This window comes from Mesorhizobium sp. AR07 (assembly GCF_024746815.1).
Lineage (GTDB): Bacteria > Pseudomonadota > Alphaproteobacteria > Rhizobiales > Rhizobiaceae > Mesorhizobium.
Map to the genome: position 1 here is coordinate 3,342,501 of NZ_CP080525.1, position 57,069 is coordinate 3,399,569.

General features: G+C 61.9%; 52 protein-coding genes (2 of these 52 running past the window's edge). 19 read left to right on the forward strand and 33 right to left on the reverse strand.

Annotated features, from left to right (window positions below; translation table 11 throughout):
- Positions 1-1,763: the 3' portion of a M23 family metallopeptidase gene (locus BPNPMPFG_RS17065; protein WP_258589904.1), read on the forward strand. It extends 208 nt beyond the left edge of the window; 1,763 of the gene's 1,971 nt are visible here — the last part of the coding sequence; its start codon lies off the left edge, out of view; it ends in the stop codon at positions 1,761-1,763.
- Between the two features lie 30 nt (positions 1,764-1,793).
- Here BPNPMPFG_RS17065 and BPNPMPFG_RS17070 read toward each other — a convergent pair whose 3' ends face one another.
- On the reverse strand, positions 1,794-3,353 hold the full coding sequence (locus tag BPNPMPFG_RS17070; protein ID WP_258589905.1) for an MFS transporter: 1,560 nt from the start codon (positions 3,351-3,353) through the stop codon (positions 1,794-1,796).
- A gap of 151 nt (positions 3,354-3,504) precedes the next feature.
- Here BPNPMPFG_RS17070 and BPNPMPFG_RS17075 point away from each other — a divergent pair, with 151 nt between their 5' ends.
- Entirely contained in the window at positions 3,505-4,137 is a 633-nt protein-coding gene (locus BPNPMPFG_RS17075; RefSeq protein ID WP_258589906.1) for a TMEM175 family protein, read from the forward strand.
- A 16-nt stretch (positions 4,138-4,153) separates the two neighbouring features.
- Here the strand turns inward: BPNPMPFG_RS17075 and BPNPMPFG_RS17080 are convergent, their stop codons facing one another.
- The 8 genes from BPNPMPFG_RS17080 to BPNPMPFG_RS17115 all read right to left on the reverse strand — a co-directional run bounded on the left by BPNPMPFG_RS17080 (position 4,154) and on the right by BPNPMPFG_RS17115 (position 15,874).
- The gene (locus BPNPMPFG_RS17080) at positions 4,154-5,647 is read right to left on the reverse strand and encodes a L,D-transpeptidase family protein (RefSeq protein ID WP_258596792.1); all 1,494 of its coding nucleotides are present in this window, start codon (positions 5,645-5,647) and stop codon (positions 4,154-4,156) included.
- A gap of 151 nt (positions 5,648-5,798) precedes the next feature.
- Complete coding sequence (locus BPNPMPFG_RS17085; protein ID WP_258589907.1) at positions 5,799-6,164, reverse strand: MmcQ/YjbR family DNA-binding protein; 366 nt, start codon at positions 6,162-6,164, stop codon at positions 5,799-5,801.
- Between the two features lie 57 nt (positions 6,165-6,221).
- Positions 6,222-8,828: an ATP-dependent chaperone ClpB gene (clpB, locus tag BPNPMPFG_RS17090; protein WP_258589908.1), complete on the reverse strand. Its 2,607-nt coding sequence runs from the start codon at positions 8,826-8,828 to the stop codon at positions 6,222-6,224.
- A gap of 219 nt (positions 8,829-9,047) precedes the next feature.
- Entirely contained in the window at positions 9,048-10,004 is a 957-nt protein-coding gene (locus tag BPNPMPFG_RS17095; protein ID WP_258589909.1) for a DUF4167 domain-containing protein, read from the reverse strand.
- A 304-nt stretch (positions 10,005-10,308) separates the two neighbouring features.
- On the reverse strand, positions 10,309-11,184 hold the full coding sequence (prmC, locus tag BPNPMPFG_RS17100) for a peptide chain release factor N(5)-glutamine methyltransferase (protein ID WP_258589910.1): 876 nt from the start codon (positions 11,182-11,184) through the stop codon (positions 10,309-10,311).
- Positions 11,177-12,256, reverse strand: coding sequence for a peptide chain release factor 1 (gene prfA, locus BPNPMPFG_RS17105; protein WP_258589911.1), 1,080 nt, complete (start codon positions 12,254-12,256; stop codon positions 11,177-11,179). The genes prmC and prfA overlap by 8 nt, the downstream gene beginning before the upstream one ends.
- A 10-nt stretch (positions 12,257-12,266) precedes the next feature.
- Positions 12,267-14,537: a phosphoenolpyruvate--protein phosphotransferase gene (gene ptsP / locus BPNPMPFG_RS17110; RefSeq protein ID WP_258589912.1), complete on the reverse strand. Its 2,271-nt coding sequence runs from the start codon at positions 14,535-14,537 to the stop codon at positions 12,267-12,269.
- Positions 14,538-14,620: 83 nt separating this feature from the next.
- On the reverse strand, positions 14,621-15,874 hold the full coding sequence (locus tag BPNPMPFG_RS17115) for an aspartate kinase (RefSeq protein ID WP_111548892.1): 1,254 nt from the start codon (positions 15,872-15,874) through the stop codon (positions 14,621-14,623).
- A 257-nt stretch (positions 15,875-16,131) separates the two neighbouring features.
- Between BPNPMPFG_RS17115 and BPNPMPFG_RS17120 the strand changes: the two genes are divergently transcribed.
- From BPNPMPFG_RS17120 to BPNPMPFG_RS17130, 3 genes are all read left to right on the forward strand, one after another.
- Positions 16,132-17,973 (forward strand): CHASE3 domain-containing protein, encoded by a 1,842-nt coding sequence (locus tag BPNPMPFG_RS17120; protein ID WP_258589913.1) that lies wholly within the window; start codon positions 16,132-16,134, stop codon positions 17,971-17,973.
- Positions 17,974-18,176: 203 nt separating this feature from the next.
- Entirely contained in the window at positions 18,177-18,926 is a 750-nt protein-coding gene (gene ubiG / locus BPNPMPFG_RS17125; protein WP_258589914.1) for a bifunctional 2-polyprenyl-6-hydroxyphenol methylase/3-demethylubiquinol 3-O-methyltransferase UbiG, read from the forward strand.
- Between the two features lie 26 nt (positions 18,927-18,952).
- A complete protein-coding gene (locus BPNPMPFG_RS17130) occupies positions 18,953-19,294 on the forward strand; it encodes an MmcQ/YjbR family DNA-binding protein (protein ID WP_258589915.1) in 342 nt (113 codons plus the stop codon).
- A 32-nt stretch (positions 19,295-19,326) separates the two neighbouring features.
- Here BPNPMPFG_RS17130 and BPNPMPFG_RS17135 read toward each other — a convergent pair whose 3' ends face one another.
- Complete coding sequence (locus tag BPNPMPFG_RS17135) at positions 19,327-20,217, reverse strand: DMT family transporter (RefSeq protein WP_258589916.1); 891 nt, start codon at positions 20,215-20,217, stop codon at positions 19,327-19,329.
- Between the two features lie 96 nt (positions 20,218-20,313).
- On the opposite strand from BPNPMPFG_RS17135, the gene BPNPMPFG_RS17140 reads away from it, so the two are divergent.
- Positions 20,314-20,805 carry a MarR family winged helix-turn-helix transcriptional regulator gene (locus tag BPNPMPFG_RS17140; RefSeq protein ID WP_258589917.1) on the forward strand — a complete coding sequence of 164 codons (492 nt, stop codon included), beginning with the start codon at positions 20,314-20,316 and terminating at the stop codon, positions 20,803-20,805.
- A gap of 39 nt (positions 20,806-20,844) precedes the next feature.
- On the opposite strand, the gene BPNPMPFG_RS17145 is transcribed toward BPNPMPFG_RS17140, so the two are convergent.
- The 5 genes from BPNPMPFG_RS17145 to BPNPMPFG_RS17165 form a co-directional block, all read right to left on the reverse strand.
- A complete protein-coding gene (locus BPNPMPFG_RS17145; RefSeq protein ID WP_258589918.1) occupies positions 20,845-21,435 on the reverse strand; it encodes a hypothetical protein in 591 nt (196 codons plus the stop codon).
- Between the two features lie 122 nt (positions 21,436-21,557).
- Positions 21,558-21,983: a DUF1178 family protein gene (locus BPNPMPFG_RS17150; protein WP_258589919.1), complete on the reverse strand. Its 426-nt coding sequence runs from the start codon at positions 21,981-21,983 to the stop codon at positions 21,558-21,560.
- Entirely contained in the window at positions 21,980-22,846 is an 867-nt protein-coding gene (locus BPNPMPFG_RS17155; protein WP_258589920.1) for a carbon-nitrogen hydrolase family protein, read from the reverse strand. The genes BPNPMPFG_RS17150 and BPNPMPFG_RS17155 overlap by 4 nt, the downstream gene beginning before the upstream one ends.
- Before the next feature lie 10 nt (positions 22,847-22,856).
- A complete protein-coding gene (grxC, locus tag BPNPMPFG_RS17160; protein WP_258589921.1) occupies positions 22,857-23,126 on the reverse strand; it encodes a glutaredoxin 3 in 270 nt (89 codons plus the stop codon).
- 26 nt (positions 23,127-23,152) lie between these two features.
- Positions 23,153-23,953 (reverse strand): ComF family protein, encoded by an 801-nt coding sequence (locus BPNPMPFG_RS17165; RefSeq protein ID WP_258589922.1) that lies wholly within the window; start codon positions 23,951-23,953, stop codon positions 23,153-23,155.
- Between the two features lie 55 nt (positions 23,954-24,008).
- On the opposite strand from BPNPMPFG_RS17165, the gene BPNPMPFG_RS17170 reads away from it, so the two are divergent.
- A complete protein-coding gene (locus BPNPMPFG_RS17170) occupies positions 24,009-24,884 on the forward strand; it encodes a methyltransferase domain-containing protein (RefSeq protein WP_258589923.1) in 876 nt (291 codons plus the stop codon).
- Between the two features lie 24 nt (positions 24,885-24,908).
- On the opposite strand, the gene BPNPMPFG_RS17175 is transcribed toward BPNPMPFG_RS17170, so the two are convergent.
- The 5 genes from BPNPMPFG_RS17175 to argJ all read right to left on the reverse strand — a co-directional run bounded on the left by BPNPMPFG_RS17175 (position 24,909) and on the right by argJ (position 28,204).
- Positions 24,909-25,088 (reverse strand): Flp family type IVb pilin, encoded by a 180-nt coding sequence (locus BPNPMPFG_RS17175; protein WP_258589924.1) that lies wholly within the window; start codon positions 25,086-25,088, stop codon positions 24,909-24,911.
- A gap of 109 nt (positions 25,089-25,197) precedes the next feature.
- Entirely contained in the window at positions 25,198-25,515 is a 318-nt protein-coding gene (locus BPNPMPFG_RS17180) for a hypothetical protein (RefSeq protein WP_258589925.1), read from the reverse strand.
- A 234-nt stretch (positions 25,516-25,749) separates the two neighbouring features.
- Positions 25,750-26,172, reverse strand: coding sequence for a (deoxy)nucleoside triphosphate pyrophosphohydrolase (locus BPNPMPFG_RS17185; RefSeq protein WP_258589926.1), 423 nt, complete (start codon positions 26,170-26,172; stop codon positions 25,750-25,752).
- Positions 26,173-26,180: 8 nt separating this feature from the next.
- Positions 26,181-26,933, reverse strand: a complete 753-nt coding sequence (locus tag BPNPMPFG_RS17190) for a GNAT family N-acetyltransferase (RefSeq protein ID WP_258596794.1) — start codon at positions 26,931-26,933, stop codon at positions 26,181-26,183.
- Positions 26,934-26,962: 29 nt separating this feature from the next.
- Positions 26,963-28,204, reverse strand: coding sequence for a bifunctional glutamate N-acetyltransferase/amino-acid acetyltransferase ArgJ (gene argJ, locus BPNPMPFG_RS17195; protein WP_258589927.1), 1,242 nt, complete (start codon positions 28,202-28,204; stop codon positions 26,963-26,965).
- Positions 28,205-28,371: 167 nt separating this feature from the next.
- On the opposite strand from argJ, the gene BPNPMPFG_RS17200 reads away from it, so the two are divergent.
- Both BPNPMPFG_RS17200 and BPNPMPFG_RS17205 read left to right on the forward strand, forming a co-directional pair.
- Positions 28,372-29,601, forward strand: coding sequence for a caspase family protein (locus BPNPMPFG_RS17200; protein WP_258589928.1), 1,230 nt, complete (start codon positions 28,372-28,374; stop codon positions 29,599-29,601).
- 113 nt (positions 29,602-29,714) lie between these two features.
- Complete coding sequence (locus BPNPMPFG_RS17205; RefSeq protein ID WP_258589929.1) at positions 29,715-30,314, forward strand: TetR/AcrR family transcriptional regulator; 600 nt, start codon at positions 29,715-29,717, stop codon at positions 30,312-30,314.
- 95 nt (positions 30,315-30,409) lie between these two features.
- Here the strand turns inward: BPNPMPFG_RS17205 and BPNPMPFG_RS17210 are convergent, their stop codons facing one another.
- Positions 30,410-31,354: a peptidylprolyl isomerase gene (locus BPNPMPFG_RS17210; RefSeq protein WP_258589930.1), complete on the reverse strand. Its 945-nt coding sequence runs from the start codon at positions 31,352-31,354 to the stop codon at positions 30,410-30,412.
- Positions 31,355-31,617: 263 nt separating this feature from the next.
- Between BPNPMPFG_RS17210 and secA the strand changes: the two genes are divergently transcribed.
- Positions 31,618-34,350 (forward strand): preprotein translocase subunit SecA, encoded by a 2,733-nt coding sequence (secA, locus tag BPNPMPFG_RS17215; protein WP_258589931.1) that lies wholly within the window; start codon positions 31,618-31,620, stop codon positions 34,348-34,350.
- Positions 34,351-34,436: 86 nt separating this feature from the next.
- Here the strand turns inward: secA and BPNPMPFG_RS17220 are convergent, their stop codons facing one another.
- Genes BPNPMPFG_RS17220 through BPNPMPFG_RS17235 form a run of 4 tightly spaced genes read right to left on the reverse strand, consistent with a single transcriptional unit; the run spans position 34,437 to position 37,869 of the window.
- The gene (locus BPNPMPFG_RS17220; protein WP_258589932.1) at positions 34,437-35,297 is read right to left on the reverse strand and encodes a restriction endonuclease; all 861 of its coding nucleotides are present in this window, start codon (positions 35,295-35,297) and stop codon (positions 34,437-34,439) included.
- A gap of 36 nt (positions 35,298-35,333) precedes the next feature.
- Positions 35,334-35,834, reverse strand: a complete 501-nt coding sequence (locus BPNPMPFG_RS17225; protein WP_258589933.1) for a BsuBI/PstI family type II restriction endonuclease — start codon at positions 35,832-35,834, stop codon at positions 35,334-35,336.
- Between the two features lie 26 nt (positions 35,835-35,860).
- The gene (locus tag BPNPMPFG_RS17230) at positions 35,861-36,259 is read right to left on the reverse strand and encodes a hypothetical protein (RefSeq protein ID WP_258589934.1); all 399 of its coding nucleotides are present in this window, start codon (positions 36,257-36,259) and stop codon (positions 35,861-35,863) included.
- A gap of 23 nt (positions 36,260-36,282) precedes the next feature.
- On the reverse strand, positions 36,283-37,869 hold the full coding sequence (locus BPNPMPFG_RS17235; protein ID WP_258589935.1) for an Eco57I restriction-modification methylase domain-containing protein: 1,587 nt from the start codon (positions 37,867-37,869) through the stop codon (positions 36,283-36,285).
- Between the two features lie 187 nt (positions 37,870-38,056).
- Here BPNPMPFG_RS17235 and BPNPMPFG_RS17240 point away from each other — a divergent pair, with 187 nt between their 5' ends.
- The 7 genes from BPNPMPFG_RS17240 to BPNPMPFG_RS17270 all read left to right on the forward strand — a co-directional run bounded on the left by BPNPMPFG_RS17240 (position 38,057) and on the right by BPNPMPFG_RS17270 (position 45,323).
- On the forward strand, positions 38,057-39,457 hold the full coding sequence (locus tag BPNPMPFG_RS17240) for a lipopolysaccharide biosynthesis protein (RefSeq protein ID WP_258589936.1): 1,401 nt from the start codon (positions 38,057-38,059) through the stop codon (positions 39,455-39,457).
- Positions 39,457-40,737 (forward strand): GNAT family N-acetyltransferase, encoded by a 1,281-nt coding sequence (locus BPNPMPFG_RS17245; RefSeq protein WP_258589937.1) that lies wholly within the window; start codon positions 39,457-39,459, stop codon positions 40,735-40,737. The genes BPNPMPFG_RS17240 and BPNPMPFG_RS17245 overlap by 1 nt, the downstream gene beginning before the upstream one ends.
- Before the next feature lie 110 nt (positions 40,738-40,847).
- Positions 40,848-41,678, forward strand: a complete 831-nt coding sequence (locus BPNPMPFG_RS17250; RefSeq protein WP_258589938.1) for a creatininase family protein — start codon at positions 40,848-40,850, stop codon at positions 41,676-41,678.
- Complete coding sequence (locus BPNPMPFG_RS17255) at positions 41,675-42,313, forward strand: YncE family protein (protein WP_258589939.1); 639 nt, start codon at positions 41,675-41,677, stop codon at positions 42,311-42,313. Before BPNPMPFG_RS17250 ends, BPNPMPFG_RS17255 begins: the two co-directional genes overlap by 4 nt.
- Positions 42,310-42,843: a YncE family protein gene (locus BPNPMPFG_RS17260; protein ID WP_413776875.1), complete on the forward strand. Its 534-nt coding sequence runs from the start codon at positions 42,310-42,312 to the stop codon at positions 42,841-42,843. Before BPNPMPFG_RS17255 ends, BPNPMPFG_RS17260 begins: the two co-directional genes overlap by 4 nt.
- A 375-nt stretch (positions 42,844-43,218) precedes the next feature.
- On the forward strand, positions 43,219-44,643 hold the full coding sequence (locus tag BPNPMPFG_RS17265; RefSeq protein WP_258589941.1) for a tyrosine-type recombinase/integrase: 1,425 nt from the start codon (positions 43,219-43,221) through the stop codon (positions 44,641-44,643).
- 557 nt (positions 44,644-45,200) lie between these two features.
- Complete coding sequence (locus BPNPMPFG_RS17270; RefSeq protein ID WP_413776781.1) at positions 45,201-45,323, forward strand: Ros/MucR family transcriptional regulator; 123 nt, start codon at positions 45,201-45,203, stop codon at positions 45,321-45,323.
- A gap of 394 nt (positions 45,324-45,717) precedes the next feature.
- On the opposite strand, the gene BPNPMPFG_RS17275 is transcribed toward BPNPMPFG_RS17270, so the two are convergent.
- The 3 genes from BPNPMPFG_RS17275 to hutU form a co-directional block, all read right to left on the reverse strand.
- A complete protein-coding gene (locus BPNPMPFG_RS17275) occupies positions 45,718-47,112 on the reverse strand; it encodes a formimidoylglutamate deiminase (RefSeq protein ID WP_258589942.1) in 1,395 nt (464 codons plus the stop codon).
- A gap of 136 nt (positions 47,113-47,248) precedes the next feature.
- Positions 47,249-48,499 carry an imidazolonepropionase gene (gene hutI / locus BPNPMPFG_RS17280; RefSeq protein WP_258589943.1) on the reverse strand — a complete coding sequence of 417 codons (1,251 nt, stop codon included), beginning with the start codon at positions 48,497-48,499 and terminating at the stop codon, positions 47,249-47,251.
- 17 nt (positions 48,500-48,516) lie between these two features.
- A complete protein-coding gene (hutU, locus tag BPNPMPFG_RS17285) occupies positions 48,517-50,235 on the reverse strand; it encodes a urocanate hydratase (RefSeq protein WP_258589944.1) in 1,719 nt (572 codons plus the stop codon).
- 194 nt (positions 50,236-50,429) lie between these two features.
- On the opposite strand from hutU, the gene hutC reads away from it, so the two are divergent.
- Together hutC and BPNPMPFG_RS17295 are read left to right on the forward strand one after the other, a co-directional pair.
- Entirely contained in the window at positions 50,430-51,191 is a 762-nt protein-coding gene (gene hutC / locus BPNPMPFG_RS17290) for a histidine utilization transcriptional repressor HutC (RefSeq protein WP_258589945.1), read from the forward strand.
- A gap of 256 nt (positions 51,192-51,447) precedes the next feature.
- On the forward strand, positions 51,448-52,629 hold the full coding sequence (locus tag BPNPMPFG_RS17295; protein WP_258589946.1) for an alpha-hydroxy acid oxidase: 1,182 nt from the start codon (positions 51,448-51,450) through the stop codon (positions 52,627-52,629).
- Between the two features lie 32 nt (positions 52,630-52,661).
- On the opposite strand, the gene BPNPMPFG_RS17300 is transcribed toward BPNPMPFG_RS17295, so the two are convergent.
- The 5 genes from BPNPMPFG_RS17300 to BPNPMPFG_RS17315 all read right to left on the reverse strand — a co-directional run.
- Positions 52,662-53,429 (reverse strand): amino acid ABC transporter ATP-binding protein, encoded by a 768-nt coding sequence (locus BPNPMPFG_RS17300; RefSeq protein WP_258589947.1) that lies wholly within the window; start codon positions 53,427-53,429, stop codon positions 52,662-52,664.
- Positions 53,426-54,118, reverse strand: coding sequence for an amino acid ABC transporter permease (locus tag BPNPMPFG_RS17305; RefSeq protein WP_258589948.1), 693 nt, complete (start codon positions 54,116-54,118; stop codon positions 53,426-53,428). The genes BPNPMPFG_RS17300 and BPNPMPFG_RS17305 overlap by 4 nt, the downstream gene beginning before the upstream one ends.
- 29 nt (positions 54,119-54,147) lie before the next feature.
- Positions 54,148-54,999 (reverse strand): substrate-binding periplasmic protein, encoded by an 852-nt coding sequence (locus BPNPMPFG_RS17310; protein ID WP_258589949.1) that lies wholly within the window; start codon positions 54,997-54,999, stop codon positions 54,148-54,150.
- A gap of 1,045 nt (positions 55,000-56,044) precedes the next feature.
- Positions 56,045-56,122 carry a hypothetical protein gene (locus BPNPMPFG_RS43190; protein ID WP_413776876.1) on the reverse strand — a complete coding sequence of 26 codons (78 nt, stop codon included), beginning with the start codon at positions 56,120-56,122 and terminating at the stop codon, positions 56,045-56,047.
- 141 nt (positions 56,123-56,263) lie between these two features.
- On the reverse strand, positions 56,264-57,069 hold the 3' portion of the coding sequence (locus BPNPMPFG_RS17315) for an aspartate ammonia-lyase (protein ID WP_258589950.1). The gene runs 592 nt beyond the window's last position; the window shows 806 of its 1,398 coding nt (coding positions 593-1,398); the start codon falls outside the window, past its right edge; the stop codon is at positions 56,264-56,266.

Genomic DNA, 57,069 nt, shown 5'->3' on the forward strand with positions numbered 1-57,069 from the left:
TCGCCGAAATGATCAGCCTTGCCAACAATGGCGATTCCGGCGAGGTGGCCAAGACGACAAGGCTGGTGGCGCCGCGCCAGATCGCCAAGGCCAAGGACCGCCGCCGCATGGAAGTGTCGATGGTCACCAAGGTCGGCGACCGCGACGTCATCCACACCATGCCTTTCGTGCAGATCAAGATGGCGCTCGCCGCCGGCCACACCACCAGTCGCGCCTACCCGCCCTTCGACCCGATGCAGGTGTTTGGCGACGACAGCGACGACAGTGCGGCGCAGCCGGCGACAGCCTCGGCCGCTTCCGGACAAATCTACGGCGCCAAGGTCGAAAGCGAGATGAGCCTGAAGACCGTCGATTTCCCGATCGAGACGGCCGCCTTCGACGAAAAGAGCGACCTGTCCGCCGACGAGGTGGAAAAGGTGGTGCGCGAAGCCGGCACCGGCCTCAGCGATGGCGCCGTGCAGGTCGCTTCACTCCATTATGTCGACCCGCAGCGTTTCGGCGAAGCCTTTGCCGAGAGCATGGCTGGCTCCTACGACGTCAAGATCGTGCCGGAAAACGTCTCGGTGGCTCCGCGCGCCGCCGCCGACGACCAGGCGCCGACTTTCGCCGAGGAAATCATCCCCTTCACCAAGGATCTCGACGTCACCGAAGCCCTTGCTGATTCGGGCTATACGGGCGAAGACGCCACCGGCATGGCCGAAGCGATCGCCAAGCTGTTGAACGCCACGGCGCTCAAGGCTGGAACCGTGCTGCGTGTCGGTCTCGAAGTCCACGGCGATGCCGCCAAGGTGGTTCGTACCAGCGTCTACGACAAGACCACGCATATCGTCACCATCGCGCTCGACGATCGCGGCCAGTATGTGCCGGCGCAGGAACCGGATCCCAATCCCGAATTGCTGACCGCCTTCGATGATTCGTCGGCCCCGGTGGTGGTGCGCGGCAACCTGCCCAACGTCTATGACGGCATCTACCGCGCCGCCTATTCCTACGGCATGTCCAAGGCGATGACCCAGCGGCTGATCAAGCTGCTGGCTTCCGACGTCGACTTCCAGTCCCGGCTCAACCCCGCCGACCGTATCGAAGTGCTGTTCTCGCAGCCCGATGGCGATGATCAGACCTCCGACAACTCGGAACTTCTGTTTGTCTCGGCGACGTTCGGCGGCACGACGCGCAACTTCTACCGCTTCCAGATGCAGGATGGCAGCACCGACTATTTCGATGAGGACGGCTCGAGCGCCCAGCAATTCCTGCTGCGCAACCCCCTGCCCGCCGGAAAATTCCGCTCCGGTTTCGGCGCCCGCAAACATCCGATCCTCGGCTATGTCCGCATGCACACCGGCGTCGACTGGGCCGCTCCCATCGGCACGCCGATCATTGCCGCCGGCAATGGCGTCGTCGAGAAGGTCGGCTGGGCCGGCGGCTACGGCAAGCAGATCATCATCCGTCATGCCAATGGCTACGAGACCTCATACAATCACCAGAGCGCCTTTGCCAAAGGCATCGAAGAGGGCGTGCGCGTGCGCCAGGGGCAGACCATCGGCTATCTCGGCCAGACCGGCCTCGCCACCGGCCCGCATCTTCACTATGAGCTGATCGTCAACGGCACCAAGGTTGATCCGATGCGTGTCCGCCTGCCGGTCGGCAAGGTGCTGAAGGGCGACGACCTCGTCGCCTTCAAGCGCGAACGCGAGCGCATCGACGACCTGTTGAAGCAGGAAGACAGCGATTCGCTGAAGGTTGCGAGCGCCAAGATCGACGGTTGATCCGTCGGTTTTCTAGCTTTGACTACGTTCTCAGCCTTGCTGATTTTCCGCACGCCACGGCCATGGCAGCCGCTGACCGGAAATGGTCGTCCACGCGATAACAGCCGACAGCAGGCAAAGCAGCGCCGTCACCGAAGACACGGCGGAAAACGCCGCGTCACTGGCGGCGAGCCTTGCCGCATCGAGTGCCGGCGCAAGTCCGGCTTGTAACGGTTCGCCGAAGCCAGGCACGCCGGTCGTTGCATTCCCATCCAGTGCATTGGCGTAGACCCAGGCGGCAAGCGAGCCCATCGCCGCCACCGCGATCAGGCCGCCGATGCGCGAGACGGCATTGTTTATGCCGGAGGCGGCACCGGTATCCTTGTCTTCCACCGCCGTCATGATCGCCGTCGACAGCGGCGACACGACAAGCGCCATGCCGAGCCCCATCAGCGCCATCAGCGGGAATGTTCCCGTCCAGAAATTGTGGATGCCGGCATGGGTGAGCATGGCAAGTCCGGCAAAGGCGAAAGCCACGACGAGGCTGCCGCAGGCGATCGGAAAGCGCGGCCCGATCCGGTCCGACAACTGGCCGACCGGTCCCGACAAAAGCGCGATCGATGCCGACAGGGGCAGGAAGATGAAGCCGACCTCCGCCGTGCTCAGTCCCCAGCCGGCGATCAGCAGCATCGGCAGATAGAAAAGATTGGCCGACAGCGCGAAATAGAGGAAGAACGTTGCGACATTGGCGCCGGCGAAAGCGCCGACGCGAAACAACGACAGGTCGATCATCGGCTCCCGCTGCCGGAGTTCGAAGACGATGAAGACAGCCAGCAACACGACGCCGGCGGCAATGCTCGGCCCCGACATGTGGCCCTCGCCGCTGGCGCTCATCGAGGTCAGTCCATAGGCGAGCGCGCCGAAGGCCAATGTCGCGAGCGCGGCACCGCCAAGATCCAGGCTGCGTTTCTCCGTTGGCGCGTCGGCTGGAATCTTCGCCAGCAGAAGATAGATCGAGATCAGGCCGAGCGGCAGGTTGATGGCGAAGATCGCCCGCCAGATGCCGTCGCCGAAAGCCGACAGCACGAAGCCGCCGAACACCGGGCCAAGTGCTGTCGTCAGCGCCGAAGCCGCCGCCCAGATGCCGATCGCCCGGCCGCGTTCCTTTTTCGGGTAGGCCTTGGCGATGATGGCGAGGCTGCCCGGCACCATGATCGCAGCACCAATGCCCTGGAGGGCACGAAATGCGATCAGCACCACCGCATTCGGTGCCAGCGCGCAGGCAAGCGAGGCGACAATGAACAGCGCAATGCCCGCCACGAAGGCGCGGCGCAGCCCGAACCGATCGCCGGCAGCACCTCCGGCAAGGATCAGCGCCGACAGCGTCAACGCATAGGCATTGGAAATCCACTGTGCCTCGGCAAGGCTGGCGCCAAGGTTGACGCGGATCGCCGGCATGGCAATGGCCAGGATCGAACCGTCGATGAAGCCAAGCGCGGAGGCCAGGATTGCCGCGATCAGCACGAATCGTCGCTGCGATTGCGGACAGAACGTCCCGTTCGTGACCGGGCTGGTCAGCGGGACGGCGGCGGCTTCGCTTGGTGAATGCATGGAGCCTTGCTTAGACCGCATACGCCTTGGCAACAACCGGCCAGTGGCTTGCCGTCATTGAAACCAGCCGCATGGCCAGGAGCACGCCTGTCCAGGTGCAAATAGCGGCAGTCATGCTAGGTTTTCTGGAAATTTCAGACGGGGAGAAACGATGAAGCGGCCACTCGAAGCATCGGCGGAGGGGCGCGGCCGTATCGTCGGCATCACTGACGGGGTGTTCGCCATCGCACTCACCCTGATCGTCCTCGAGATCAGGGTGCCGGCGCACGAGGCGATCCATTCGGAGCGCGATCTGCTTGCCGCGATCGCCGCACTGGCGCCACGCTTCCTGACCTATGCCTTGAGCTTTCTGACGCTGACCATCTTCTGGTTCGGCCAGCAGGCGCAACATGGGCTGATCGCCAGATCCGACCGGCGACTTGCCACGCTGAACCTCTGCTTTCTCGCTTTCATCGCCCTGCTGCCGTTCTCGACCGATTTTTTGGCCGACTTCCTCGAATTCAGAACAGCGGTCCTGGTCTACTGGCTCAACCTGCTGATGCTTGGCATCACGCTGTTCGCCAGCTGGCGTTACGCGGAGAAAAGCGGCTTCCTGGCAGAGGGCGTCGATGCGGGAACCAAACGCACGGTCTACCTGCGTATCGTCAAGGCGCAGATCCTATGGGCGATCGGTGCGGCACTGTGCCTGATCACCCCGTTGCTCAGCGTCGGATTCATTCTGGTGGTGCAACTGATCTACGCGGCAACCCCGAGCGCGAAGTGGGTGCGCAGGATCATCGGCTGACGCGTCTCGGGCGCGCCTACTCGACGAACTCAACGGTGACGCCCGGCGACACCAGCTTGGCCAGTTCCCGCGCATCCCAGTTGGTCAGGCGCACGCAGCCATGGCTTTCGGTCTTGCCGATCTTCGACGGTTCCGGGGTGCCATGGATGCCATAGGTCGGCTTGTCCAGGGCGATCCAGACCGAACCGACCGGGCCGTTCGGACCCGGCGGAATGGTCAGGACCTTGTCGTTTTGGCCCTGTTTGAAATTGATGTTTGGGTTGTAGGTGTAGTTCGGATCGAGCGCGACGCGCGTCACCGTGTGGATACCGGTTGGCGACGGCGTATCCGACGAACCGATTGTGGCCGGATAGGCAGCCACCAGCTTGCCGCCCGCATCATAGGCGAAAACCTCTTTCTTGCCCTTGTCGGCGACGATGCGGGCAACCGGCGTCGAGACGAGTTTGCCGAAATTGGCGACCTTGATGATCGTGCCGGGGCGATTGAAGTTGGCGTCCGGGTTGAGCGCCTTGAGATAGTTCTCGTCCATGTGGAAGCGCTCCGCCAGCGCTTCGGTCACCGAGGTATAGCCCATGCGATCGAGCTGCGCCTTCTGGCTGTAGTCTTCCGGAATCGAGGCGACATAGGGGCCGGCCGCATCTTCCGCTGTGATGGTGTAGTTGGCGAAGGCATCGCCGCCGGTTTGCGCAAGTGCTGCCTGGATGCCGACCGCATCGGTCGATCGCAGATTGCTGCCGGTGATCTGGTTGTAGGCGGCAAGTGCCTTGTCGACATTCGAACCGAATCGCCCGTCGATGACGCCGGGCGAAGCGCCGCCCCGGTCGAGCAGCACCTGCAGTGCCGCGACATCCTGGCGTGCTCCAAGCGAAAGCGACGGTGCTACGGTGGTCTTGCCGCCGGCCTTGGGCGGCAGTCCCGCCTGATCGGCGGGTGCTGCCTGTTCGGCGGGGAATGCCGGCTGGGCGGGTTCTATGGAAGCCTCGTTCAGCGGCTGGCGCTTGATGGTGCGCGGCTCTGCCGGCTGCGGCGCATCGGGATAATTGTTGTCGTAGCTGCCGTCGTCCTGCGGTGGCGGCGGATAGGCTTCCACGGAATTGTCACCGTAGGGATCGTATCCGTCCGCCGGCGGCGCGATGACCCGGCCTCCCTCTTCCAGCTGCTTACGGCGGAATCGCGCCATGTCTTGCGGATCGTCGAGATAGTAGCGATCATTGTTATCGGGCGCCCGGCCCAACTCGCGCAGCCTTGTCTCGCGGCGCAACGCGCGCCTGTCGAGCCGCGTCTGCGGCGGCTGGATGGCGATGACCTTGCCGGTATCGGCATCGACGATGACGCGATTGCCCCTGGCGTCGTAATAGATGTCGAGGTTGCCGTCCTGGGCGACAAGGACGCCACCAGTCGTGGCGGCGCGGACAACAATTGGTTCATTGTCCTGCGTCGGCGCGGCGAGCGCGCCAGAAGACACAAGCCCAGCGGCGAGCACCGAGAGGGTGAAGATCGTGCGGAACATGGTGGCCAAACTCTCCGGTCCGTAATTGCCGTCGCCCGGCAGTGTCCCTGTACGGCGAACCCCTTCGCCAGCAAACCATTCGCCCAGCATAAAGTTCCAACATGAACCGGGCATGAAGATGGCAGTTTTCCGGCGCCTCGATGAATATCAGCTAGCTCGCCGCAAGCCCCAATTCCTTGCGTGCCTGCTTGGTCAGCTTCAGGGCAACAAGGCGATGGCTCTCGCGCAGATAGTCCTTCAGCGCACCATCATCCATGCTCTGGCTTGTCTGACGCTGGATCCATGTCATTCCGCGCGAAGCAAGATAGGGTGCCGGCCGCAGGCCCGGCTGCTCCTTCAGCACATCATAAGCGATGTCGGAACATTTGAAGGTGACGAAAAGCTGCTGGCCCTGGTCCCAGCCGCCGATCGCGAAGACCTTGGCGCCGACCTTCCAGACATGGGCGCCACCCCACTGGACGACATGTGTCGTCGAAGGCAGCGAGGCGCAGAAGCCGTTGTAGTCGTCCAGCGTCATCCGCGCCCTCATCTGTGTGGAAACGCCGCGCGTCCGGGATGGACGCGCGGCGCTGGATCAGGCTGCCGCCTCGGCCGCGACGAGCGTCGGCTTCGAGCGGAAGTTCAGCCGGTCGGAACCGGCCGTCACCTTGACTGTCGAGCCGTCGAGGATGTCGCCGAGCAGGATCTTCTCCGCCAGCGGGTCCTGCAGTTCCTTCTGCATCACCCGCTTCAGCGGCCGCGCGCCATAGGCCGGGTCGTAACCCTTGGCCGCCAGCCAGTCGATCGCCTCCTGGTCCAGCGAAAGGGTGATCTTGCGATCGACAAGCAGGCTTTCCAGCCGCTTGAGCTGGATCTTGACGATGCGGCCCATATCCTGCCGGCGCAGCCGGTGGAACAGGATCACCTCGTCGACGCGGTTGAGGAACTCGGGCCGGAACGATGCCTTGACGACATTCATCACCTCGTCACGGACCTGGTCGACATCCTGGTCCTCGCCGAGATTGACGAGATATTCGGCGCCGAGGTTAGACGTCATGATGATCAGCGTGTTGCGGAAGTCGACGGTGCGGCCCTGACCATCGGTCAGGCGGCCGTCATCGAGCACCTGCAGCAGCACGTTGAACACGTCCGGATGCGCCTTCTCGATCTCGTCGAACAGGACGACCTGGTAGGGTCGGCGTCGCACCGCTTCGGTCAGCGCACCACCCTCCTCATAGCCGACATAGCCGGGAGGCGCGCCGATCAGCCGGGCGACGGAGTGCTTTTCCATGAACTCCGACATGTCTATGCGCACCATGGCGCTTTCGTCGTCGAACAGGAAGTTCGCCAGTGCCTTGGTCAGTTCGGTCTTGCCGACGCCTGTCGGCCCGAGGAACATGAACGAGCCGATCGGCCGGTTCGGGTCCTGCAAGCCGGCACGCGCCCGCCGCACGGCCTTTGAGACGGCTTGTACCGCCTCGCCCTGGCCGACGACGCGCTTGCCGATCTCGTCTTCCATGCGTAACAGCTTGTCGCGCTCGCCCTGCAGCATCTTGTCGACCGGAATGCCGGTCCAGCGCGAGACGATATGGGCGACATGGTCGGGGGTGACCACCTCTTCGACCATGCCGACCTTGCCGTCCTGGGCTTCGGCGTCCTTCAGCCTCTTTTCCAGTTCCGGAATCTTGCCATAGGCAAGCTCGCCGGCGCGCTGGAATTCACCCTTGCGCTGGGCAATGGCAAGCTCGTTGCGCGCCTCGTCGAGCTGCTTCTTCAGGTCGGCGGCCAGGCCGAGCTTCTGCTTCTCGGCCTGCCACTTGGTGGTGATCTCGGTCGATTCCTCCTCGAGGCCGACAAGTTCCTTTTCCAGGCGGGCGAGCCGGTCCTTCGACGCATCGTCCGTCTCGACCTTCAGCGCCTCGCGCTCGATCTTGAGCTGCATGATGCGGCGATCGATCTCGTCGAGTGCTTCGGGCTTGGAATCGACCTGCATGCGCAGCCGCGACGCGGCTTCGTCGACGAGGTCGATCGCCTTGTCGGGCAGGAACCGATCAGCGATGTAGCGGTTGGACAGCGTCGCCGCCGCCACCAGCGCCGAATCCGAGATGCGCACCTTGTGGTGCTGTTCGTATTTTTCCTTCAGGCCGCGCAGGATCGAGACGGTGTCTTCCACCGTCGGCTCATCGACGAAGACCGGCTGGAAACGCCGGGCAAGAGCTGCATCCTTCTCGACATGCTTGCGATATTCGTCGAGCGTGGTCGCACCGACGCAATGAAGCTCGCCGCGCGCCAGCGCCGGCTTCAACAGGTTCGACGCATCCATGGCGCCATCCGCCTTGCCGGCGCCGACCAGCGTGTGCATCTCATCGATGAACAGGATGATCCCGCCAGCAGCGGAGGTGACTTCCGAAAGGACGGCTTTCAGCCGCTCCTCGAACTCGCCACGGTATTTGGCGCCAGCGATCAGCGCGCCCATGTCGAGCGCCATCAATTGCTTGTCCTTCAGCGATTCCGGCACGTCGCCATTGACGATGCGCAGCGCTAGACCTTCGGCGATCGCCGTCTTGCCGACGCCCGGTTCGCCGATCAGCACCGGATTGTTCTTGGTGCGGCGCGACAGCACCTGGATGGTGCGGCGGATTTCGTCGTCGCGGCCGATGACCGGATCGAGCTTGCCGGCACGGGCATCGGCGGTCAGGTCGCGCGCATATTTCTTCAGCGCGTCGTAGCTCTGTTCGGCACTCGCCGAATCGGCGGTGCGACCCTTGCGGACATCGTTGATGACCTGGTTGAGCGCTTGTGCAGTGACGCCGGCCTTGGCCAGGATGTCGGCGGTCTTGGCCGATTTCTCCATGGCGAGCGCCTGCAGGAGCCGCTCGACGGTGACAAAGCTGTCGCCGGCCTTCTTGGCCAGCTCCTCAGCGGTCGAGAACACTTTGGCCAGCGGCTGCGCCAGATAGAGCTGGCCATTGCCGCCTTCGACCTTGGGCATCGCTTCGAGCGCCGTCTCGACGCCAAGCTTGACGTCGCGGACGTTGCCACCGGCGCGTTCGATCAGGGACGCGGCCAGGCCCTCGTCGTCATCGACGAGCACTTTGAGCATTTGTTCAGGGGTGAATTGCTGGTGGTTGCGGGAGAGCGCCATGGTCTGCGCGGACTGGATGAAGCCGCGCACGCGCTCGGAGTATTTCTCAAGGTTCATATCTGTCTCCTTCCATCACCGGCCCGCTTTGCGGCACCGGATCCGATTGCGGTGACGGACCCGCCCATTCGAGCCGGGTCCAGTTGAGGCTGATATGGTGCACAGGCCCCGAACCCTCAAGACGTCTCGACATCGGCAACCGCATAATATTGCACGGCCGCGCAAACGAAAACGGCGGAGATTTCTCTCCGCCGTCCAACGTCTCGAAATGTCGTTCGATCAGTTGTCGATATCGACCTTGACCGGTTCGGCATTGCCGCTGTCGACCGGGGCCGCGGCCACCTCGCCGGCACTGGCATCGGCGCTACCACCCTCGACCTGATCGGCACTGACGCGCGGACGGCGCGGACGCCTCGGGCGACGGGCAGCACCGCTTTCGGCGGCCGCCTCGTTGAGCTCGGCCTGGGCGGCAAGACCTGCCGGCGACAGGTTCTCGAACAGCGGAGCCGGTTCGGCTATCGCAACGGATTCGGCAGATTCGGTCGGCGAAGCGGCTTCGGCCTGGATCGCGGTCTCGTTGCGCTGGGGCTGGCCGCCCTGCTCGGCGGCCGAAGCAAAGTCGCGCTGGCCATTCTGGCCATAACCGCCATTGGGGCGACGATCGCGATTGCGTCCGCCATTGTTGTCGCGGCCGCCATTGTTGCGCCCGCCATTGTCACGCCCGCTATTGTTATCACGAGTGTCGCGGCCGTTTTCCCGGTTCAGCGCGACCTCGGCCGGCATGCCTTCGATGACCGGCTGCGGACCGGCGCCATGGTTGACCACCGGAACCTGGGTATCGGAAATTGTGTTGCTGTTGTTGCCGCCATTGTCGAAGTCGTCGCGATCCTCGTCGCCGTCATCGTCGAAATCATCGCGATTCTGCTGCGCGTTCTGGATCGGCATCTGCGCCTGCGCGGCCGCGATGATGCGATTGTAGTGTTCGGCGTGCTGGAGATAGTTCTCCGCCATGACCCGGTCGCCGGAGCTGTGCGCGTCACGGGCAAGGGTGGCGTATTTTTCGGCGATCTGCTGAGCCGAACCGCGGATTTTCACGTCCGGGCCGTTGCTCTCGTAATTGCGCGTCAGGGGGTTTGGCCCCTTGCGGTTGTTGTTGTTGCTATTGTTATTGTTGCCACCGCCGCCGCCATTGTTGTTGCGACCGCGCATGCGCCTGTTCTGCTGTTGTGGCCTCATCAAACTCTCTTCATTTTGAAATTTTCGAAAAACTCTTCACGAACGGAGGCGCTCATGCAGCCAGCCGTTTCGTTTCTTCACCGGCGTTCGCCCGCATCGATTGCGTTGGCGCCACGTGCCATCCTGTTCCGGTTACATCACTTGCCGGACGATTCCCGCACGAAGCTTGGGCATCGTTTGCGCAAGAAGGCAGCTATTTCCAAGGAAAACCGAATCGCTAAGAGCACTGCCTGCTTCGTCTCATCCGGTTAAGGCGACCCTAGCCGCATTCCCCGGCATTGCCAAGCGCTTTTTTTGCACTGCGTCAAGGCTTTGTGCTTTCAAAGACAACAACCCTGTCGTTTCCCCCAAGGTCACGAAAAGCACCGCCCGGCACGTAGCCGGCAGCCGTGAATATCTCCGAAACCTCGTTGTGCTGCGTGTGGCCGATCTCGACCGCAATCCTGCCTTCAGTTTCCAAAAACCTTGCCGCCTCCGCGGCGATGATCCTGTAGGGGTTCAGACCGTCCACGCCACCATCCAAGGCTAGGCGCGGGTCGAAATTGCGGACTTCGTCCTGCAGATTTCCAATGTCTTCGGACTGTATATAGGGAGGGTTTGCGGCAATTACATGGTAGCGGCCGGAAACTTTTTCGAACCAGTCTGACTGGAGCGCCGTGAACCGGCCGGCAAGGCCCAGTTGCCGGGCATTGCGGGTCGCCGTCGCCAGCGCGCCAGCGGACATATCGACGCCGGTGGCGATCGCCGTCGGCACGACGCTGAGCAGCGCCAGGGCGATGGCGCCGGTGCCGGTGCCCAGATCGAGGATACGACATTCGCCTTCCCGGACTGCCACTGCCCTGACGAAAGGCAGCATCGCCTCGACCAGCGTTTCGGTATCCGGCCGCGGCTCCAGCGTTTCCGGCGACAGCGACAGCCGCAAACCGTAGAAGTCACGATAGCCAAGGATGCGGTGCACCGGTTCGCCGCCGATGCGCCGTCTCAAGGCATCATCGATTGCCGCAATGGTGCTTGCGTCGATCTTGCGCTCCGGATCGGCAATCGCCTGGGTGCGGGTCGTGCCGGAAAAATGCTCGACGATCAGCCTTGCATCGAGCCCCGGATCATCGACAGCGGCGCCGGCAAGCCGGGCCTGTGCTTGCCGCAACAGTGGCCCCAGCGCTTCCGGCAGGCTAGCCATCGATGCCGATGTCGGCGAGCAGCTTCGACTGACGATCGGCGATCAGCGCATCGATCACTTCGTCGAGTTCGCCCATCATCACCCGGTCGAGCTTATAGAGCGTCAGGTTGATGCGGTGGTCGGTGACACGGCCTTGCGGGAAATTGTAGGTGCGGATGCGTTCCGAACGGTCGCCGGAGCCGACCTGCGACTTGCGCGATTCGGAGCGCTCCTCGTCGGCCCTGCTGCGCTCCAAATCATAGAGGCGGGCGCGCAGGATCTGCATCGCCTTCGCCCGGTTCTGATGCTGCGACTTTTCCGCCTGAACCACCATGATGCCGGTCGGCAAATGGGTGATGCGAACAGCCGAATCGGTGGTGTTGACGTGCTGGCCGCCCGAGCCCGAGGCGCGCATCGTATCGATGCGGATATCTTCGGCCCTGATGTCGATGTCGACCTCTTCGGCTTCCGGCAGGACGGCGACGGTGGCGGCCGAAGTGTGGATGCGCCCGCTCGCCTCGGTCGCCGGCACGCGCTGCACGCGGTGCACGCCGGATTCGAATTTCAGATGCGCAAAGACGCCCTTGCCCGAGATCGTGGCGATGATTTCCTTGTAGCCGCCGGCATCGCCATCGCTGGCCGACACCGTCTCGAACCGCCAGCCGCGGTCGGCAGCGTAGCGCTCATACATGCGAAACAGGTCGCCGGCGAAAAGGGCCGCCTCATCGCCGCCGGTGCCGGCGCGGATTTCGAGAATGGCGTTCTTGTCGTCGGCGGCATCCTTGGGCAGCAGCAGGATCTGGATGTCCTTCTGCAGCGTCTCGATGCGTTCCTCGACCTCCGGCAGGTCGGCCTCCGCCAGGGCCCGCATCTCGGCATCGGTGCCCTTGTCGGCGAGCATGGCTTCCAGGTCGGCCTGCTCATGCTCGGCCGAGCGCAGCGCCCTGACCTTGGCCACCATGTCCTGAATCTCTGCGTATTCCGACGCCATGCGCACATAGGCATCCGGTGCCGGGCCAGCCGACATCTGCGCTTCGAGCATCTCGAAACGCTTGACGACTTGATCCATACGATCGCGGGGCAAATTGACCATGATGAGGATGCTACAATGGGATCGAACGGTCGTCGGCAAAGGCCTGCAGCAGCGCCCGCATCGGCAGCCCCTGCGCCGGCGCCATCAGATTGTCGTCGAAGAACGCCTTCAACTCATCCAGCGGCAGTTCCGTCAGCATCGCCTTGACGGGGCCGATCGAGGCCGGCGACATCGAGATCGAGCGGAAGCCGAGACCGATCAGCGCCATCGCCGAGATCGGCTTGCCGGCGAGTTCGCCGCACAGCGTCACAGGCGTATGGTTGCGCACGCCGGCATCGGCGATCTGCTTCAGGACGCGCAGGAACGGCGCCGACAGCGTATCGAAGCGGTTGGCCAATTGCGTGTTGCCGCGGTCGACGGCCATGACGAACTGGAATAGATCGTTCGATCCGACCGAGACGAAGTCGACGGCTTTCATCAATTCGTCGAGCTGGAACAGAAGCGACGGCACTTCCAGCATCGCGCCCAGCTTGAGGCTGGTCGGCAAATGATGGGCAAAACGCGAAAGGTGCCGCACCTCACGGTCAATGATCTCGCGCGCCTGGGCGATCTCGCCAAGCTCGGTCACCATCGGCAGCATCAGCTTCAATTCGCGTCCGCCGCTGGCCTTGAGCAAGGCGCGGATCTGGGTGCGCAGCAGCCCCGGTCGGTCAAGCGTCAGGCGAATCGCCCGCCATCCGAGCGCCGGGTTCTCCTCCTGGATCGCACCCTTGAAATAGGGCAGCACCTTGTCGCCACCGATATCGATGGTGCGGAAGGTGACCGGCTTGCCGCGCGCCGCCTCGAGCACGTCGCGATAGAGCTTTTCCTGAGCTTCGGCACGCGGAAACGTCGAGGCGACCATGAACTGCAGTTCGGTGCGGAACAGGCCGATGCCGGCCGCGCCCGCCTCGGCAAGCTGCGGCAGGTCGACGGCAAGCCCGGCATTCATCAACAAATCGACCTGGACGCCATCCCTGGTCATCGACGGCTTCTTGCGCAGCTCGCGATAGACCTCTTGCCGGCGCGCCCGGAACCGCACCTTTTCGGCATAGGCGGCTTCAAGATCGGGCTGCGGCCGTAAATGGACCGCGCCCTCTTCGCCGTCGACGATGATGGCATCGCCGTTTTCCGCCATGGAAACGGCGCCCTTCATCTGGCCGGCGACAGGAATGCCCATGGCACGCGCGACGATGACGACGTGGCTGGTGGCCGCGCCATCCTCCAGCACCAGCCCGCGCAGCTTGTCCCGGGGATAGTCGAGCAGCTCTGCGGCACCCATCGAACGGGCGACGATGATGGCGTCCTTCGGCAGCGATGCGGCGACATCCTCCGGCCCGCGCCCCATCAGCTGGCGCAGCAACCGGTTGGCGAGGTCGTCGAAGTCGCTCATCCGCTCGCGCAGATAGGGATCGGTCATGTGCAGCATGCGGGCGCGCATGTCGCTCTGCACCTTTTCCACCGCTGCTTCCGCCGTGAGCCCGTTGCGGATCGCCTCTTCCAGGCGGCGCACCCAGCCGCGATCGTTGGCGAACATGCGATAGGCTTCCAGAACCTGGCGATGTTCGCCCTCGAAGGCGACGTCGCGGCGTTCCAGCATGTCGTCGATGGAGAGCCTGAGCGAGCCGAGCGAGGTCTCGAGCCGGCGGACCTCTTCCTCGCTATCCTCGTTGAACAAATTGGTGACGACGATGCGCGGCTCATGCAGCACGACATGGCCAAGTCCGACGCCGTCGTTGAAGGACAGGCCGGTGAAGCTGGCCGGACGGCGCAGGTCGAGTTCGAGGCCGGGCCGGGTCAGCCGCGCCAGATCGCCGGTGGCGATCATCTCGGCGATGACCATCGCGGTCGTTTCCAGCGCCTCGACCTCGTCGTCGCGGTAGTGGCGCATGGTCTTGTTCTGCACCACCAGCACGCCCAGCGTGCGCCCTGCCCTCAGCACCGGCACACCGAGGAAGGAGTTGTAGATCTCCTCCCCGGTCTCCGGCAGATAGGCGAAGGCCGGGTGTTCCTGGGCATTCGAGAGGTTGAGCGGCCGTGCGCTGGCGGCAATCGTGCCGACCAGGCCTTGCCCCAGCCTGAGCTGCGCCAGGTGGACGGCGTTCGGGTTCAAGCCTTCGGTGGCGTAGAGTTCGAGCACCGAATCGGCGCGCAGCACATAGAGCGAGCAAACTTCCGCGACCATGTTGGAGGCGATATCGCGCACGATCCGGTCAAGCCGCTCCTGCGGCTCCAGCGGCTCCTGCATGAGCTCGCGGAGCCGTTTCAGCAAAACGCGCGGGCCACTGGCCTGATCACGCATCGCGGCTTCTTCTCCAATGGGCATGTTGCCCGCCGCAGTTTCCACCGCGACCGGCGCGCACGCAACAACTCAAATCGTTCTCGCTACTGCTTATCCAGACCGTAGACGGAATGCAAAGTACGAACCGCAAGTTCGGTGTACGGACCGTCGATCAGTATCGAAATCTTGATCTCGGAGGTCGTGATGGCGCGGATGTTGATAGAACGGTCGGCCAGCGCCTTGAAAGCGGTGGCGGCGACGCCGGCATGGCTCCTCATGCCGATGCCGATGACCGAAACCTTCGACATGCCGGCTTCCGACTGCACGACATCGTAGCCGATCGAGGCTTTCAGGCGCTCGAGCACGGCCAGCGCCTTGTCGACATCGCCCGACGGCACGGTGAAGGTCATGTCGGTGAACTTGCCGTCCTCGGAAATGTTCTGGACGATCATGTCGACATTGATGTTGGCCTCGGCCAGCGGCCCGAAGATGCCGGCGGCGACGCCCGGCCGGTCGCCGACACGGCGCAGCGATATCTGCGCTTCGTCCTTGGCATAGGCAATTCCGGTGACGACCTGCTGTTCCACGATCTCTTCCTCGTCGCAAATGAGCGTTCCGGGCGGATTGAGCAAATCCCCCATTCCGGGCGCATCGGGATCGTCGAAGGACGACCGCACGAAGGTACGCACCCTGTGCACCATGGCAAGCTCGACCGAACGCACCTGCAGAACCTTGGCGCCGAGCGAGGCCATTTCAAGCATTTCCTCGAACGAGATCTTGGCCAGCCGCCGCGCCTTGGGCTCGATGCGCGGATCGGTGGTGTAGACCCCGTCGACGTCGGTGTAGATGTCGCAACGATCGGCCTTGACCGCTGCAGCGATCGCGACCGCGCTGGTGTCGGAGCCGCCACGGCCAAGCGTGGCGATGCGATTGTCCGGGCCGATGCCCTGGAATCCGGCGATCACCGCCACCTGGCCCTCACCGAAACGCTTGATCAGGAACGCGCCGTCGATGTCCAGGATGCGCGCCGCGCCATGCGCGTTGTCGGTCTTGATCGGGATCTGCCAGCCCTGCCAGGAGCGGGCATGCACGCCCATGTTCTGCAAGGTGATTGCCAACAAGCCGGCCGTGACCTGTTCGCCGGAAGCGACGACCGCGTCATATTCGCGTGCATCATGCATCGGCGAGGCCTCGCGCGTCCAGCCGACCAGTTCATTGGTCTTGCCGGCCATCGCCGAAACCACGACGGCCACCTCATGGCCAGCATCGACCTCGCGTTTGACGTGACGCGCCACATTGCGGATGCGGGCGATGTCGGCGACGGAGGTTCCGCCGAATTTCATCACGATGCGCGCCATGGAAGCGAAATGCCTTTGACTGAAGCCGGACCCCAGCCCAAAAGCGGAATCCGGAAAAGCGGAAGGCCGGCTGACGCCGGCCGCTGAATGCGCGGCCTCCTTAGCCAAATGATGAAGCTTTCGCAAGGCTGGCGGCGGATTGCCGGCTTCAAGAAGACGGCATATTGCGTTCCGGGCCGCCGCCGCTTACCAAATGCTGCCCGCGGGGAAATCCTTTTGGTCCGGCATAACAGATGATTGCTCGTCTTCGACGCGCCATGCGATGGCAATCGCTCCCGCTTGTCATCGGCTTCGCGGTGTTGGCGCTGATCGTCGGCACGCGCGCCATGCTCGTCGAGAGCCAGAGGGCCAATCGTGCCGCCGCGCGCGCGACAATCGAGTATCAGGAACTGCTTTCCGGGCTGCTTTCATTGGCGCAGGATGCCGAGAGCGGTCAGCGCGGCTATCTGCTGACCGGGGAGAAGTCCTACCTCGAACCCTATCGGAAGGCCGTCGAGGCCATCCCGGGGCAACTTGCCCGCATCGACACCATGACAGCCTCGGACGATCAGCTCGCTCCGCAGGTCAGTCGCGTCAAGGACGCGCTTTCGCAAAAGCAGGCTGAGCTGGCCGAAACGATCGCTCTCTACGACAGAGGTGACGCGGCGAAAGCGCTGGAGCTGGTCCGCAGCGGCCAGGGCAAGGCCGCCATGGACGATATCCGGGCCAGTATGGATACGATCCGGCGCATCGGCGCCGCCGCCGTTGCTGCCCGCGACGAGCATACAGACCAGGTCGAGGCCTGGCTGCGCATCGGCTCGCTGGCAGCCCTGCTGGCGATCTTCCTGCTTGGCGCCTACGCCATCCGCGAATCCCGCCGCCGCTTCCGCGAGGTGGCCGTCGCCCAGGAAGCGCTGATGCGCAAGAACATCGCGCTCGGCAATGAGATCCAGACGCGCGAAAAGGCTGAATCGCAGATCCGCCAGATGCAGAAGATGGAGGCGGTCGGCCAGCTGACAGGCGGCATCGCCCACGACTTCAACAACATGCTGGCCGTGATCATCAGCGCCATGAACCTCACCCAGCGCAAGCTGGCGCGCGGCGAGCACGACATCGCAAAATTCATCGAATCGGCGATCGACGCGGCGACCCGTGCGGCCAATTTGACGGCTCGCCTGCTCGCCTTCTCGCGCCAGCAGCCGCTGGCGCCGCAGATCGTCGACACCAACCGTCTGCTGACCGGAATGTCGGACCTGCTGCGGCGGGCGCTCGGCGAAACCATCCGCATCGAAACCGTGCTGGCGGGAGGCTTGTGGAAGACCCATGCCGACCCGAGCCAGATCGAGAACGCAATTCTCAACCTCGCGGTCAACGCGCGCGATGCCATGGGCGACGACGGCAAGCTGACCATCGAGACCGCCAACAGCCACCTCGACGACAGTTATGCCGCCACCCATGCCGAGGTCGCGGCCGGCCAGTATGTGATGATCGCGGTCAGCGACACCGGTGAAGGCATGCCAGCGGATGTCATGGCCAAGGCGTTCGAACCGTTTTTCACCACCAAGCCGGTCAACAAGGGCACCGGCCTTGGGCTGAGCCAGGTGTTCGGCTTCGTCAAGCAGTCGGGTGGCCACGTCAAGATTTACTCGGAGCCCGGCGAAGGCACGACGATCAAGATCTATTTGCCGCGATTCTTCGGCTCGGAGGAGGCCGCCGTGCCCGCGGGGCGAGGCGGCAATCCCGCCGCTGCGGTCACGGAAACCATCCTCGTCGTCGAGGACGATGCCCGTGTGCGTGCGTCCACCACGGATGCCTTGCGCGAACTCGGCTACACCGTCCTCCATGCCGCTAGCGGCATGGAGGCGTTGCGGAAGCTGGCGGAAAACCCCGGCGTCGCGCTTCTGTTCACCGATATCGTCATGCCGGTGATGAACGGCCGCAAGCTCGCCGAGGAGGCGGCCGCGCGCATGCCGCGGCTGAAGGTGATCTTCACCACCGGCTTCACCAAAAACGCCGTGGTCCACAACGGCGTGCTCGACCACGACGTGCACTTCCTGGCCAAGCCCTTCACCATCGAGCAGCTGGCGGCGAAACTGCGCGACGTGCTGGACGGGAAGTAGGTCGGCCCCCCTCTGTCGGCCCAGTCCCTCTGGCAGCATTGAAAATTGCTGCCTTGACATTCGTGGCCTCACGCCCGACTTCCTAGCGCATGACCCCGAAATCGGTCTCGATTTCGGAAAGGATCATGTGCGGACTAAAAGTGCTACAGCGTCCTTTGCGCGTCCAAGGACGCGCGGCGCTGTAGTGTCGAGGAGACCAACCGATGCCAGAGCCCCGACGATCGACTATCGATGCTGGAGAAGTCGAACGCTTTTCCGCCCTTGCCGCCGAATGGTGGAACCCGAACGGCAAGTTCCGTCCGCTGCACAAGTTCAATCCGGTCCGGCTCTCCTATATCCGCGACCAGATAGCGGCGCGCTTCGGCCGTGACCCGCGCGCGGCGCGGCCTTTCGAGGGCCTGCGCATCCTCGACATCGGCTGCGGCGGCGGGCTTTTGTGCGAACCGATGGCGCGGCTTGGCGCCGAGGTGGTGGGAGCGGATGCCTCCGAGACGAACATCGAAGTGGCGAAGCTGCACGCGGCCGAGGGCAATGTGAGCGTCGACTATCGCGCCACGACGGCCGAGGACCTGGCAGACGCCGGCGAAAAATTCGACGTTATCCTCAACATGGAAGTGGTCGAGCATGTCGCCGACATCGACCTGTTCGTCGCTAAATGCGGCGAGATGGTCCGGCCCGGCGGCATCATGTTCGTGGCCACCATCAACCGCACCCTGAAGGCTCTCGGATTGGCCATCATCGGCGCCGAATATGTGCTGCGCTGGCTGCCGCGCGGCACCCACCAGTTCGGCAAGCTGGTGCGCCCGGAAGAGCTCGAAAAGGCGCTTGGCGGCGCCGGCCTGAGCATCATCGACCGCACCGGCGTCACCTATAATCCGCTTGCCGACCGCTGGGCGCGCTCCAAGGACATGGACGTCAACTACATGGTGCTGGCGGAAAAGGGCAGTGTCTGAAGGCTGACCTGGAGATTTGTCGGGCCATGGAAACTGTGAGAGCCCGACAATTGGCGCTTGAGTTTCCCGAAGCGGCCGAGAAATCGCATTTCGGCAAGGCCGACTTCCGGGTACGCAATCGCATTTTCATGTCGCTGCCCGAAAACGATCGCGCCGTCATAAAGCTCGACAGCGGCCAGCAAGAGATGATGACTGTGGCCGAACCTCTGGTTTTCAAGCCGGTACCCGGCGGATGGGGACCAAAGGGCTGGACGTCGATCAAGCTTGACGCTTGCGATGAACAGACATTCCGCAGCGCAATACGGATGTCATGGCGAAATGTTGCCCCGCCGGCCCTCAGGAAGATCTTTGACGCGAGCCCGATTTGACGGAACCGCAAAGCGGTTCTGGCGCCAAGCACTCAGCCCTTCTGGCTTTGTGCCTTGGTGGTGATGAAGACGCCGGCAGTGATGATGACCGCGCCAGCCCAGGTCAGCAGCTGATAGTGTTCGCCCAGGAAGATGGTGCCGGAAAATAGCCCGACCGCCGCCGCCACATAACCGATCTGGCTGAGATAGACCGGGCCGCCAACCGCCTGCAGCCGGAAGAAGAAGGCGAACATCGCCGACGCCGACGCGACCTGCGCGACGACCACCAGCGGCACGCCGCCGAGTGGAGCAAAAGCCTTGACGCCGAACAGAGCGAGAATGCCTGCAAACAGCATCGCAGCCGACGCCAGGTGGCTGCCGACGGCAAGCTCCATTGGGCCGGTGCCTTCCGGCCAGTCGACCGTGCGGTAGATGTTGCCGGCGGCAAGACTGACCGGGATCAGCAGCCCCATCGCCACCCAGAACAAATCGGCCGGCTGGCCGGCCTCGCCGCGCGTCACCGCCACCATGACGGCGCCGACGAAGCCGATGGCGATGCCGACAATGCCCAGCATGTTGGGACGCCGCACACGCAGCAGGATCGAGAACACCAGCGTGATGACCGGCGACAGCGTGAACATGATGCCGGTGTAGCCGGCGCCAAGATGCGGGATGGCCGAGAACATCAAGAGGTTGGGGACGGCATAGGACACCGCCGCGGTGACGAAGAAATAGCGCAATTTGTGCGCGGTGAGCCGGATGCGCTGACCGCGCAGCAGCAAGACGCACAACAGCACGCCGCCAGCGCCGAACGAGATGACGAAGGCCCACACCATGGCAGGCACGCCGGCCGCCGTCGCGAGCTTGCCGAACGGCAGCGTCAGGCCGAGCAGGCCGCCGGTGACGACCAGCAGGCCGAGCGCCGAATCCCAAAGAAATTTCATGATCAAACCCTGTCGCGCGGCCCCCTTGGCCAGCATTGAATCTTGCGATAAGATAACGGAAAGATTCTTAACGTCAAGATATATAGCGGTGAGACAGTGGACAGGGCGGCAGGAGCGATCGAGCAGTGGAAGCGGGAGCGGCCGGATCTGGATGTCTCGCCAATGGCAGTGCTTGGGCGGCTGAACGAGGCCTCCTCGCTGATCGCCCGCGAGCGCCTCGCGCCGCTGTTTGCCCGCTTCGGATTGCAGTCCGGGGAATTCGACGTGCTGGCAACGCTGCGCCGCTCGGGATCACCTTACGCGCTGACACCGACGGCGCTCTACGAAGCGACGATGGTGACGTCGGGCGCCATGACCAACCGGCTCGACCGGCTCGAAACATCCGGATTGATCCTGCGTGGCCCGCATCCCAACGATCGGCGCGGCATTGTCGTGCGGCTGACCGAAAAGGGTCTCGCCTTGATCGACGAGGCCGTCAGCGCCCATGTCGCCAACGAGCACGCGGTTCTTTCGGGCTTGACGCAGACGGAGCGGGAGACGCTTGCACACCTGCTCGCGAAACTGATCGGCAGTGTAAGCAACCTGTAGCCATGGCCGTCACGACCACGCATCAGCCCGGCGAAATGGTCAATTTGGCGGCTCTGAAGCGCGTCCGCCTTCCTCTCGTTTTACGCTCCCGCGCCGTCGCAGCCTCGCGACAAAGACGATGATGTCCGCAAACCAGCCTGGCGTGCCGAGATGGATCAGGGCATCCCGCGCTCCAGCAATCTCCCGCGTATTGAACGCTGTATTGGAATAGTCGACGGCACCCTTCTGCCGAGCCTCAACCCACAAGCGAATACTCGCCCCGTCCGGCAATTTGGCTGCGAAAGCCAGTTCACGCCCCATACAGACCGCCTCTACCCTGGCGCGCATTCCCTCTTCGTAGCCAATTCCGCACTGATCGAGACGCGCATGCGTGGCCTCATGCACGATGGCGCCAGCCACCTGCTCGATCGACGTATGTTCGCCCATCACGAATCGTTCATCGAGCTCGCAAGTCGATGTCGATCCCGCGAACTGCCCTGCGGCGCCGGCAATAGTTGTGATCCAGATTTGTTTGAGATCTCGGACCACCCGCCGATACCGAACAGCGTCGAAGTCTCGTATCAGATGCAGTGCGGCGGCAACCTTGTCTGCATCCTTGCCGCCCTTGTCGGCATCATAAATAATCAGCATCCCGCCGACCGTTCTCTTGTCGCTAGCCCTGACTGCCAGCAAGTCCAAAAGACTGCGAAACGGCATCGTCGCACCACGTCGCCGTTCGACCTTCCGAGACCGGCGCGATGTCATCATGGAACTCAGTTGCGGTCGTCCGGAAACACCGGGATCGGCATGAACTCGACGCCGTCCTCGGCCAGGCTCTTGGCCTCGTCCAGTGTCGCCTCGCCATAGATACCGCGCGCGTCGCTTTCGCCGAAATGGATCTTGCGGGCTTCCTCGGCAAACTTGTCGCCGACATAGTCGGCATTCTCGCGCACCTTCTCGGCCATCGCCTTGAGCTGCGCCAGGGCCTGCTTCTGCGCGTCGCCCATGGCGAGCGCAATGGTCTCCTGCTTGCGCGCCGTGGAGACGGCCGGCGCCATCAGCGCCTTCTGCACCTTGTGCGAGCCGCAAGTCGGGCAATCGACGAAGCCGCGCTTCTTCTGGCTGTCGAAATCATCATTGCTGCGAAACCAGCCTTCGAATTCGTGCTCGTGCTCGCAGATCAGGGAAAAGCGGATCAAGAGGCAGCACCCCTGAGACGCGGCGTCTCGGCCGAACCGGCGCTGACGGCGAAATCCCGCGCGTTCTTGAGATTGGGGATCTTCTTGCGCGCCGCGGCCGACTGCGCCGGATCGATCTCGGCGACGATCACCGCCGGCTCGTCATGGTTGGCTTCGGCAATGATGCGGCCCCACGGATCGACGATCAGCGAATGGCCATAGGTCTCGCGGCCGTCCTCATGCAGGCCGCCTTGCGCGGCGGCGACGACATAGGCGCCGTTCTCGATGGCGCGTGCCCTGAGCAGCACGTGCCAGTGGGCCTCGCCGGTCTGGCGGGTGAAGGCGGCAGGCACGGAAAGCAGGTCGGCGCCGGCCAGCGCCTCGGCGCGGAAGAGCTGCGGAAACCGCAAATCGTAGCAGACCGCGAAGCCCAGCCTTGCACCCTCGATCTCGGTGACGACAGCCTCGGTGCCCGGCTCATAGGCGGCGGATTCGCGCCAGCTCTCGCCATTGTCGAGGTCGACATCGAACATGTGGATCTTGTCATAGGTGGCGAGCGTGGCGCCGTCCGGGCCGAACAGCAGCGCCCGGTTGGCGAGCTTGCCGTCGGCGCGCAAAATGGCGGTCGAGCCGATATGCAGGAAGACGCCGAGTTCGCTTGCCAGTCTGCGCGCGGTCGCGACGACGATGTCCTTGTCCTCGGAGGTGAAGGAAGCGGCGCGCGCCTCCCTGTCGCGGATCAGCGCGCCTGTCATTTCAGGCGTCTGGATATAGGTCGCGCCCTGGCTTGCTGCTTCACGCACCAGCCGTTCGAGATCGACCGCGTTGCGCTCGGGGCTCTCGCCTGAGCGCATCTGGATCGCAGCAGCCTTGAAAACACCCATCGTCATATCCTCAAATCGCCGCGCCGTTGGCGAGCAGTTTGTCCAGGCGGCCTTCGGCCTCCAGCTCGTGCAGGTCGTCGCAGCCGCCGACATGCGTGTCGCCGATGAAAATCTGCGGAAAGGTCGAGCGGCCGTGAGCGCGGGAAATCATCTCCTGGCGCAGTTCCGGCGAGAAGGAGGCATCGCGCTCGGTGAAGGCGACGCCCTTGCGCTCGAGCAGCCGCTTGGCTGCCGTGCAGTAGCCGCACATCATGCGGGTGTAGATCGTGACATCGACCATGACGAATTTCCACTATCGTTGCCGACTTATATAGTCGCGGACTCGTCCGCCCGGAAGTCCCCCGGCAACACACGGGCGAAGGTCAGCACGTCGACGGCGCCGGCGCCACCCTTTTTCAGCGCCTTGGTGGCGGCGCGCACGGTGGCACCGGTGGTGTAGACATCATCGATCAAAAGCACCCTGCGGCCGGCGATCTCGATTTCCGCCTCGACCGGCACCCGAAAGGCCGCCCGCACATTCTCCTCGCGCTCGCTGCGCTCCAGCCCAACCTGCTGGCGGGTGAGCTTCACGCGCCGCACCGCAGAGGGCGCGAAGGGCAATTCGCTGAGCACCGAGACCGCCCGTGCCAATTCCGCCGACTGGTTGAAGCGACGCTTGAAAAAACGCCGCCAGTGCAGCGGCACCGGCACCACCACATCCGCGTCGGCGATAAGATCGGCGCCGGCGCGCACCATCCAGCGCGCCATCCACGGCGCGAGATCCGTGCGGTCCTGGTATTTCAGCCCTTGCACCATCTGGCGGGCGACGCCGGAATAGGCGACAGCCGCCCGCGCCCGCTCGAAGGGCGGCGGATCGGCGATCGCCTCGGCTGACAGAAAGCCCTCGCCCATATGGTGGGTGAACGGCGTACCCATCACCGGGCACCATGGCCGTTCCAGAAGCCGCAGGTTTGTCCAGCAGGCGCCACACAGCACGCCGGGCTGCGAGACATGCCGGCGACACCCGGCGCAGACCGGCGGAAACAGAATACGGGCTGGCCAGCCGAGGGCCGATCGGGCCAGGCTCCTGATCTCGATGGGCTTGATCTTGGGCATCGGATCGGCCACGTGGTTGGTCCTGCGCGCCACTATATCAGAGCGTGGACAAACAAGGATCTGCCAGTTGCAGCCGATAGTGGATATTTCTCTCTGGCTGGCGCACAAGCGGCGCGCGCTTGACACTCCGGTTGACGGCGCCGACTTCCTCATGCGCCGAGCCGCCGAGGATCTTGCCGACCGGCTGGGTGCCGTCGAGCGCCGGTTCGGCAAGGCGGCGGTGCTGTTTTGCCAGACATCGGCGGCAGCCGAAATACTCGCCGGGAGCGGCAAGGTCACCGACATTGTCCGCGTCGAGACGGACACGGCTTTCCTGACCGGTGGCGGCGCTGGCATGATCGCACCGCTCGAAACCGTTCCGTTCGAACCGGAAAGCCTCGATCTGGCGATCTCGCTTCTGTCGCTGCAGGCGATGAACGACATCCCCGGCATGCTGATCCAGATCCGCCGCGCGCTGCGGCCGGACGGGCTTTTCCTCGGCGCCTTTGCCGGCGCAGGCACGCTTTTCGAGTTGCGCGAAAGCCTGCTTGCGGCCGAGACCGAGCTTTACGGCGGCGCCAGCCCGCGTGTCATCCCGTTCACCGACGTGCGCGATGCCGGTGCGCTTCTGCAACGCGCCGGTTTCGCTCTGCCGGTCGCCGACGTCGAGACGGTGACGGTGCGCTATGCCAGCCTGCTCAGCCTGATGGCGGATCTGCGGGCCATGGGCGAAACCAGCCCACTCACCGATCGCAGCCGCCGGCCCGGCTCACGCAAGCTGTTTGCCCGTGCGGCGGAAATCTACGCCGAGCGGTTTTCCGACCGCGACGGCCGGGTGAGGGCAAGTTTCTCGATTGTCTGGATGTCCGGCTGGGCGCCCGACGCCTCGCAGCAGAAACCGCTGAAACCGGGTTCGGCCAAGGTCTCGCTGAAGACGATACTGGAGGCTCCAGACGGGCAATGATCGGGTCAGGCGCGGACAGCCCGTTCAGGGTGCGAAGGCGTTCGCAAGCCTGCTGCCGTTGTCGCTGAACAGCCAGGTGATGGAGTTGAAGACCTGATTGATGCCGCCGACGATGGCCAGCGACAGCACGGCGAGGATCAGCCCATATTCGACGGCCGTCGCGCCATTCTCGTCCTTCAGAAAACGCAGCAGCACTGCTTTCATGATCTCAACCCCTCTCGTTGGGACCTTACCGCCGATCTGTTAAGAAAGGTTAACGGCAAAAGCTTAACAGGCGGTGAAACCTCTGCTTTGCCGGAATCTCTTAACCATGTCAGCAGTCGCCGCTGCTTGTGCCGTTGGACCGGATAATGCAGACCGAACTAGGTTGCGGCTGCAGCACGCTGCGGCGCAGCGTATAGGTTTCGTGACGGCTGATCGAGCCTGTGGCCGTCATGTCGAGCCCGCCGGCAAGATCGTCGTGGGGAACCAGCGAGCGCGTCTGATTGTCGAGGAAAGGTGTCGCGACCAGCGCCAGCGCCACCGCGGCCGAACCGAACAAAAGTGTGATCCGCAATATGCCCATGCCCGCGTCGGCGGCGCTAAAGCTGCGCTCGGGCCGGATCGAGTCCCAATCCCTGTCTTGGCTCATTCTATCGCTCCCCAGCAAATCGGCGGCGCGGCCGCGAAACGACCTTGCTTCAATTTTTCACGGCAAGATAAATCTTCCATTAACGTTAGCTGATACGGAGCCTCGGCTGGCAACTAATGCATGCCGCGCAAAAGTCGCCCCGGTTTTGCGAGAACGACATGCCTGGAAACAAGAGCCAAAGCGCGTCGCCCGAATCCGTTCAAACGCGACGCGCTTCAGGCAGATGTCGGCCTCTCAAAGGAGATCGATGAGGAACGGGATCAGCGGCGCATCGGCCGGCGGCATCGGGTAGTCGCGCATCTGCTTTGGCCGCACCCATTTCAGCGCCTGCCCTTCCCTGGGCTGAGCGATGCCGCGGAAGCGGCGGCAGATGAACAGCGGCATCAGCAAGTGGAAATCATCGTAGGAATGACAGGCGAAGGTGAGCGGCGCCAGGCAGGGAATGTCGGTTTCGATGCCGATTTCCTCGTGCAGTTCGCGGATGATGCACTGTTCCGGCGTCTCGCCGGGCTCGACCTTGCCGCCGGGAAATTCCCACAGGCCGGCGAGTTGCTTGCCCTCGGGTCGCTGCGCCAGCAGCACGCGGCCGTCGGCATCGACCAGCGCGCAGGCGGCGACCAGAAGCAGGCGCTTGCCGGCGATCGTCACATCACTCATGCCCAACTTCACTCATGAACAGGCGGCCGGCGATAGTGATAGCGATAGACTTCGTCGAAGCCGAGCGAATGATAGAGCGCCAGTGCCGGTGCATTGCCGGCCTCGACCTGCAGCCAGGCCTCCCGCGCGCCGCGCAGCCGCGCCCATTTCAGCGCCGACAGGATCAGGTTGCGGCCGTGGCCCTTGTTGCGCGCCGACTTGTCGGTGGCAACCTCGAACAGGCCGGCGAGATCGCCGTCGTGCACGCAGATCAGCGTCGCCAGCGCCTCGGCTCCATCTTCGAGCGCGAACAGCCCGGCTTCGGGCTGGATGGCGCCGATGATCTCCGACAGGCCGGGCCGCAGCGACACGTCCGAACCACTGACCTTGAGCGACGCGCCGATGAAGCGGCTGATGTCCTTCAGCGGGATCTGGTCCATGGCGGCATCAAGCTGCGCATCGGCCAGCGGCAGCCGCATGACCAGCGATTCGTCGAATCGGCTCCAGCCCTCGCGGTCGAGATGGCTGGCCAGATCCGGGCCTGACAGCGGCGACATGCGGAAGGTCAGCGGCCTGCCATAGGCATCGAAACGGCGGCTGGCGCGACCGATGCGGTCGGCAATGTGCTGGATGTCGCCGGGGTCGAGCGGATTGACCGAGTTCAGCCGCTTGGCCGGATGGCCGGCGGTCAGCCGCACCACCCAGGTGCCGTCATAATGGACCGCGGCTGCCGGCCAGGCGCGAAAGCCGGCCGCCTCGTAGCGGCGCACGATCGCCAGCATGCTTGCCGGATGCCTGGAAGCCAAGACCATCAGCTCCGATAATCGCCATTGATGGCGACGTATTCCTGGGTGAGGTCGCAAGTCCACACCGTCGCCTTGCCGCGACCGATGCCGATATCGGCGCGGATGCTGATATCGTCGCGCTTCATGTAGGCCGATGTCGCTGCCTCGGAATAGCCGGGGTCGCGCTCGCCCTCATGCGCCAGCCTGTTGTCGCCGAACCAGATCGACAGCCGATCGCGATCGGCGGGCTCGCCGGCCTTGCCGACGGCCATGACGACGCGGCCCCAATTGGCATCCTCGCCGGCGACCGCCGTCTTGACCAGCGGCGAATTGGCGATCGACAGCGCGATTCGCTTGGCCGACCGGGCCGATTTCGCGCCGGTGACGGTGACTTCGACCTGCTTGCGGGCGCCCTCGCCGTCACGCACCACTTGCAGCGCCAGCGATTTCAGCATCTTGCCGAGCGCTCGCCGGAACGCGCCAAGGCGCGCATCCTTCGGGTCTGTTATCCCAGGCGCGCCGCGGTTGGCGGCCTTGCCGGTGGCGAAGAGCAGCAGCGTGTCGCTGGTCGAGGTATCGCTGTCGACGGTAACCGCGTTGAAGGTCTTGGCCGTGCCGCGTGACAACAGATCCTGCAGAACGGATGCGGCGATCGGCGCGTCGGTGGCGATGAAGGACAGCATCGTTGCCATGTCGGGCGCGATCATGCCGGCGCCCTTGGAGATGCCGTTGATGGTGACATCGGTGTCGCCCAGCTTGACTGTCGCGGTCGCCACTTTCGGATAGGTATCCGTGGTCATGATCGCCTTGGCCGCTTCCGTCCACAAATCAGGCTCGCCGTTGCTGACCAGCCCGGCCAGCAGATGGCTGAACTTGCCGGTGTCGAGCGGCTCGCCGATGACGCCTGTAGAGGCGAGGAAAACCTCGCTTGCCTTGCAGCCGGCCGCTTTCGCCGCCGCTTCGCCGATCAGTGCGGTGGACTCGCGGCCTTTCTTGCCGGTGAAGGCATTGGCGTTGCCGGAATTGACGACCAGCACCCGCGCCTTGCCGGCGGCAAGATTCTGGCGGCAGAAATCGACCGGCGCCGAAGGGCATTTCGATTTGGTGAACACGCCGGCGACTGCCGTGCCTTCATCGAACACCATGGTCAGCAGATCGGTGCGGTTCTTGTACTTTATCCCCGCCTCCGCGGTGGCGATGCGCACCCCCTCGATGGCCGGCATCTTGGGATATTTCTTCGGCGCAAGCGGCGAAATCGTCGTGGACATGGAGACCTCGGGCAGCAAAAAATCGTAAGGGGAAGGCCGGTTTGCCCGATACGACGCCCCGGCGCAAGGGCGTTTTCGCTCTTGCCAGGGGCTGGGACCCCTTGGGGATTAAGCTTGCATTTCAAATCCGTTGGCGTCGCCGGGACCTATGGCGCTATGATCTTCCCATGGGCAGACTTGCGATCCTCGCTTGGGCATTTCTGGGACTTCTGCTGCTGAGAGCTGACGCGCAGCCGGAGCGGCGCGTGGCGCTGGTCATCGGCAACGGCACCTACGCCGAGGCCGGTACGCTGGCCAATCCGGTCAACGACGCGCTCGACATCGCCGACAAGCTGCGCTCCATCGGCTTCGAGGTCATCGAAGGCAACGATCTCGGCAAACGCGAGCTTGAACGCAGCATTGGTGAGTTCTCCGATGCGCTCGAAGGCGCCGGCGTCGGGCTCTTCTACTATGCCGGTCACGGCCTGCAGGTCGAGGGGCGCAACTACATCGTGCCGGTCGACGCCAAGCTCGACATGCCGGTAAAACTCCAACTCGAGGCCGTGCCGATCGACGAAGTCCTCGACATCATGGAGCAGCAGACCAAGGTCAGCCTGGTGTTTCTCGATGCCTGCCGCAACAATCCGTTTGCCCGCGGCCTGAGCCGCACCGCCACCACCCGCTCGGCAACGGCGCTGGCCGGCCTGGCGCAGTTCGATTCGACGCGCGGCTCGTTCATCGCCTTCTCGACCGCGCCGGGCGCGGTCGCCATGGACGGAAGCGGGCGCAACTCGCCCTTCGCCGCCGCTCTGCTGCGCCACATCGCCGAACCCGGCCAGAGCATCAACGACATGATGATCGCGGTGCGCCGCGACGTGGTTTCACAAACGCGCGAGGCGCAGCGCCCCTGGGAACAGGGCTCGCTGCTCGAACGCTTCGAATTCGTCTCGGACGGACAGCCCGCCCGGCCCCAGAAGCCGGCCGCGGCTCCGGCATCCTCGACGGAAGTCGCCGCGCTTGAACGATCCGTCGGTGAAGATAAGGGATCGATCGAGAAATTCCTGCGCAATGACTATCTGGCGCCGGACATCAAGGCGATGAGCGAGACCGTCAAGCGGCTCTACGGCTCGTCGGCGACCATCTTCGGCACGCGCTACGACGCCGACGCCATCGTCAAGGTCAAGACCGACTGGTTCGCGCAATGGGCCTCCTGGTCGCTCGGCCTGGAGCCCGGCAGCCTTCAGGTCACCCCGCATGGCCAGGATCGCGCCGAGGCCGTCTTTGCGATGCGCTATGATTATGTGCCGAAGGACAAGTCGGCGGCCCGTCTGACCGGCAAGGCGCGCGTCACGCTTGGCCTGGTCAAGGCCGAAGAAGGATGGCGCATCGAGTCCGAGACATCGCAAGCGATACAATAGACATCGGCTGACGGCGAGGCGTGCGCCGCCACCAAAAGCTCAAAAACGGGCCGTTTCGTTTGATCGCCGGGTCAAGTACGATGCCGGCGAAATTGTTGGCGAGGACGACAGAGATGGCCGAAGACGCCGATCCGGCGCGCAAATCGATCGGCGCACGGCGCAACCCCGACAGCGCCGGCGCCATTCTCGAAGCCGCCGAGGCCGTGCTGGTCGAGGCCGGTTATGCCGGTTTCTCGATCGAGGCGGTGGCGCGCCGCGCCCGCGCCGGCAAGCCCACCATCTATCGCTGGTGGCCGAGCAAGGCCGCATTGCTGCTCGAAGTCTACCAGCGCCAGAAACGCGTCGATGTTCCCGACACCGGGCGCCTGGAGGAGGATCTCGTCGGTTTTCTGAAAAACCTGTTTTCACACTGGCGCGAGACATCGTCGGGCAGCGTGTTCCGGTCGCTGATCGCAGAGGCGCAGTCGGATGATACGGCGTCCGCGGCACTTGCCGACTATGCGCTGGGCCGACGGTCCCACACCGGCCAGATACTCGAACGCGCCAAGGCAAGGGGCGAGATCGCCGCCGACATCGATTCGGCGCTGGTCGCCGACCTGATCGCCTCCTTCGCCTGGAAGCATCTGTTGACCAACCGCCTCGACGAAGACGAAGCGACGATCCGCAAGGCCGTCGGTTACGTGATGCGAGGCATAGAAGCGCCCGACAGTTAAAGCCGCCCGACACCGGCCGATAAAACCCGACACCGGCCGATAAAAAAGGCGCGGCAACCCTTGGCTGCCGCGCCCCTTTCAAAATTCTTTCAGGCTTACTTGGCGCTTTCCAGCGTATCGACCGCCTTTTTCAGGTTGGCATCGGGGATCTCGACCTTGGCGCCGGCGCGCAGCGACTTGACCAGCGCGAAATACTTGTCGCGGATGACCGCCTGCTTGGCCTGGTCCTTGACGTCGTCGAAGGCCGGCGGCTGCTTGGCACGCTTGTCCTCGAGCTTGATGACATGCCAGCCGAACTGCGACTGCACCGGCTGCTCGGTGTATTTGCCGACCTCGAGCGCGAAGGCTGCCTTGTCGAACTCCGGCACCATCTGGCCAGGTCCGAACCAGCCGAGATCGCCGCCATTGGTCTTGCCTGAGGGATCGCTGGTGTGCTCGTTGGCGAGCTTCTGGAAATCGGCGCCGCCGTCGAGCTGCTTGATGATCGCCTCGGCCTCTTCCTTCGTCTTCACGAGGATGTGACGGGCATGCACCTCGTTGACCGGCGGCGTGTTGGCGATTTCCTGGTCGTAGCGGGCGCGAATCTCGGCGTCGGTGACCTTGTCGACGACGCCCTTCTCGACCATCTCGCCATGCAGGGCGCGCTGCTGCAGGAAGGCCATGCGACGCTGGAAGTCGGGATCCTTGTCGAGGCCGGTGGTGACCGCCTGGGCGGCCATGACGCGGATTTCGATGGCGGCCGAAAGCGCCGCGGCGCGGCGCTGCTCGGCCGGCAACTGGGCGAACTGCTGCGACAGCTCGCCTTCGGCGAGCACGAGGTCGGCTTCGGTCAAGGGCTGGCCGTTGATCGTGGCGACCACGGCATTCGGATCGACCGGCGCCGCGGCAGGTGCTGCCGCTGCCGCCGGGGCGGGCGCTGCTGCATCCGCCGGGGCGGCGGGAGCGGTCTCCTGCGCCATCAGCGGCGACAGGCAAAGGGCCGACAGGCCGAAGGCCAGACCGAGGCTGGCAAACGACGCGCGGCGGAACAACAAGGACATGAAGATGACTCCGGTGAGGGATTGTAAGGAGGGGTGGCTTCCCAGATCAGCCAGATTGTGGCGGAATTTGGCGCGACCGGCAGGGCCAGCGCGGCGTTGACATCAGTTGAGCCCCCTCTTATCTGTCCAACGACTTTGCGTCCAGAACCGTTTTCCGGGCGCTTTTTGTGTTTGCCCGTGTTCAGGCGGTGCGTTCACGTGGAATTGATGGGGCCGGCCGGCGCTCATCTCAAGATTGAGAATTCTATCGAAAGGACCATTGGATGGTCAGTCTCGGCGGTCTCGCCCGTAAGGTTTTCGGTTCCTCCAACGACCGTCGGGTCAAATCGACCCGGCCCCGCGTCGAGGCGATCAATGCCATGGAAAACGAGATGCGGGCGCTCTCCGACGAGGAGCTGGTCGGCCGCACCGCGAAATTCCGCCAGGACATCGCCAACGGCGCCACGCTCGATGACCTTCTGGTGCCGGCCTTTGCCACCGCCCGCGAGGCGGCGCGCCGCGTGCTCGGCATGCGCCCCTTCGACGTCCAGCTGATCGGCGGCATGGTGCTGCACAATGGCGGCATTGCCGAGATGCGCACCGGCGAAGGCAAGACCCTGGTCGCGACGCTGCCGGTCTACCTCAACGCGCTCGCCGGCAACGGCGTCCACGTCGTCACCGTCAACGACTATCTCGCCACCCGCGACTCCGAATGGATGGGCCGCGTCTACAAGTTCCTCGGCCTCTCGGTCGGCGTCATCGTCCATGGCCTGTCCGACGAAGAGCGTCGCGTCGCCTACGAGTCCGACGTCACCTACGCCACCAACAACGAACTCGGCTTCGACTATCTGCGCGACAACATGAAATACGAGCGCGCCCAGATGGTGCAGCGCGGTCACAATTACGCGATCGTCGACGAGGTCGATTCCATTCTGGTCGACGAAGCGCGCACGCCGCTGATCATTTCCGGCCCGCTCGAGGACCGTTCGGAAATGTACAACACCATCGACACCTTCATCATCCAGCTGCAGCCGCAGGATTATGAGATCGACGAGAAGCAGAAGACCTCGATCTTCACCGAGGAAGGCACCGAGAAGCTCGAGAACCTGCTGCGCGACGCCGACCTGCTCAAGGGCGAGTCGCTCTATGACGTCGAGAACGTCGCCATCGTCCACCATGTCAACAATGCGCTGAAGGCGCACCGGCTTTTCCAGAAGGACAAGGATTATATCGTCCGCAACGGCGAGATCGTCATCATCGACGAGTTCACCGGCCGCATGATGCCAGGCCGCCGCTATTCGGAAGGCCTGCACCAGGCGCTTGAAGCCAAGGAGCATGTGGCGATCCAGCCGGAGAACCAGACGCTCGCCTCCGTCACCTTCCAGAACTACTTCCGCCTCTACAAGAAGCTTTCCGGCATGACCGGTACGGCGCTGACCGAGGCCGAGGAGTTCGGCAACATCTACAATCTCGACGTCACCGAGATCCCGACCAATCTGCCGGTCATCCGCAAGGACGAGGACGATGAGGTCTACCGGACGGTCGAGGAGAAATACAAGGCGATCGTCAGGGAGATCCGCGAGGCCAGCGCCAAGGGCCAGCCGACGCTGGTCGGCACCACCTCCATCGAAAAATCCGAGCAGCTGGCCGAGCGCCTGCGCAAGGAAGGCTTCACCGATTTCGAGGTGCTGAACGCACGCCACCACGAGCGCGAGGCAGCAATCGTTGCCCAGGCCGGCAAGCCGGGCGCCATCACCATCGCCACCAACATGGCCGGCCGCGGCACCGATATCAAGCTCGGCGGCAATGCCGAGATGCGCATCGAAGATGAGCTTGGCGACATGCCGGCAGGCCCCGAGCGCGAGGCGCTGGAAAAGGCAATCCATGCCGACGTCGAGCGCCTGAAGGAAAAGGCGCTGGCCGCCGGCGGCCTCTACGTGCTGGCCACCGAGCGCCACGAATCGCGCCGCATCGACAACCAGCTCAGAGGCCGCTCCGGCCGCCAGGGTGACCCCGGCCGCTCGAAATTCTTCCTGTCGCTGCAGGATGACCTGATGCGCATCTTCGGCTCCGAGCGCATGGACGGCATGCTGCAGAAGCTCGGCCTCAAGGAAGACGAGGCGATCATCCATCCGTGGATCAACAAGGCGCTGGAAAAGGCGCAGAAGAAGGTCGAGGCGCGCAACTTCGACATCCGCAAGAACCTGTTGAAATACGACGACGTCTCCAACGACCAGCGCAAGGTGGTGTTCGAGCAGCGCATCGAACTGATGGACGGCGAAGGCCTGACCGAGATCGTCGCCGAGATGCGCGAGGGGGTCATCGACGAGATCGTCGCCAAGGCCATTCCCGAAAACGCCTATGCCGAGCAGTGGAATGTTGCCGGGCTGAAGGCCGATGTCGCCGAGTTCCTCAATCTCGACCTGCCGGTCGAGGAGTGGGCCAAGGAAGAGGGCATCGCCGAGGACGACATCCGCGAGCGCATCACGCAGGCCGCCGACGCCGCCGCCAAGGAGCGCTCCGAGCGTTTCGGCCCCGAGGTGATGACCTATGTTGAGCGCTCGGTGGTGCTGCAGACGCTCGACCATCTGTGGCGCGAGCACATCGTCAATCTCGACCATCTGCGTTCGGTCGTCGGCTTCCGCGGCTACGCCCAGCGCGATCCGCTGCAGGAGTACAAGGGCGAGGCGTTCGAGCTGTTCCAGGCGATGCTGGGCAATCTGCGCCAGGCCGTCACCGCGCAGCTGATGCGCGTCGAACTCGTCCGCCAGGCCGCCGAAGCACCGCCGCCCGAGGCGCCCGACATGTTCGGCACGCATATCGACGGCAGCACCGGCGAGAATGATTTCGAAGGCGGTGAGACCGCCCTCTTGGTCCGCCCGGAGCAGAACGCCATCGTCGCCCCTGAAGACCGCGACCCGAACAACCCGGCAAGCTGGGGCAAGGTCGGCCGTAACGAAGCCTGCCCCTGCGGCTCCGGCAAGAAGTACAAGCACTGCCACGGCGCATTCGCGTAGGGAATGCTTCCTTCTCCCCGTCACTATACGGGGAGAAGGTGCCGGCAGGCGGATGAGGGGCGGCGCCGACGCCGGCGATTAGCCGGCTAAAACCCCGCGAAGGCCGCCTCGTCCACCGTCACTTCCTCGACCATTTTCACCCGCACGCCGATCTTCTGATCCTTGAGCAGGTCGCATAGCCCATCACCATCGATCAGGTCGATAGCCGGCGCACCATCGCGCACGGCCTCGCGCCGAGCATCCGCAGTAAATGTTCCGGTGGTGATAACAAGACCCTTGTCGGCTCGGCCAATCATCGCACCGCGAAAATCGCGCACAACGCCTGCCCCGACCGAGCCTTTCCAGCGCTTGCACTGAAACAGCACGTGGAACGAAAGCAGGTTGACCCGCAAGACGCCGGCGCCGTCGATGCCACCATCGCCGCTCCGTCCAGTCACCTCGACTTTGATAAAGCCAGCCTCCCGGAGAAGCCTTTGGCACAATCGTTCGAAGGCCGCCGGATCAAGCGCCAGAAGAATGTCGAGAAGTTGCTCTCGCCAGTCCTTCAAGGCGATGTCCGCCGCTTCCGCTTCAGCCTCCACGCGCTCGGGGGCAGCGACAACTTTCGCTTTGCGTAATGCCGCATCGGCTCGCCTCACACGCCGTACGGTCTCTTCGGGATCAAGTGACAGCGATGTGCGGCCCTCCGCCGTGAGGGCCCACACGCCGCGCTCGCTGTTGTTCGTTAGGCCCGCATTCTTCAACCAGCTCCGCGCCCAGGCGCAGCGATAGTCGAATTTCGACCTTGGCCCGTCGCCAACCAGCACTGACCGCGCCGCATCGGAAATGTCCATCAACACAGCTGTCTTGTCGTCAATTTCCTCGATCGAAGCCGAGCCACCGAGCGCATCCAATGCTCGCAAGACTGGCACAAAGAACTCGGCAAAGGGTGGAACGAGCGCTTTCATCGGCAGCTCTTCTCCTCATATTGCTTGTTAAGGCCGTCATTCCACCGCATATGGCCCAAGAAAACGTGTGCCATTGAAATGGATAAGATGCGTAGGCGCATCCGCTACCCATACCTCAGTTTCCCAGGCAATTTCGGCGATGTAACGCGCAAGCACAGCCCGCGTTGGGAATGCTGTGACATAAACAAGACCCGCAGTCGAACTCGCGAACAATTGTATCAACTCTTCGTGCCGTTTTGGGTCGACTGGACCATGACTCGTGACTGATTCCACGAGTAAAAGCCAGCCACGATCAGCGTAGTGCAGGATGACGTCAGGCATCTTGCCATGACTATCAACAGTGACGCCAAGGGCGGCAAGTCGCATGTGGTCGAAATAACCCGTCTTGTCGCCGGTATCTCCGGCGTAGATCAGCACACTATCCGGCGCGAAGCGCGGCGCGAACTCTTCAATAATGGCACGGATAAGGCGACTATGTTTTCCTGGGCTCAAGTGGATACTGATCTCATCCGAAATACGAACAGGAACAAGATTCATTTCGCGTTCGCGAGCATAGCGGTCGGCTAGAGTTTTCCATCGCTCAAGATAACGGGCCAGAGCAATGCAATGTCCCACTCCGCTGTCGCGTACAATTGCATTAAAGCCAGAGCACTTGGTGCGATCTGATAAACAGTGTCCTTACTGTTTATCGGCCTATTGAGGTCATCAGGATTGCGAAGAACGAGTCCTGCATTAACAAACTGATGTATCGTCTGGCGACGAATAGATTCCCGAGTGTTCGGCTTATAGGTCTTGCCATAGCGCTCACGGAACCAATTCATTATTGGCGTTATGCCCATTAGGGGTGCAGCCGCAGCGTCCCATGTTTGGTTCGGATGCAAATTAAGAAGTGCGAGCAATGTTAATGAGGAGCGCTCGTTTCTCTGTCTGCGAGGAAAGCCAAGATCGGTCAGAATTTGCATGGCCGCATCAACGTGAGGATGTCTCATGCGAGTTCGGCCACCCGCGCATCTATAGTCTCCTGTGAGGGTTGCGGATGGCTCTTGGCCCATTTGCCAAGCAAGGCCAGTGCATCGCGGCTCGGGTACCTCATAGTCTTGAGATCGGTTGCGTTGACTTGGGTATGCCCATTGAAGCGCCGGAAACACTGGTCAACCACGGTGGAGTTCAGATAGGTGGCCATACCCCGTGCCATGTCTTCACTTAGCGGCTGCTTCCTGTCGTGAAACACGTTCAAATGATTTTCAAACCCAATCATTTTGGTCGGCAATGCCGTAGGCTCAACCACGTTGGCGATTATGCGGCGGCGCTCCTCCTTGGAGGAAAAGCGGCGCACGACCGTATAGAAGCCACACGGAAACAGCCATTTAGCTGTTTCCCGTGTTTCGCGGATGGCATTTGCTTTCTTAAAGCCGGGCTTTGGCCACGCGAAACCGTGGTGTGTGAAATGACTGGGGTAGAGCAATGGGACCGTGCCCGGTTCGTATTCGGCACGAAGATCATTTTTCATCCTAAAATCAACCACTGGACCGGTGGAAACAGACACACCTAACTCGTCAAGCCGATACTGGAAGGCTGAGCCTGTTAGTAGATCAGGTCCGTCGGCTGTCGGGATATGAATGAATTGCTCGGCGTCGCGGGCTAGAACAATGCTGTCGAAAGCATGAATGGTCTCACGATAATCTAAAAATGTGTCATCGGTCGACGTCGAAATTGTCACCTCACCCTGCTCTTCACCACGCGTTAGATGAATGATGATATTTTCTTGGAGTACGCCGTCCCCTTTAAAAGCTTTGTTGCGGGCGTCGAACAGATGAATCTGTCGAATAGACGCGTGGCGAAAAATAAACTGGCGGAATGGTTGGTAGTAGGGACCATTGCAGAAGCTGCGTGGAATAATAGCAACCAATTCACCACCTTCCTCCATCATCGCAATACCAAGGCCAACAAATCCAGCATATAGATTTACGGTTTCCAAGCCTATGGCACTCAGACATGCTCTGTGGTGCGATGCAGTGTTTATTTTCTTGTATGGCGGATTAAGAATGGCATGCGTAAATTTCCGAAATCTCCCTAGACGCAGCGCAGTAGACGCATGATCGATAAAATCTACGTTTCGCACTTCATGAGAAATATCCCTCCCAGATCCGCTCAATAGAGAAATGTTTTCTCTCAATATATTTGAGAATTCTTGATCAATTTCATAACAAGTTGTTTGGATAACTCCATCCGAACGAGAGGCCATCCAGTGATTTATAAATGCCGTTGTTAAGGCGCCTTTGCCTGCCCCAGCATCCAGCAGTCGAACATCCGAAGGGAGCGCCTTACCAAACAGCCCAGCCATAAATCCCGATATTGACTCGGGCGTCATGAACTGACCGAGCTGCGACGCTTTCGAACTTGGTGCCTTGACGACATGGGGGCTGGTCGAGGCGCGCAAACCCTCCTCTCCCAACGGAAACGGTATTTGACCGTTCAAAGCGCCTTCCGGCGGCGCAATCCATCCGTATGTGACCGCCCGATCAGCGCCCTCTTTTCCAATTCTGGATCTTAGAATTTCATATTCCGACACGGATCGATTCCAGATTCGATTCTGACAACGCCAAGTGGAATATGTATCGTTTAGACATCCAGTGAACAAGCGGTGAACATGACTTCTCCCGCCTTCCCTTTCACTACGCCTCCTCACCCAACCGTTTCTTAATGTGTTTTCGATACACCAAAGCCTGAAAAGAGGCGGAAAACGGAGAGTCATCGGGGTGCGCTTTTCCGCGGCCACGACAGCCGGGCGGTTCTTGCCGCAGCGTTTGGCGCTGCGCATGGGACCGCTGCTTGGCCGCATCGACACCGTGCTGTTCACCGCCGACGAGCGCGGCGAAGCCGGCCGCATGTCGGTCATCGCCTTCTCCATCCGCATCATCAGCGCCGTCATCGCCTTCGTCAGCCAGGTGCTGATGGCGCGCTGGATGGGCTCGTTCGAATACGGCATCTTCGTCCTCGTCTGGGTGACGATGGTCATCGTCGGCAACCTCGCCTGCCTCGGCTTCCATACGTCGGTCATCCGCTTCATTCCCGAATACCGCGAGCGCGGCATGCTGGCCGAACTGCGCGGCATCGTGCTGGCCAGCCGTCTGTTCGTGCTGATCGCCTCGACGATCATCGCCGGGCTCGGCGCGCTCGGCGTGTGGCTGGCCGCACCATGGATCGAAAACTACTATGTGATACCGTTCATCCTTGGCGTCATCTGCCTGCCGATGATCGCCATGTCCGACCTGCTGCAGGGGCTGGCGCGCGCCAATTCATGGGCGCTGTTCGCGCTGTCGCCGACCTATCTGATACGGCCGGTGCTGATCCTGCTGTTCATGGCGCTGATGCTGGTCGCCGGCTACGCGCCCGACGCCAGGACCGCGATCTTCGCTTCGATCGCCGCCACCTATGTCACCACGCTCGGTCAACTCATCGGCGTCACCCAGCGCATGGAAAAGCAGATCCCGGCAGGGCCGATGAAGGTCCATTTCGCGCAATGGTTCATCGTGTCGCTGCCGATCTTCCTGGTCGAAAGCTTCTTCTTCCTGCTCACCAACGCCGACGTGCTGATGGTCGGCGCCTATATGGATCCCAACGACGTCGCCGTCTATTTCGCCACGGTGAAGACGCTGGCGCTGGTGCATTTCGTCTACTTCGCCGTCAAGGCCGGCGTTGCCCAGCGCTACGCGCAGTTCACCCATGGCGAACCGCGAAAGCTCGCCGCCTTTGCCCGCGAGACGGTGTCGTGGACGTTCTGGCCCTCGCTGTTGATGGCGATGCTGGTGCTGGCGCTCGGCGAGCCGATGCTGGTGCTGTTCGGCCCTGAATTCACCCGCGGCTATCCCTTGTTGTTCGTGCTCGTTTTCGGCGTCGTGGCGCGCGCCGCCGTCGGTCCGTGCGAAAGCCTGCTGACGATGAGCGGCAACCAGAACATCTGCGCCGCCGTCTATGCCATGACGCTGGCCTTCAACATCGGCCTCAACGTGGTGCTGATTCCGCACTTCGGCCTGTGGGGCGCGGCGATGGCCACCGCCTTTGCCATGATCTTCGAGGCCTGCGCGCTGTCCTTCACGGTGTGGCGCAAGCTCGGCATCGTCATGCTCATCTTCGTGCCCGCCAAAGGAGCCGTGTGATGGCCGCCATCCCGTTGCTCGAGGAAACCAGCGGCGGCACGGCCGGCGCCATGGTGTCCGGCCTTGCCGGGCTGACCCGCGACGCCGATCCCGCCCATATCGAAATCCTCGCCAACAACCGGCCCGAGCGCAAACTCGCCATCTACCCGGCATCGGCCGGCTTCGACCTGGTCGAGGAACTGGATTATCTGTGCACCCGCCCGATCGAGCCGAACGTCTTCTTCAACCCGCGTTTCCTGGCGCCGGCCATGCCCCGGCTCGAGGATCGCGAGGTGCGGCTGGCGGTGATCCGCGACGGCGACGAATACCGCAACCGGTTGCGGCTGCTGGTGCCGTTCTCGGTGGAACGGCCGGGGATACCGCTCGGCGTGCCGGTCATGCGCACATGGTCGAGCCCGTTCGGTCCGCTCGGCACGCCGCTGGTCGACCGCGACGACCCGGTCGGCGTCGTCGAGGACTTCTTCTCGATGCTGTCGCGCCCGCACCTCAGGCTGCCGAAAGTCTTCGTCCTGCCGGATATCCGGCTCGATGGCCCGGTGGCGAGCCTGCTTGGCACCGTGGCCGAGACGCGCGGCCTGACGCTGGTCACCACCGGCCAGACGCAGCGCCCCGCGCTGGAGAGCGAAGCCGACGGCGACGCGTATCTGAAGGCCTCGCTGCGTTCGCACCACTATCGCGAGTTCCGCCGGCTGAAGCGGCGCCTCGGCGACCTCGGCAGGCTGGAGCATGTCGTGGCGCGTGGGCCCGAAGAGATCCGCCACGCCATCGAAAGCTTCCTGTCGCTTGAAGCAGCCGGCTGGAAAGGCCGCGAACGCACCGCCATGGCGATCGACCGCTACCGCGCCGCCTTCGCCCGCGAAGCCGTGCACCGGCTGGCCGAGCAGGACATGTGCCGCATCCATTCGCTGACGCTCGACGGCCGCACCATAGCCTGCCTGATCGTCTTCGTCGAAGCCGGCGTCGCCTACACCTGGAAGACGGCCTATGACGAGACGCTGGCCGCCTATTCGCCGGGATCGCTGCTGATGATCGAGGTGACCAGGCAGCATCTCGACGATCCCAACATCATGATGACCGATTCCTGCGCCGTCCCCGACCATCCGGTGATGAGCCGGCTATGGACCGAGCGCAAGCCGATGGGCACGCGGGTGATCGGCCTGACGCCGGACGCCGACCGCCTTACCCGCCAGGCCGCCTCGCAACTGCACCTCTACCGCGAGACCCGCAACATGGCCCGCCTGCTGCGCATCCGCATGAAGAGCTTGCTGGGGCGCCGGTAGATCATGATCTCCGTCTCGGATTTCACCGGCACACGGCTTTTACAATTCCGTAATATGACAGTCGGCAGGCGCATGTATACGCTCGGGCGGACGATGGTTTTGAGGTCGAAATGATCACGCGGCGCGGCGCCATCCTTGCAAGCACGGTTTTCGCCCTCTTGCCATTCCTGCTGTTGGTGGCGACCGCCGCCGCCAATGCGTCGGTTTTCCTTGAAGACCAGACCTGGACCGAGTTGCACGACCGCATCGGTGCCGGCACAACCACGATCATCGTCCCCATAGGCGGCACCGAGCAGAACGGCCCCGCAATGGCATTGGGCAAGCACAATGTGCGGGTCAAGTTCCTGGCTGAAAAGATAGCCGAGAAGCTCGGCAACGCGCTGGTCGCTCCGGTCATCGCCTATGTCCCGGAGGGAACCGTCGACCCGCCGACCGCCCATATGCGGTTTCCAGGCACGATCACGATCAGCGACAAGACGTTCGAGCAATTGCTCGAATCCACGGCCCGCAGCTTCAAGCTGCACGGCTTCAAGACCATCGTGCTAATCGGCGACCATGGCGGTTACCAGGCCGATGAAAGCCTTGTCGCCGATCGCCTGAATGCCGAATGGAAAAAGACGCCGGTGCGTGTTTTTGCAGCGCTGGAATACTACCGGATCACCCAGGACGCCTATGTCGAGAAACTCCTGGCCGCCGGAGCAAAGCGTTCCGAAATTGGAACCCATGCGGGGTTGGCCGATACTTCGCTCATGCTCGCCATCGATCCCTCCATGGTGCGCAAGGATCGCCTTGCGGCCGCTCCGAAACTCGATGCCCATGACGGCGTCTACAACGGCGACCCGACACGGTCTTCGGCCGAATTCGGCCAGCTCGGCGTCGACCTGATCGTCAATGGAACGACCGATGCGATCCGCGGCTTCATGGCAAAGCAGCCCAAATGATCGAGAATTTCTGGCGGTTGGCCGGCGCCTGCGCGCCGTTTCTGTTGTCGGTTGCCCTGTCGTCGAATATCGCTTCGGCCGGCTCCTGCCCGGAGGACTGCAGCGAGCCACCAGCCCGCTCTCCCGTCAATGTCTACAGCGAAACGACCATCGGTCACTTGAGCCCGGCCACGGCAGGCGCGCTGCCACGCGTCTATGTTCCGAACCGTTCATCCAACAGCGTATCGGTGATCGACACCACGACGCTCAAGGAGGTCGACAGGTTTCCGGTCGGACGTAAGCCGCAGCATGTCGTTCCATCCTGGGACCTGAAGACGCTGTGGGTCGCCAACAATGCCAGCGGCTCAACCAAGGGCAGTGTGACGCCCATCGATCCCAAGACCGGCAAGCCGGGCAAGGAAATTCCGGTCGAGGATCCCTACAACATGTATTTCATGCCGGATGGCGGTTCGGCGGTCATTGTCGACGAAGCCTACCGGCGGCTCGACTTTCGCGATCCGCAAACCATGGCGCTGAAATCGATCCTTCCAACACCGTCCTGCCCCGGCATCAATCACGCTGATTTTTCCGCCGACAGTCCTACGCCATCTTCACCTGCGAGTTTGGCGATGGCGGCCTCATCAAGATCGACCTGAAGAACCAGAAGATCCTGGGCAGTCTGGTTCTCTCGAAAATGGGCATGCCGCAGGACATCCGGCTTTCCCCCGACGGCAAGGTCTTCTATGTCGCCGACATGATGAACGACGGCGTCTTCCTGGTCGACGGCGACAGTTTCACCGAAATCGGCTTTATCGCCACCGGCATCGGAACGCACGGCTTCGTCGTCAGCCGCGACGGAACAAGGCTTTATGTTTCAAACCGCGGCTCGCACAAGATGGAACAGGGTCGTGCAAACGGGCCGGGCAGCGTAACCGTCATCGATTTCGCCACCCGTGCGGTTGTCGCGCAGTGGCCCATACCTGGCGGCGGCAGCCCGGACATGGGCAATGTCAGCGCCGACGGCAAGCAACTCTGGCTGTCAGGTCGCTTCGACAGCGAGGTCTATATGATCGACACCAGTTCGGGCGCGGTGGTGAAGATCCCCGTTGGCCTCGAACCCCACGGCCTGACGGTCTGGCCGCAGCCCGGCAGATATTCGCAAGGCCACACCGGCAACATGCGGTGAGTGTCGATCACTCGAAGGATGAGGTGGTGCGCCTTTCCGGCACATATCCGAACCCGCAGGGTTCGCAAGGGCGACTGCCCGTCGGCCGGTCAGGCCTTCCCATCGGAGCCGTGAGCGAAGCGAACCGGCGTGAGATCAGAAAAAATGGTGCCCCTAGCCGGAATCGAACCAGCACTCCTTGCGGAACTCGATTTTGAGAGGCCGGATATGCCCTATCCTAATCTTATCCGGCGGTATCCAATTGGACGATAACCGATTGTAGCCACTAGCTTTTTCGGCCCGTCCAACCATCCATACCTGACCGGACATACGCCACGGTTTGATTTCTGGCTGCACCTATTCTGCACCTGAAATCGACTTTAATGGAGGTTAGGAATGCCCAAAATCAAGCTCACCAAGACGATCGTCGATGCCGCAACGGCCGATCAGGAACCCTACGAACTTCGCGACACCATCATACCGGGGTTCTTGCTGAAGGTCACCCCGACCGGACGCAAGATATTCATGGTGGCCTACGTCGCCGCCAACGGCCAGCGGCGAAAGCCCGCCATCGGCCGCTTCGGCGAAATCACCGTGGAGCAGGCTCGAACGATTGCCCAGAACTGGCTCGCCGACGTCCGCAAGGGCAAGGACCCGAGCGCCGAACGCTCCGCCATGCGAAAGGCACTGACAGTCAAGGAACTCTTCGACCGGTTTATCGACGACTATTCGGAAAGCCGAAACAAGCCCTCGACCGTCAAATCCAACCGGGGCTACGGGAAGCTGTATATCGTGCCGCATCTCGGCCAGATGAAGGTGCCCGACGTCACGCGGGCCGACATCGCGAACCTCATGAAGAGAATGTCGAGGACCCCGACAAACGCGAACCGTGTTCTGGCTGCGGTGCGTAAGATGTTCAACATGGCCGAGGTCTGGGGAATGCGGCCCGACGGGTCCAACCCGTGCCGCCACATCCCGAAGTTTCCGGAACGGGGAAAGACCCGGCTGATCACCGATACGGAACTGAAGCTCCTCTACACCTACCTCGACAAGGCCGAAGCCGAGGGCCTGGAGCATCCCTTCATCCTCCTCGCAGTCCGGCTCCAATTCGAATTCGCCGCGCGCATGTCGGAGATCCGGCAGCTCGAATGGGCTTGGGTCGATCTCGACAACCGGCGCATCGAATGGCCCGATAGCAAGACCGGCGTTATGTCCAAGCCGATGAGCGCGGAGGCGGCCCGGCTGTTCGAAACGGCGCCGCGGCTCGAAGTCTCGCCCTTCGTCTGCCCGTCGATCTTCGATCCGAACCTCCCGATGTCGAAGCACACCTACTATCACGGCTGGAAGCGCATCCTCGAGCGGGCCGGTCTGCCGCACATCGGCACGCACGGCATCCGACACCGCTCGGCAACCGACATCGCCAACTCCGGCGTGCCGGTGAAGGTCGGCATGGCGCTCACCGCGCATAAGACCGTCACCATGTTCATGCGCTACGTCCACACCGAGGATGACCCAATAAGGGCGGCCGCCGAGGCCGTGGCGCAGAGGCGTCTGACCCTGATCGGTGGTGCGCCAGTAGTCCCAGCCCCAACGCTCGTTCCCGAGCCAATCGTCGCGCCGCCCACCATCGCCCCCGAGCCCGCTGAAACGCTGACCCAGGCGGCAGATCAGAAGCCGCTTGGTCTTGTCGACGGCAAATACTCCTCACGCACCAAGCTCGGAAATTACAGGCCGTTCCGCCACCGTAGCGGCCAGAACCGGGCAGTGCCTCCCGGGACCAGGCGCGCAAGCGGTGAGCAGGAGGCCTCCGATGTCCAATAAGCCGACGCAGCAGTGCTGGCCGGCGCCGGACATCCTCCTTCGCTACAATTCTTGGATGATGCAGGGCCGATCCGGTTCGTCGAAGCGGCTCGCTTCCGGTTCGATCTGTCCCAGTTGATGTTGAACCCATCTGACGCAATGCCGGCACCTTGTTGATAGGGTCGATGTCCAGTCCTTCGATGCGCTGTCCGTTGAGTCCCAGACAATGTCCGTTTCGATCAATGCGCGGACTCCTTTGTGATATATGCTGGCGATGGAGCGCTGGCCTAGTCTCCCACGATGGGCGTCGGCACCGCCCCATGCGGTTCACGGCATCGGCGAGCGCGGTACCGGCCAGGCTGCTCTCCGAACCAGGGCAGGCAGACACGAAAGAATGTGCTCTGGTCTGCATACCCCAGCAAAAAAGGCCGCGTCGGACAGGGACATCTGAGGATCGCCCAGATGATGATGCGTCAGTCGGCGACGCGTGGTGTCGACATCTCAAGGACAGCAAGGGCGGCAGTCTCCCGCGTCACATGCGGGCCAGTGAGAAGTGGAGCCTTCCGCCAGACTATCCAATGGTCGCACCGAACTACGCGGCTCAGCGGTCGGCACTGGCGAAATTCAGCGGGCTTGGACGGAAGCCTGCGGCTGAAAAGGCACCGAAGGCGACGCCAAAGCGAAAAGCGGCACGCGGCTGAGCGGGATGCGAAGGCAATCAGGACCCGTTGGTATGATCTGAAGTGCGCGTTCCGCGCTTCGGATGAACTTGAGCCATCTTCTGAAACGTTGGCCATGACGCTCCTTGGACAGGTCAGCTGGACGCGACGATTTAAGCGGCAAAATCGACACAGAGAAGAACCTAGCCTAACGACATGAGGAACCAAATACATGTCGAAAGACACGATTGTATTGCGGTATCCTCCTGAGTTGTCATCTTCACTATCGATATACAGAGGCCACAATGGATCCATCTTAAATCCTATCTAAGCGCGACAAACGATATAAATACCTGCCTCCACTCGTCTCTTCATTGTGTCTCTAGCTTTGAAGCTTTATTCCTGCAGCCCACATCCACCAGATGACGTCACACGATCACCTGCTCTTGAGCCGCGCAACAGCGGCGAGATAATTGCCGAGGATTCTTTCTTCGTCTGCATGGCGCCCTCCCTGGATCACCCAACGGCCCGCGACCATCACGTCACGGACCGGGTTACGGGTACCGCCCAGGATCCAGGCATCAAGCGCGGTCTGGGGACCGTGGCCCAGAAGCACCGGACTGTTTGGGTCGAGTATCACCAGATCGGCTCGCCGCCCTGCCACGAGCGCTCCCCCGCCTTGGGCTGAGCATTGCTCTCCTCCCGCCAGCGCGATGTCGAACAGCAGCCGGCCGCTATGGGTCTCACGCCCGTCGGCCTCGGACCGGGCGATCACGTTGCGCCTCCTCAATTCCAGGCGCTTCCCACATTCAAGGATGCGCAACTCTTCGGCAGTTGATGTAGAATAGTGGCTGTCGGTGCCGATGCCCCAGTTGCCGCCCGCGTCATGCCATTCGACTAGCGGGAAGAAGCCGTCGCCCATGGTCGCCTCGGTCAAAGGGCAGAGCCCGGCGACCGCGCCACTTGCTGCAGCACCGGCGATTTCAGAATCATCGAGATGGGTAGCATGAACCAGACACCATTCGGGCCCGAGGCCGATATTGTCGAGAAGCCACTGCACAGGTCGGGCACCGAGACCGGCTTGCACTTCATCCACCTCATGGGTGGTCTCGGAGACGTGGATGTGCAACCGGGCCTGCGGATCCATGGCGCGCATACCGGCTAAGGCCGCTTTCGCTTCGTCCGCCGCCACAGCACGCAGAGAATGTAGCGCCAGCCCCACTTGGAGGTTGCGATTGGCTGTCCGTCGTCCGCGAAGAGTGTCGAGCAACTTCAGATAATCGTCTACGGAGTGGACAAAACGCTTTTGCGTGTCCACCACCGGTTTGCCAATGCCGCCGTGTGCGTACAGCACGGGAAGGATGGTCATGCCCACGCCGGTGCGCGACGCAGCAGCGATCAGCCTATCCGACATCTCCGCCGCATTGGCGTAGCGCAGGCCACCCGGCTGATGGTGAACATAGTGGAACTCGCAGACTGCCGTCATTCCGAATTGCAGCATTTCCAGATAGACCAACGCGGCGATCGCCTCGTAATCCTCTGGCGTCAAACGATCAACCGTTCGATACATCTCCTTGCGCCAAGTCCATAGGTTGTCCTCAGCCCGAGCCGCTGTCACGAATTCGGTACGCCCGGCCAATACGCGCTGAAAAGCGTGTGAGTGAAGGTTCGACAGTCCCGGCACCCCGAAACCGGCCAGATGGTGCACAGGCCCACCCGGCCGGTCGGCGCGAACAGACAAGATCGTGCCGCCGGCGTCGACTTCCAGATAACCAGGGGAAAGCCAGCCGTCCGGCTGGTGCAGGTGTTCGACCTCGTAGATCGTCGTCATTGGGGATGTTCTCCTGTCGGTCACAGAGTTCAGTCGTACGCCATGCGCCGCGTGACGAGGGAAACGGGGAAAGAAGTGACGCCGTGAGGCTGACGGAGGATGACCGGCCTGTCGCCTGGAACGACCTTGAACAGACTCATGGCAGGTCCTGACGGTCGTCAAAAACGATCCGACCGGCCTTGATCACCAAACTCGCACGGCCGCGTCCAAGACGATAAGCCATGTCCTCATAGCGATCGTAGGGAAATATCCCGATGTCGGCCTGTTTGCCCGGTACAAGCGATCCGATCCGGTCGCCACGATCCAGTGCCATTGCCGCGTGGAGCGTGCCAGCCCGGATCGCCTCCGCCGGGCTAAACCTGTAAAGGCGGCAAGCAAGCTGGACCACAAAAGGCATAGACTCGAGCCAGCAACCGGGACACATGTCCGTTGCAAGCGCCAACGTCAGCCCTGCGTCCATCATGCTGCGAGCGTCGAACGGGCGCGAATGCCCTACGGCGAAGTCGAGCGCGGGCATGACCACGCAAACGACGCCGGCGTCGCGCAGGCCGGTGTATTCTCCAGCCGCGGTGTAATTCATATGGTCGGCCGACACCGCCCCCAACTCCGCTGCCAGTTTTGAACCGCCGATGTGGGAGTAGGCATCGGTGTGGATCTTGACCTTGAGCCCGTGATCGAGCCCACGCGAGAGGATCGTGCGAGACTCTCCCACGCTATAGTAGCCGTCGTCGCAATAGACGTCGTTAAACTCGGCCAGTCCGCGCCGGGCGACCTCAGGGATCATCTCCTCGAGTATCTCGGCGATATAGGACTCACGGCTGCGGTCTTCGGGAAATTCGTGCGCGCCGAGAAATGTCGAGACGACCTCAATGGGCTGCCGTGCCGCCACGGCGCGATTCACCTCGAGCATCTTGATCTCAGTCGCGGTGTTGAGACCGTAGCCGCTCTTGCTCTCAACCGTGGTGGTGCCGAAGGACAGCATGTGCGCCAGCCGCTCGGCGGCACTCTCAACAAGCTGGTCTTCAGTTGCCTCCCGCATCATCCGCGCCGTGGCGGCAATGCCCATGGGAATACCCATGGCCCTGATTTCGGCGGCGGCACGCCCCCTTACCTTCTGTGCGTACTCCTCGACGCGCGATTTGTGGAAGACGAGATGCGTGTGGCAATCAACGAAGCCAGGCATGACCAGTCCGCCGCCAGCATCGATCCGCTCGGCGTTGCTCAGGTCATAAGCGGCGGCGATCTCTGCCTTGGCTCCGACGGCGGCGATCTTGTCATCGCTGATCGCCACCATCGTGTTTGTTCGGGCGCCGACAAGGTCAGACGCATCGGCTGCACAGGTCAAAACCTGGCCTGCATTGTCGATGACCGCCGTGATCCGCGCCATTGCCGATTTCCTCTTTGTTACTTGGTCTTCTTCTGGGGCGCCTTGGCGTCATCCGGTCCGAATGTGGCGGTCGGCGTCCACCACAGCGGCACCTGCACACCGTCTTTGGCAAAGCGCTCCAGGGCCGTCTTGCGGGCAATGTCGTACCCGGCCTGCGCATGGCGGACCACGCCGATACCGCTATCGGTGGTCAGACAAGCAGCCAGTCGGACATCCGCCTCGGCCGAGCCGTCTGCAATCATTGTCACACCGGTGTGTACGGCTTCGCCCATGGAATAGTTCTCCTGGATCGCCACCAGGTCGGCGCCGGCGGCTACATTCAGCAGAGCGTTGAGATAGGGCCAGTCCGAGATCAGGTCGCTGCCGTCTTTCATCCGCTCCGATTCGAACGTGGGGTTCACGATCGACCCAGAGTCGAGGTTGTCACGTGAGAAGGCCACCGGCCCCTTGAGTTCGCCGGAGCGCACCAACTCGTTGACGCGCATGCCGAAGGCTTTGCGCTGGCCGAAGCCCAGGTAGCAAATGCGTGCCGGCAGACCCTCGATCGGGATATGCTTGCGGGCCAACTGGATCCAGTTCCGCACCAAATCGTCCTCAGCGAACATTTCCTCAACCACGTCGTCGAGCTTGGCGAGATCTGCCGGATCGCGTGATAGGCATATCCAGCGGAAAGGCCCGCGACCTTCGCAGAACAGAGGGCGGATATAGGCGGCCACAAAGCCAGGGATCTTCATTGCCTCGGCCACCGGCATGCCAGCATCGCGGCTTTCCTTGCGCAGGGAATTGCCATATTCGAAGACCTGAACGCCCTTGTCATAAAACTCATTCATGATCTGCAACTGCTCGATCATCGAGGTGCCGGCGAGCTTGAAATATTCGTCGCGACTGGATTTGCGGAGTTCGCGCGCCTCATCGACAGTCAGGCCCGCGGGGACGTACGATAGCGGGTCATGCGCCGGGGTCATGTCCGTAATGATGTCGGGCATGAAGCCGGCATCCCTGGCCTTCTTCAGCACGTCGACGGCATTGCCCATCAGCGCAATACCCAAGGGACGCTTTTCAGCCGCAGCTTCCTTGGCAAGTTTCACGGCTTCGTCAAAGTCTTGCACAATGACGTCACAGTAGCCGACCTCCAGCCGATGTTTGACCACCTTCTCGTCGACGTCGGCGCAGATGCAGACGCCACCCAGCATGGTCATCGCGCGCGGCTGGTTGCCGCCCATGCCCCCCATGCCGGCGGTCAGAAGGATGCGCCCCTTCAGGCTGCCGCCAAATTTCTGGTCACCGATCGCCACCAGTGTCTGGAACGTCCCCTGGATCACACCCTGTGTGCCGATATATTCCCACGGCGCGGCGGTATACTGCGCGTATATGGTCAGGTTCTTGTCCTGAAGGTCGTAGAAGATCGGCCAGGTTGCCTTCATGATGTTGGTGGTCGCCATCACGACGCGTGGTGCGAGCATGTTGGTTTTGAAGATCGCGACCGGCATGCCCGACTGGACCACCAGCGTCTCATCATTCTCCAAGTCCTGCAGCGACTGAACGATGGCGTGATAGCTCTCCCAATTTCGGGCGCACTTGCCGATGCCGCCGTAGATCACCAGTTCCTCGGGATGCTCGGCGTTCTCCATATTGTTCTCGAGCATGCGCAGGATGCCCTCCTGCTTCCAACCCTTGCAGCGAAGGTTGTTCCCGCCCATGGCGCGTACGGAATAAAGAATCTCGGGCTTTCCCATCGTGTCCTCCTTGGTGAATTCGGCCTGCTCATTCGGAGCATGATAAATACATATATACAACTCCATACATATCCTGAAATCGGTTTGTCAAGGGCCGCTTCCGAGGCGCGGCGACGTTTTGGTGTTGGTTATGAAAGGCGAGTTGTATAAATGTCTGAATCAGCTTGATTTGAGAGTGAACGGCAGGCATCGGCATGAGCAGGCGAACGGAAACCACTTCTCCCCGTGGTGATGCAGAGATAAACGGCATCGGCCAGTCCCGGGGGCAGCAGATACGCAGCCACGTGTTGTCGAAAATCAGCTCAGCAGAGTGGCCAGAAGGCTTTCGGATTCCGTCTGAGGCTCGCCTTTCCGGGGAATTTGCGGTGTCTCGCATGACCATCCATATGGCATTGCGAGACTTAGCTGCCGAAGGCGTGCTGGTGCGCAAGCAAGGCGCGGGTACTTTTGTCGCAGCCCGTCGCGCTCAGTCCACATTCCTAGAGATTCGTAATATTCATGCTGAGATTGAAGCACGCGGCAACGTCCATACGACAGATGTTATCGCCTTGGACGCTGTAAATTGCGACCTATCTCTTGCTACTGAAATGAATGTTACTCCTGGAACCGTCGTATTCCATTCAATTCTTGTTCACCGAGAGAATGGACGACCATTGCAGATAGAAGATAGATTTGTTAACCCTCGTTTCTCGCAGGACTATCTGGATCAAGATTTTTCGCGCATCACACCCTATGAGCATCTTATGGCCACAGGGCCTCTTGAGGAGGTTGAGCACGTCATACAGGCAATTCCCGTCGACGAGACAAGCCGCAAGCTTTTGGAGATGCAACCTGACGATCCACTCCTCCTTTTGCGTCGCCGCACATGGTCGGGCGGCCTCATAGCCTCGAGTGCCCGACTTCTTCACCCAGGCTCAAGGTTTAGTCTCGCTGGACGCATGACAGTCGCCCGATAGGATCTGGCCAGGTCGACGCAGCTGCGCGGCTCGATTGGCTCGATGTCAAGGAGGTTCGATAAAAGGGCGAATTTCATAAGACGTTGAAGTAGCATATACAACTTATCAACGGGATGGCGTATGCACCCTTTGGGCACCCGAGCCGTAGCTGTTCTGGAGGCCGGTGGCTTGGGTGCTAGAGAGCAATCCATTGCCCCGAACACGAGATGGACATCGCGCCTTTGGGAGCGGGCTGCTCAACGGAAGGAAAACATTGATGACCTCAGCCGCGCGCCTTCGCCGATGTGCAGATGTCGAGAGTTTTCGGGAAGCCGCCCACCGACGCCTGCCCCAGATTTTCTTCGACTATCTCGATGGCGGGGCTTCCGCCGAAACAACGCTCAGGGCAAATTGCGCCGACTTTGATCGCTTTCAGCTGCGCCCTTGTGTCCTACGCGATGTGTCGAGTTGCAAGCTGGATGCCGAGTTCTTAGGCGGACATCATGACTTGCCCGTCATGCTGGGTCCTATCGGGTCGCTCGGAGTATTCCGCGCCGATGGCGAGGCGGCATCCTTTCGTGCAGCCAAGTGTGCGGGTATCCCTGCCTGTCTATCATCCTTCACAGTAACACGTCCGGAGAGGCTGTCTGCCACGCTCGGGGCTGGAGCGGCATTCCAGCTCTATGCACTGAAAGACCGCGATCGGACAGAGGCTGTGCTTGATCGGGTTTCCGGTTGCGGGTTTGGGACGTTGTTCGTCACTGTCGACACCGCCGTGTCGGGCATCCGCGAACGGGACATTCGCAATGGCCTGCGGATGTTGTCGCAGCCGTCTCTGCGTATGGTTTTGGACCTACTCAGCCACCCGTCGTGGTTGGCGGATATTGCGCGCGCGCATCCGGTTCGAATGGCACTCGCGGAAGACTGGTCTGAGGCAGGGGAAGGCTATCTCGAGCAAGCCGCCTTCCTTGCACGCCAGATCGACCCTGCCTTCGATTGGCAGGGCCTGGCCTGGCTGCGGGCTCGCTGGCATGGCCGCCTCGTCGTCAAAGGCATTCTGACGGCCGACGACGCTCTACGCTGCGTCGACCAAGGCGTGGACGGCATAGTTGTCTCGAACCATGGTGGCCGCCAGCTTGATGGAGTGTCTTCGAGCATTACCGCCCTTGGCGATATAGCCGCCGCCGTCTCGGGCCGAACAGAAATCCTGCTCGATAGCGGAATCCGCCGCGGGGGCGACGTGGCCAAGGCGCTCGCGCTTGGCGCGTCTGCCTGCTTGCTAGGCCGAGCTTATGTCTACGGGTTGGTAGCCGCCGGCGAGGCGGGCATCGCGGCCGTTCTGTCATCGATACGAGCAGAGCTGGAAGTCACCCTGGCGCTTCTTGGGTTGCGTTCAATTCGCGAGCTGCGCGACGCAGGTCCCGGCATAGTACGGCAGATATCTGGACCGGACTGCTGAATGACTCGGGGGCGCCTCCGCCAAACCGCAATTTAGTGACTCACGGTTCGAATAAAATTGGTCAGACGCTCCGACTTGGGATTGCCGAAAATTTCGGACGGCGCGCCGGATTCCATCACGATACCGTCGCAGACAAAATGTATTGTATTTGCGAGTTTTTTGGCGAAACTCATCTCGTGGCTGACAACGATGAGTGTCATGCCTCGATCGGCCAGCGAACGGATGGTATCCAGTACCCCTGAGACAAGTTCTGGATCAAGCGCTGAGGTGGGCTCGTCGAACAGAATGAGTTTAGGGTTCATCGCCAGAGCGCGCGCGATGGCCACGCGCTGCTTCTGTCCACCCGACAACTGGTCTGGATAGTGATCGCGCTTTTCTGCTAGACCGACAAGTGCAAGCGTTTCCAATGCTGCATCCATGGCCTCTTTTCTTGGTCGGCGCTGAACGTGGATCGGGGCCTCGATGACGTTTTCCAAAGCGGTCCGGTGTGCAAACAGGTTGAAGTGCTGGAATACCATTGGCATTTCACTGCGCGCCCTGCGGAGCACCCGTTCGGGCGCAACTGCGAAACCACTGGCATCGCGATGGCACAGTTGCTGCCCATCAAACTGTATCGCCCCGTTATTTGGACGCGTCAGAAAGTTGATACATCGCAGAAGTGTGGATTTTCCACCGCCGCTAGGGCCGATGAGAAACGTCACGTCTCCCTGGTGCACGGTGAGGTCAACACCACTCAAGACAGTCTGAGCGCCGTAGGACTTTGCGAGGCCACTTACCTGGAGAATGGGCTCCTTTGTCATGCGCTTGCTCTTGCCTGGGCGTTTGCACGTTGGTGCACGGGAGTCAGGACCCGTTCCAGCCAAATGACGGCGCGCGATGCCGCAAAGCTCATGACAAAATAAATAATGGCGACCATCAGATAGATCTCCATGCTTCGGAACGTGTTGTTGATCAAGATCGAGCCGTGCCGCAGCAACTCGTTCACGGCAATGAAGGAAACGAGCGAGGAGTCTTTGAGAAGCGAAATAAAATAACCTCCTACAGTCGGAACCGCGATCCGCAAAGCCTGGGGCAGAACTACGCGCCCGTATATCATGATCCGCGACATGCCTATGGAAAGGCCGGCCTCGCGTTGCCCTGCATCGACTGACTGAATCGCGGCACGGAAGACTTCCGACAGATAGGCGCCCAGGTTCAAGCTTAAGCCAAGGATCCCAGCCCAAAACCCCGGAAGCACAATACCAATCTGCGGCAGTGTGAAATAAATGACGAGCAATTGGACGATTAGGGGGACGTCGCGCCAGACCTCTACATATGCCCGCAGCGGCCATACGAGCCACCATTTTTGAGACAAGCGTCCCAGCGCGACGATCAACCCGATTAGAATACCCAGGGTCATGCTAAGCAGCGACAATTCCAACGTCACCAATGCCCCCTGCAACAAGAACGGGAAGTGCTCTGGTATCAAGACGAAGAAAAATTCATACATCCAGGGCCGCTCCCCGTTCTCGGCGTGAGTTACTTGGTCATCTTGGACTGGTAATCGGCCCACATGCCGTATTTCTCAAGGATCGCTTTGCGGGTTCCGTCGGCTTCCATCGACGCCAAAGCCGTGTTGATTGCCGCAAGAAGATCTGGGCATTCGCGCTTCACCGCGACAGCTGATGACCCAAGGATGTAATGCGCCTTACCTTCGGCCTCGGCCCATTCCGGCTTGGGCTGGTAATAGATCGGCTCTCCGACGGTCCGCATATTGCCCAGCGCTTCCTGTTGGCCGGCAAACGTACCCTGATCGAGGATTACCGCATCGACCTGGCCGTTTTGCAGAGCAACGAATGGTTCCCCGAAGCTGTTGTAGTCGAGGACGCTCCCCGCTTTGCCCTCGGTGACCAGCCTATGCGCGTTCAGCGAATCGTTGGTGCCCATGGTCGTGCCAAGGATTTTGCCCTTGAGATCATCCATCGACTGAATGGCGGAGTCCTTCTTCACGATCACATGATCGATCAGCAAAAAGTATGGCGAACTAAACTCTACGCCGGCGTTCTTTATTCGCTCCTGCGTAGCCGACATGGCGGATAGGATGATGTCCCAGCGGTCAGCCTTCAGGCCTGGGATGAGCGTGCTCCATTCCGTGATTTCGTAATCGACTTTCGCGACACCCATGCGCTTGCCGATCTCTTGGAAAATGTCCCATTCGAAACCTTGATATGTGCCGTCCTCGTTCTTCCAAATGAACGGCTTCGTGCCCATCAGCCCATTTCCGGACAGAAGCACGCCCTTTGCTTTAATGTTGTCTAGACATTGGTCCGCCCAGCTCGATGTGGCTGTAACCATCATCGCAGCTGCTAGCACAAATCCAAAGCGATTCATTGCAAACTCCCCTTCATATGGACGTTAGAACATTGGTTCTACGTGATTTTCTTCACCCCTAGGCGATCGTTTCGCGCTCCTTGCCAGAGGCAGAGAGCTACGAAAGCGATGATCGATCTGGCCATTCACGGGCTTCATTCATCGACGCCAAATCAGCGTCTAACCCAATTGCATATATATGTATAGTCCACATATTTGCTTTCGTGCCGTCAATGCGCGCGGGTTGCGCAGGTCAAAGGGGATGCTGTGCCAGACTGGCCATTGACGCGTCTACGGCATCGCCAAGAGCATGGCGCCATTGGCAGCGGTGCTTGTCATGTCGCAAATTGCTATCAGGCAAAATGCACGCGGCGTCCCTGGGATTTCTCCCATGTCGCGACGCTAGCTCTTGAGGTTCTATTTCCGCATGAAACGAGCAGTTCGGTTCGCCAATCCAGCGACCAGTCTCGTGAACAATGAGCGTTCCCGAGGTTTTGTATCCCTGCTTTCACTTTTTGCCGACGATTCCCTTTTCGGGTTTCTTCTAAAGGCAGAACGTGCTGCGTTCGCGAGAATATCTTCGTGGCCAGATTTCATAAAAATCATTGCGAGATCCATTTGCGCTGCCGCATGCCCAATTGGGCTTTAAAACCCGAGATACATGTAAGTTCTATCGCTATGGAACCCGGAGTCGTATTTGTATCGTTCAACTGGATTGCTCAATACAGTATAAGCGTAGTGTAAGTTTTCTGCCATTCCGGTAACTTTAACGAGCCATCCACGAAATCCCGTCTTTGGCAACGACATCAATTTGGCCCGGTAGGCGTCTTCTATCTGACTAGGATGAGCTGCAGCATCGACTGAAAGGAAGTCGTAAAGGCTCATCCTGTTGTCCTTGGATGCGAGGCAGCTGCGATTGCGAGTTCAACTCGCAATGTTTCGCCAGTCTACGATCGGGCTCGCGGTAGGCAATTTTGATTTTTCGGCTTTCTGGTTCGAAAGAACCGATGCTGGGGCGGTATGAGCCGAACCGTTGCGGACATCCATGGAGCCTGCGACTGACCTCCTAGGAGCACGTCAGCACAACCTTCCCCATATTGGCGTTTTCATCCAGTAAGCGGTGTGCTTGCGCGGCTGCCGCCAGCGGGAAGGTTCTGAATGGGGGGCGTGACCGTGCCTCGCTCGACGAGTGGCCAGACGTGACGCTCTACACCGGCTTTGAGGATCGGAAAAAGCGGGATTAGTAGCCTTCTGCATCGGATAAACCGAGGGCCAGGCGGCACCTTCAGACCGGCATGGCCAGCTTCATGGGGTCTAGCAGCCTTGCCGCATCATCCGCGCTTACAAGGCCTCGTTCGATCGCGAGATCGGCTACCTTGCGATTAAGGCGGAGTGCATCCTTTGCGAGTTCGGCACTGGAGACGTAGCCGAGAATTGGGACCAAGGCAGTCACAGAGCCGACGCTTGAGTCCAGATGTTCAAGGCAGCGCTCCGGGTCCGCCTCAATCCCACGCACGCATTGCTCATCGAAAGTCCGGATCGCGGCCTCGATCAGCTGGATCGAGAAATGCAGGTTGAATGCAATCAACGGCTCCATGGCATTTAACTGCAACTGGCCGGCCTCCGCCGCCATCGTGATGGCAATGTCGTTGCCGATAATCTGAAAGCAGACCTGATTGACGACTTCCGGAATGACCGGGTTCACCTTTCCAGGCATTATGGAAGACCCCGGCTGCATCGGAGGCAGCCGAATTTCGCCGAACCCCCCACGGGGTCCGCTTGCCAGCAGTCGCAGGTCGTTCGCAATCTTGGAGAGCTTCGTCGCCAGCCGTTTCAGCATCGCAGAAAACAGAACGAAGGCACCCATGTCCCAGCTTGCCTCGACGAGGTTGGCAGCAGGGGTCAAAGTTTTGCCGCTGATGACCGAAAGCTCCCCCAACACGATCTCGGAATAGCCTTTTGGCGCGTTGAGTCTCGTGCCGATTGCGGTCCCGCCAAGATTGACCTCCGCAAGCAGCGGCAACATTTCGCGAAGCCTCATAACATCCTCTCGCAAGGCGGTTGCGAATGCTGAGAATTCTTGGCCCAAGG

Coding starts and splice junctions, on each gene's coding strand:
- BPNPMPFG_RS17070 (WP_258589905.1), bottom strand. CDS start 3,353: ATGCATTCACCAAGCGAAGCCGCCGCCGTCCCGCTGACCAGCCCGGTC.
- BPNPMPFG_RS17075 (WP_258589906.1), top strand. CDS start 3,505: ATGAAGCGGCCACTCGAAGCATCGGCGGAGGGGCGCGGCCGTATCGTC.
- BPNPMPFG_RS17080 (WP_258596792.1), bottom strand. CDS start 5,647: ATGTTCCGCACGATCTTCACCCTCTCGGTGCTCGCCGCTGGGCTTGTG.
- BPNPMPFG_RS17085 (WP_258589907.1), bottom strand. CDS start 6,164: ATGACGCTGGACGACTACAACGGCTTCTGCGCCTCGCTGCCTTCGACG.
- clpB (WP_258589908.1), bottom strand. CDS start 8,828: ATGAACCTTGAGAAATACTCCGAGCGCGTGCGCGGCTTCATCCAGTCC.
- BPNPMPFG_RS17095 (WP_258589909.1), bottom strand. CDS start 10,004: ATGAGGCCACAACAGCAGAACAGGCGCATGCGCGGTCGCAACAACAAT.
- prmC (WP_258589910.1), bottom strand. CDS start 11,184: ATGGCTAGCCTGCCGGAAGCGCTGGGGCCACTGTTGCGGCAAGCACAG.
- prfA (WP_258589911.1), bottom strand. CDS start 12,256: ATGGTCAATTTGCCCCGCGATCGTATGGATCAAGTCGTCAAGCGTTTC.
- ptsP (WP_258589912.1), bottom strand. CDS start 14,537: ATGCGTGATCAGGCCAGTGGCCCGCGCGTTTTGCTGAAACGGCTCCGC.
- BPNPMPFG_RS17115 (WP_111548892.1), bottom strand. CDS start 15,874: ATGGCGCGCATCGTGATGAAATTCGGCGGAACCTCCGTCGCCGACATC.
- BPNPMPFG_RS17120 (WP_258589913.1), top strand. CDS start 16,132: ATGCGATGGCAATCGCTCCCGCTTGTCATCGGCTTCGCGGTGTTGGCG.
- ubiG (WP_258589914.1), top strand. CDS start 18,177: ATGCCAGAGCCCCGACGATCGACTATCGATGCTGGAGAAGTCGAACGC.
- BPNPMPFG_RS17130 (WP_258589915.1), top strand. CDS start 18,953: ATGGAAACTGTGAGAGCCCGACAATTGGCGCTTGAGTTTCCCGAAGCG.
- BPNPMPFG_RS17135 (WP_258589916.1), bottom strand. CDS start 20,217: ATGAAATTTCTTTGGGATTCGGCGCTCGGCCTGCTGGTCGTCACCGGC.
- BPNPMPFG_RS17145 (WP_258589918.1), bottom strand. CDS start 21,435: ATGCTGATTATTTATGATGCCGACAAGGGCGGCAAGGATGCAGACAAG.
- BPNPMPFG_RS17155 (WP_258589920.1), bottom strand. CDS start 22,846: ATGGGTGTTTTCAAGGCTGCTGCGATCCAGATGCGCTCAGGCGAGAGC.
- grxC (WP_258589921.1), bottom strand. CDS start 23,126: ATGGTCGATGTCACGATCTACACCCGCATGATGTGCGGCTACTGCACG.
- BPNPMPFG_RS17175 (WP_258589924.1), bottom strand. CDS start 25,088: ATGAAAGCAGTGCTGCTGCGTTTTCTGAAGGACGAGAATGGCGCGACG.
- BPNPMPFG_RS17180 (WP_258589925.1), bottom strand. CDS start 25,515: ATGAGCCAAGACAGGGATTGGGACTCGATCCGGCCCGAGCGCAGCTTT.
- BPNPMPFG_RS17185 (WP_258589926.1), bottom strand. CDS start 26,172: ATGAGTGATGTGACGATCGCCGGCAAGCGCCTGCTTCTGGTCGCCGCC.
- BPNPMPFG_RS17190 (WP_258596794.1), bottom strand. CDS start 26,933: ATGCTGGCGATCGTGCGCCGCTACGAGGCGGCCGGCTTTCGCGCCTGG.
- argJ (WP_258589927.1), bottom strand. CDS start 28,204: ATGTCCACGACGATTTCGCCGCTTGCGCCGAAGAAATATCCCAAGATG.
- BPNPMPFG_RS17200 (WP_258589928.1), top strand. CDS start 28,372: ATGGGCAGACTTGCGATCCTCGCTTGGGCATTTCTGGGACTTCTGCTG.
- BPNPMPFG_RS17205 (WP_258589929.1), top strand. CDS start 29,715: ATGGCCGAAGACGCCGATCCGGCGCGCAAATCGATCGGCGCACGGCGC.
- BPNPMPFG_RS17210 (WP_258589930.1), bottom strand. CDS start 31,354: ATGTCCTTGTTGTTCCGCCGCGCGTCGTTTGCCAGCCTCGGTCTGGCC.
- secA (WP_258589931.1), top strand. CDS start 31,618: ATGGTCAGTCTCGGCGGTCTCGCCCGTAAGGTTTTCGGTTCCTCCAAC.
- BPNPMPFG_RS17220 (WP_258589932.1), bottom strand. CDS start 35,297: ATGAAAGCGCTCGTTCCACCCTTTGCCGAGTTCTTTGTGCCAGTCTTG.
- BPNPMPFG_RS17225 (WP_258589933.1), bottom strand. CDS start 35,834: ATGAATCTTGTTCCTGTTCGTATTTCGGATGAGATCAGTATCCACTTG.
- BPNPMPFG_RS17230 (WP_258589934.1), bottom strand. CDS start 36,259: ATGCAAATTCTGACCGATCTTGGCTTTCCTCGCAGACAGAGAAACGAG.
- BPNPMPFG_RS17245 (WP_258589937.1), top strand. CDS start 39,457: ATGGCCGCCATCCCGTTGCTCGAGGAAACCAGCGGCGGCACGGCCGGC.
- BPNPMPFG_RS17250 (WP_258589938.1), top strand. CDS start 40,848: ATGATCACGCGGCGCGGCGCCATCCTTGCAAGCACGGTTTTCGCCCTC.
- BPNPMPFG_RS17255 (WP_258589939.1), top strand. CDS start 41,675: ATGATCGAGAATTTCTGGCGGTTGGCCGGCGCCTGCGCGCCGTTTCTG.
- BPNPMPFG_RS17265 (WP_258589941.1), top strand. CDS start 43,219: ATGCCCAAAATCAAGCTCACCAAGACGATCGTCGATGCCGCAACGGCC.
- BPNPMPFG_RS17270 (WP_413776781.1), top strand. CDS start 45,201: ATGGTCGCACCGAACTACGCGGCTCAGCGGTCGGCACTGGCGAAATTC.
- BPNPMPFG_RS17275 (WP_258589942.1), bottom strand. CDS start 47,112: ATGACGACGATCTACGAGGTCGAACACCTGCACCAGCCGGACGGCTGG.
- hutI (WP_258589943.1), bottom strand. CDS start 48,499: ATGGCGCGGATCACGGCGGTCATCGACAATGCAGGCCAGGTTTTGACC.
- hutU (WP_258589944.1), bottom strand. CDS start 50,235: ATGGGAAAGCCCGAGATTCTTTATTCCGTACGCGCCATGGGCGGGAAC.
- hutC (WP_258589945.1), top strand. CDS start 50,430: ATGAGCAGGCGAACGGAAACCACTTCTCCCCGTGGTGATGCAGAGATA.
- BPNPMPFG_RS17295 (WP_258589946.1), top strand. CDS start 51,448: ATGACCTCAGCCGCGCGCCTTCGCCGATGTGCAGATGTCGAGAGTTTT.
- BPNPMPFG_RS17300 (WP_258589947.1), bottom strand. CDS start 53,429: ATGACAAAGGAGCCCATTCTCCAGGTAAGTGGCCTCGCAAAGTCCTAC.
- BPNPMPFG_RS17305 (WP_258589948.1), bottom strand. CDS start 54,118: ATGTATGAATTTTTCTTCGTCTTGATACCAGAGCACTTCCCGTTCTTG.
- BPNPMPFG_RS17310 (WP_258589949.1), bottom strand. CDS start 54,999: ATGAATCGCTTTGGATTTGTGCTAGCAGCTGCGATGATGGTTACAGCC.